The 48,511-nt window shown below is 52.3% G+C and carries 49 protein-coding genes (1 of these 49 only partly in view); 13 read left to right on the top strand and 36 right to left on the bottom strand.

All coding sequences use genetic code 11. The features are described 5' to 3' along the window. The 3 genes from asr to rstA form a co-directional block, all read right to left on the bottom strand. Window positions 1–383: acid resistance repetitive basic protein Asr (gene asr / locus FAZ14_RS20245; protein WP_235914430.1), on the bottom strand; the 383-nt coding region annotated here is incomplete at its 3' end. Window positions 384–458: 75 nt separating this feature from the next. Continuing rightward, the gene (rstB, locus tag FAZ14_RS01220; RefSeq protein WP_016942429.1) at window positions 459–1,814 is read right to left on the bottom strand and encodes a two-component system sensor histidine kinase RstB; all 1,356 of its coding nucleotides are present in this window, start codon (window positions 1,812–1,814) and stop codon (window positions 459–461) included. After that, the gene (gene rstA, locus FAZ14_RS01215) at window positions 1,811–2,554 is read right to left on the bottom strand and encodes a two-component system response regulator RstA (RefSeq protein ID WP_016942428.1); all 744 of its coding nucleotides are present in this window, start codon (window positions 2,552–2,554) and stop codon (window positions 1,811–1,813) included. The genes rstB and rstA overlap by 4 nt, the downstream gene beginning before the upstream one ends. 227 nt (window positions 2,555–2,781) lie before the next feature. Between rstA and FAZ14_RS01210 the strand changes: the two genes are divergently transcribed. Next, complete coding sequence (locus FAZ14_RS01210) at window positions 2,782–3,213, top strand: hypothetical protein (protein ID WP_016942427.1); 432 nt, start codon at window positions 2,782–2,784, stop codon at window positions 3,211–3,213. Window positions 3,214–3,290: 77 nt separating this feature from the next. Here FAZ14_RS01210 and dauA read toward each other — a convergent pair whose 3' ends face one another. Together dauA and chaA are read right to left on the bottom strand one after the other, a co-directional pair. Continuing rightward, window positions 3,291–5,006, bottom strand: a complete 1,716-nt coding sequence (gene dauA / locus FAZ14_RS01205) for a C4-dicarboxylic acid transporter DauA (RefSeq protein ID WP_029456463.1) — start codon at window positions 5,004–5,006, stop codon at window positions 3,291–3,293. Between the two features lie 313 nt (window positions 5,007–5,319). Next, window positions 5,320–6,420 (bottom strand): sodium-potassium/proton antiporter ChaA, encoded by a 1,101-nt coding sequence (chaA, locus tag FAZ14_RS01200; protein WP_016942425.1) that lies wholly within the window; start codon window positions 6,418–6,420, stop codon window positions 5,320–5,322. Between the two features lie 838 nt (window positions 6,421–7,258). Here chaA and FAZ14_RS01195 point away from each other — a divergent pair. The 6 genes from FAZ14_RS01195 to FAZ14_RS01170 all read left to right on the top strand — a co-directional run bounded on the left by FAZ14_RS01195 (window position 7,259) and on the right by FAZ14_RS01170 (window position 13,196). Continuing rightward, on the top strand, window positions 7,259–7,951 hold the full coding sequence (locus FAZ14_RS01195) for a gamma-glutamylcyclotransferase (protein WP_016942424.1): 693 nt from the start codon (window positions 7,259–7,261) through the stop codon (window positions 7,949–7,951). A 161-nt stretch (window positions 7,952–8,112) separates the two neighbouring features. Then, on the top strand, window positions 8,113–9,153 hold the full coding sequence (locus FAZ14_RS01190; RefSeq protein WP_029456462.1) for an ABC transporter permease: 1,041 nt from the start codon (window positions 8,113–8,115) through the stop codon (window positions 9,151–9,153). Beyond that, window positions 9,150–10,010, top strand: coding sequence for an ABC transporter permease (locus tag FAZ14_RS01185; RefSeq protein ID WP_016942422.1), 861 nt, complete (start codon window positions 9,150–9,152; stop codon window positions 10,008–10,010). The genes FAZ14_RS01190 and FAZ14_RS01185 overlap by 4 nt, the downstream gene beginning before the upstream one ends. After that, window positions 9,997–10,839: an ATP-binding cassette domain-containing protein gene (locus FAZ14_RS01180; protein WP_016942421.1), complete on the top strand. Its 843-nt coding sequence runs from the start codon at window positions 9,997–9,999 to the stop codon at window positions 10,837–10,839. The genes FAZ14_RS01185 and FAZ14_RS01180 overlap by 14 nt, the downstream gene beginning before the upstream one ends. Then, window positions 10,839–11,522, top strand: a complete 684-nt coding sequence (locus FAZ14_RS01175) for an ABC transporter ATP-binding protein (protein WP_016942420.1) — start codon at window positions 10,839–10,841, stop codon at window positions 11,520–11,522. Before FAZ14_RS01180 ends, FAZ14_RS01175 begins: the two co-directional genes overlap by 1 nt. A gap of 93 nt (window positions 11,523–11,615) precedes the next feature. Then, complete coding sequence (locus tag FAZ14_RS01170; protein WP_016942419.1) at window positions 11,616–13,196, top strand: ABC transporter substrate-binding protein; 1,581 nt, start codon at window positions 11,616–11,618, stop codon at window positions 13,194–13,196. A gap of 50 nt (window positions 13,197–13,246) precedes the next feature. Here the strand turns inward: FAZ14_RS01170 and FAZ14_RS01165 are convergent, their stop codons facing one another. Further along, window positions 13,247–14,533: a chloride channel protein gene (locus tag FAZ14_RS01165; RefSeq protein WP_153507925.1), complete on the bottom strand. Its 1,287-nt coding sequence runs from the start codon at window positions 14,531–14,533 to the stop codon at window positions 13,247–13,249. Between the two features lie 231 nt (window positions 14,534–14,764). Between FAZ14_RS01165 and FAZ14_RS01160 the strand changes: the two genes are divergently transcribed. Continuing rightward, on the top strand, window positions 14,765–15,463 hold the full coding sequence (locus FAZ14_RS01160) for a metallophosphoesterase (protein ID WP_153507924.1): 699 nt from the start codon (window positions 14,765–14,767) through the stop codon (window positions 15,461–15,463). Between the two features lie 402 nt (window positions 15,464–15,865). Next, complete coding sequence (locus FAZ14_RS01155) at window positions 15,866–16,165, top strand: hypothetical protein (RefSeq protein ID WP_038926227.1); 300 nt, start codon at window positions 15,866–15,868, stop codon at window positions 16,163–16,165. A 121-nt stretch (window positions 16,166–16,286) separates the two neighbouring features. Here the strand turns inward: FAZ14_RS01155 and FAZ14_RS01150 are convergent, their stop codons facing one another. The 15 genes from FAZ14_RS01150 to FAZ14_RS01080 form a co-directional block, all read right to left on the bottom strand. Next, on the bottom strand, window positions 16,287–17,834 hold the full coding sequence (locus tag FAZ14_RS01150; RefSeq protein WP_153507923.1) for a methyl-accepting chemotaxis protein: 1,548 nt from the start codon (window positions 17,832–17,834) through the stop codon (window positions 16,287–16,289). 689 nt (window positions 17,835–18,523) lie between these two features. Beyond that, window positions 18,524–20,215: a methyl-accepting chemotaxis protein gene (locus tag FAZ14_RS01145; RefSeq protein WP_153507922.1), complete on the bottom strand. Its 1,692-nt coding sequence runs from the start codon at window positions 20,213–20,215 to the stop codon at window positions 18,524–18,526. A 314-nt stretch (window positions 20,216–20,529) separates the two neighbouring features. After that, the gene (locus FAZ14_RS01140) at window positions 20,530–22,344 is read right to left on the bottom strand and encodes a sensor domain-containing diguanylate cyclase (RefSeq protein WP_153507921.1); all 1,815 of its coding nucleotides are present in this window, start codon (window positions 22,342–22,344) and stop codon (window positions 20,530–20,532) included. A gap of 224 nt (window positions 22,345–22,568) precedes the next feature. After that, entirely contained in the window at window positions 22,569–23,873 is a 1,305-nt protein-coding gene (gene guaD, locus FAZ14_RS01135; protein ID WP_153507920.1) for a guanine deaminase, read from the bottom strand. A gap of 391 nt (window positions 23,874–24,264) precedes the next feature. Continuing rightward, window positions 24,265–24,456, bottom strand: coding sequence for an ogr/Delta-like zinc finger family protein (locus FAZ14_RS01130; RefSeq protein ID WP_012769529.1), 192 nt, complete (start codon window positions 24,454–24,456; stop codon window positions 24,265–24,267). A gap of 97 nt (window positions 24,457–24,553) precedes the next feature. Then, a complete protein-coding gene (locus FAZ14_RS01125; RefSeq protein WP_153507919.1) occupies window positions 24,554–25,738 on the bottom strand; it encodes a contractile injection system protein, VgrG/Pvc8 family in 1,185 nt (394 codons plus the stop codon). Further along, window positions 25,735–26,229 (bottom strand): phage tail protein, encoded by a 495-nt coding sequence (locus FAZ14_RS01120; protein WP_038926232.1) that lies wholly within the window; start codon window positions 26,227–26,229, stop codon window positions 25,735–25,737. The genes FAZ14_RS01125 and FAZ14_RS01120 overlap by 4 nt, the downstream gene beginning before the upstream one ends. A gap of 12 nt (window positions 26,230–26,241) precedes the next feature. Next, a complete protein-coding gene (locus tag FAZ14_RS01115; protein ID WP_153507918.1) occupies window positions 26,242–28,275 on the bottom strand; it encodes a phage tail tape measure protein in 2,034 nt (677 codons plus the stop codon). After that, window positions 28,268–28,387, bottom strand: coding sequence for a GpE family phage tail protein (locus FAZ14_RS01110; protein WP_016942408.1), 120 nt, complete (start codon window positions 28,385–28,387; stop codon window positions 28,268–28,270). The genes FAZ14_RS01115 and FAZ14_RS01110 overlap by 8 nt, the downstream gene beginning before the upstream one ends. 32 nt (window positions 28,388–28,419) lie before the next feature. Next, window positions 28,420–28,710, bottom strand: a complete 291-nt coding sequence (locus FAZ14_RS01105) for a phage tail assembly protein (RefSeq protein ID WP_016942407.1) — start codon at window positions 28,708–28,710, stop codon at window positions 28,420–28,422. Between the two features lie 62 nt (window positions 28,711–28,772). Beyond that, entirely contained in the window at window positions 28,773–29,291 is a 519-nt protein-coding gene (locus tag FAZ14_RS01100) for a phage major tail tube protein (protein WP_016942406.1), read from the bottom strand. A gap of 14 nt (window positions 29,292–29,305) precedes the next feature. Further along, window positions 29,306–30,475, bottom strand: coding sequence for a phage tail sheath protein (locus FAZ14_RS01095; protein WP_016942405.1), 1,170 nt, complete (start codon window positions 30,473–30,475; stop codon window positions 29,306–29,308). Between the two features lie 226 nt (window positions 30,476–30,701). Then, window positions 30,702–31,313 carry a tail fiber assembly protein gene (locus FAZ14_RS01090; RefSeq protein WP_153507917.1) on the bottom strand — a complete coding sequence of 204 codons (612 nt, stop codon included), beginning with the start codon at window positions 31,311–31,313 and terminating at the stop codon, window positions 30,702–30,704. Window positions 31,314–31,315: 2 nt separating this feature from the next. Then, a complete protein-coding gene (locus FAZ14_RS01085) occupies window positions 31,316–31,954 on the bottom strand; it encodes a phage tail protein (RefSeq protein ID WP_038926235.1) in 639 nt (212 codons plus the stop codon). A 161-nt stretch (window positions 31,955–32,115) separates the two neighbouring features. Beyond that, complete coding sequence (locus FAZ14_RS01080; RefSeq protein ID WP_016942402.1) at window positions 32,116–32,697, bottom strand: recombinase family protein; 582 nt, start codon at window positions 32,695–32,697, stop codon at window positions 32,116–32,118. A gap of 36 nt (window positions 32,698–32,733) precedes the next feature. Here FAZ14_RS01080 and FAZ14_RS01075 point away from each other — a divergent pair, with 36 nt between their 5' ends. Beyond that, the gene (locus tag FAZ14_RS01075; RefSeq protein ID WP_235914428.1) at window positions 32,734–33,222 is read left to right on the top strand and encodes a phage tail protein; all 489 of its coding nucleotides are present in this window, start codon (window positions 32,734–32,736) and stop codon (window positions 33,220–33,222) included. 143 nt (window positions 33,223–33,365) lie between these two features. Next, window positions 33,366–33,932, top strand: coding sequence for a DNA endonuclease SmrA (gene smrA, locus FAZ14_RS01070; RefSeq protein WP_153507916.1), 567 nt, complete (start codon window positions 33,366–33,368; stop codon window positions 33,930–33,932). A gap of 88 nt (window positions 33,933–34,020) precedes the next feature. On the opposite strand, the gene FAZ14_RS01065 is transcribed toward smrA, so the two are convergent. The 15 genes from FAZ14_RS01065 to FAZ14_RS00990 all read right to left on the bottom strand — a co-directional run bounded on the left by FAZ14_RS01065 (window position 34,021) and on the right by FAZ14_RS00990 (window position 45,884). Beyond that, a complete protein-coding gene (locus FAZ14_RS01065) occupies window positions 34,021–35,367 on the bottom strand; it encodes an MFS transporter (protein WP_016942398.1) in 1,347 nt (448 codons plus the stop codon). A 217-nt stretch (window positions 35,368–35,584) separates the two neighbouring features. After that, window positions 35,585–35,812 carry a hypothetical protein gene (locus FAZ14_RS01060; protein WP_153507915.1) on the bottom strand — a complete coding sequence of 76 codons (228 nt, stop codon included), beginning with the start codon at window positions 35,810–35,812 and terminating at the stop codon, window positions 35,585–35,587. Next, window positions 35,809–37,233 (bottom strand): phage tail protein, encoded by a 1,425-nt coding sequence (locus tag FAZ14_RS01055; protein WP_153507914.1) that lies wholly within the window; start codon window positions 37,231–37,233, stop codon window positions 35,809–35,811. Before FAZ14_RS01055 ends, FAZ14_RS01060 begins: the two co-directional genes overlap by 4 nt. Before the next feature lie 229 nt (window positions 37,234–37,462). Beyond that, window positions 37,463–38,074, bottom strand: a complete 612-nt coding sequence (locus tag FAZ14_RS01050; RefSeq protein ID WP_016942395.1) for a phage tail protein I — start codon at window positions 38,072–38,074, stop codon at window positions 37,463–37,465. Then, the gene (locus FAZ14_RS01045; protein WP_153507913.1) at window positions 38,067–38,975 is read right to left on the bottom strand and encodes a baseplate assembly protein; all 909 of its coding nucleotides are present in this window, start codon (window positions 38,973–38,975) and stop codon (window positions 38,067–38,069) included. Before FAZ14_RS01045 ends, FAZ14_RS01050 begins: the two co-directional genes overlap by 8 nt. A 4-nt stretch (window positions 38,976–38,979) precedes the next feature. Continuing rightward, the gene (locus FAZ14_RS01040) at window positions 38,980–39,330 is read right to left on the bottom strand and encodes a GPW/gp25 family protein (protein ID WP_153507912.1); all 351 of its coding nucleotides are present in this window, start codon (window positions 39,328–39,330) and stop codon (window positions 38,980–38,982) included. After that, window positions 39,327–39,968 carry a phage baseplate assembly protein V gene (locus FAZ14_RS01035; RefSeq protein ID WP_023639486.1) on the bottom strand — a complete coding sequence of 214 codons (642 nt, stop codon included), beginning with the start codon at window positions 39,966–39,968 and terminating at the stop codon, window positions 39,327–39,329. Before FAZ14_RS01035 ends, FAZ14_RS01040 begins: the two co-directional genes overlap by 4 nt. Window positions 39,969–40,281: 313 nt before the next feature. Next, a complete protein-coding gene (locus FAZ14_RS01030; protein WP_016942391.1) occupies window positions 40,282–40,743 on the bottom strand; it encodes a phage tail protein in 462 nt (153 codons plus the stop codon). Window positions 40,744–40,785: 42 nt separating this feature from the next. Next, a complete protein-coding gene (locus tag FAZ14_RS01025) occupies window positions 40,786–40,989 on the bottom strand; it encodes a tail protein X (RefSeq protein ID WP_153507911.1) in 204 nt (67 codons plus the stop codon). 836 nt (window positions 40,990–41,825) lie between these two features. Then, window positions 41,826–42,047 (bottom strand): hypothetical protein, encoded by a 222-nt coding sequence (locus FAZ14_RS01020; RefSeq protein ID WP_153507910.1) that lies wholly within the window; start codon window positions 42,045–42,047, stop codon window positions 41,826–41,828. 63 nt (window positions 42,048–42,110) lie between these two features. Further along, entirely contained in the window at window positions 42,111–44,234 is a 2,124-nt protein-coding gene (locus FAZ14_RS01015; protein WP_153507909.1) for a replication endonuclease, read from the bottom strand. Between the two features lie 96 nt (window positions 44,235–44,330). Further along, a complete protein-coding gene (locus FAZ14_RS01010) occupies window positions 44,331–44,555 on the bottom strand; it encodes a TraR/DksA family transcriptional regulator (RefSeq protein WP_153507908.1) in 225 nt (74 codons plus the stop codon). After that, complete coding sequence (locus FAZ14_RS01005) at window positions 44,555–44,770, bottom strand: DUF2732 family protein (RefSeq protein ID WP_016942386.1); 216 nt, start codon at window positions 44,768–44,770, stop codon at window positions 44,555–44,557. The genes FAZ14_RS01010 and FAZ14_RS01005 overlap by 1 nt, the downstream gene beginning before the upstream one ends. Window positions 44,771–44,892: 122 nt before the next feature. Continuing rightward, entirely contained in the window at window positions 44,893–45,405 is a 513-nt protein-coding gene (locus tag FAZ14_RS01000; RefSeq protein WP_235914426.1) for a replication protein B, read from the bottom strand. Continuing rightward, the gene (locus FAZ14_RS00990) at window positions 45,402–45,884 is read right to left on the bottom strand and encodes a hypothetical protein (protein WP_153507906.1); all 483 of its coding nucleotides are present in this window, start codon (window positions 45,882–45,884) and stop codon (window positions 45,402–45,404) included. Before FAZ14_RS00990 ends, FAZ14_RS01000 begins: the two co-directional genes overlap by 4 nt. A gap of 154 nt (window positions 45,885–46,038) precedes the next feature. On the opposite strand from FAZ14_RS00990, the gene FAZ14_RS00985 reads away from it, so the two are divergent. Both FAZ14_RS00985 and FAZ14_RS00980 read left to right on the top strand, forming a co-directional pair. Further along, window positions 46,039–46,851: a helix-turn-helix domain-containing protein gene (locus tag FAZ14_RS00985; RefSeq protein WP_194287055.1), complete on the top strand. Its 813-nt coding sequence runs from the start codon at window positions 46,039–46,041 to the stop codon at window positions 46,849–46,851. A 715-nt stretch (window positions 46,852–47,566) separates the two neighbouring features. Beyond that, window positions 47,567–48,511, top strand: the beginning of a protein-coding gene (locus FAZ14_RS00980; RefSeq protein WP_153507905.1) for a methyl-accepting chemotaxis protein. It continues 1,071 nt past the right edge of the window; only the first 945 of its 2,016 coding nucleotides appear in the window; the start codon lies at window positions 47,567–47,569; the stop codon falls past the right edge of the window.

The raw sequence follows: 48,511 nt of genomic DNA, 5'->3' as shown, positions 1-48,511 counted from the left end.
GCTACTTTTTTGTGTTTTTTGGCAGCCTGGGCTTTCTGAGCAGCCGGGGCTTTCTTAGCTACTTTTTTGTGTTTTTTAGCAGCCTGAGCTTTCTGAGCAGCCGGGGCTTTCTTGGCTACTTTTTTGTGCTTTTTGGCAGCCTGGGCTTTCTGAGCAGCCGGGGCTTTTTTCTTGGCTACTTTTTTGTGCTTTTTAGCAGCCTGAGCTTTCTGAGCCGCTTTTTTCTTCTCAACTTTTTTCACCGGTTTTTTCGCGGTATCCGCTTTAGCCGGAGCGGCTGCAGTTGCCGGGGCGTTAGCCGGAGCAGCAGTGGTGCCAGCTGCGAAGGCTACAGAGGACAGACCCAGAGCCGCACCTGCGATCAACACTAAAAATTTCTTCATCGTAAATTCCTCATTATCCCGTTCACATTTCAAGCCCCAGGGTGGGCCGATGGCTGAAGCATAAGATAAGCTACGCTAACGATCTGTGAGTGTTTGGTTTCCGCGTGTAACGGATTGTACAAGGTTTGCAGACGAAGAATTTGATGCAGGTTTAGTGGTGACAATCGGCCAGCGGAACAGGAAACGAGCGCCTCCCAACGGGCTGCTGTCGACGTCGATAGTGCCGTTGTAAGCACGCACGATGGCGTGAACAATGGCCAGCCCCAGACCGCAACCGCCGCTGCTGTTTTCGATGCCCGCCTCCAGACGGATGAAGGGTTCGAAAATGTGCTCACGGTCTTGCGGCGCGATACCTGGCCCGTCATCTTCCACTTGCAGACACGCGGTCTGCTGATCGAGTGTCAACCCGACTCGCAGGCGTTGTTGGCAGAAGCGTAAACCATTATTGACCAGATTATTCAGTACCCGCTCCATCAGGCGCAGGTCGACATAGCCGAACTGGTTACCGCTCGCGACATCCAGTTCAATCAGTTTGTCATCGTGCACCAGTCGAAAATCATCGACCCGTTTTTGCAGCCATTGCGACAGGTCGATCTCTTCGAGATGCAGCGTCACCTGCGGCCGGTCAAGACGGGCGTAGGTCAGCAGTTCGTCGATGAGCGCTTCGAGTTGGCCGACATCCCGGTTGATGGCTTCCTGCTCGTCATCGGTCAGGTTGTCGCTCATCGCCAGCCGGTAACGCAACCGAACCAGCGGGGTGCGCAGCTCATGGGCAATATTGTCGATAAGCTGTTTCTTACTGGTAATCAATTGGTTGAGGTTATCGGCCATACGGTTGAATGCCACACCTAAGCGAAACAGGCTGGAGGTATTATCAAAATGGGTACGCTCTTCCAGATGCCCGTCGCCCAGCCGTTGTGCCGCGCTTTCCAGCCGTAACATCGCTTTCCAGTGTGGGCGCATCCATAAGAATACCGGTAGCGCCAGCGACAACCCGATTAACGCCAGAAACAGTAAATTGACCAGACGTATTTCATGCAGGAAGAACAGGTAGGGGATGGGGCCGACTGCCAGCACATAATGGCTGCGCGGAATACGCTGGATGAAGGTGTACTCGTCATCCAACGCGACGATTTCACCCTGAATCAGCCGCTGTTGCGCCAGCGTACTGAGCCGATATTTATTGATGGGCTCAATATGTAACTTGAACGACAAATTGAGATCCATCTGGTTGATGGTTTTGTGCCACTCTCTGGGGGGGATGGAGCGTAACTCGTTGCGAATCAGGTACAGCGAGCTTTTCATCAGGTCGTCCATCGATTGCCGACCGGCGCGCTCCGCCGTGACTTTGTACACCAACCCGACCAGCAGGGTCATCACCAGAAAGCTGGCAAACAGCAGTAGAAAGAACTGAATAAACAGTTTTTTCATGGCGTGAGGGTCTCCCAGGCATTCGGGGCGAACAGGTAGCCTTTGTTACGGATGGTTTTGATACGCACCGGCTCCAGCGCGTTGTCGTAGAGCTTTTTACGCAGACGGGAAATCGCCACATCGATACTGCGGTCCATACCGTCGTAACTGACGCCACGCAACGCCTTGAGCAACGCTTCACGATCCATGATCTGCCCGGCGTGGGTGGCCAGTAACCACAGTAAATCGAAGTCCGACGTGGAAAGCGGAATATTTTCATCCGCCAGCGTGACGTCGCGGTTAACCGGGTCGATACACAGCAGGCCGAAATGCAGCGATTTATGCACCTGCACCTGTGCTTTTTCTGGGGTGTTCCTCTCAACGACAGGTTGCGGTGTGGCGGCGTATTGACGGAAATGTAATCTCAGACGTGCCAGCAGAACCGCAGGCGGTGTGGTCTTCAGGATATAGTCATCGGCCCCCATCTCCAGCGACAGAATGTGGTTCATGTCGCTGTCGAGCGAGGTGAGCAGCACGATCGGGCCGGTATATTGCGGGCGCAGTTCACGGCAAATCGTCATGCCGTCCTTACCGGGCAACATGATGTCCAGTAACACCAGGTCGGGTTGTTGTTCTTCGATGAAGGCCAGTGCGTTATCACCACGAGGCTCAATACGCACATCAATATCATGTTTGCCCAGATAGGCTGCAATCAGTTTGCCAACTTCCGGATCATCCTCAACAAAAACAACTTTATACATGACATTCTACTCACAACAGTACGCGTATTATGGTTCATGCGACAGCATGGAAGCGACGGCGAAAGCGTAGGGTGCGCTGGATCGCATTGCCAGCAGAAAAGCCCCAGCTTTTGCCGTATAGCTCTACAATTGTTAGAGATACTATACCTTATTAATCCTTTTTACGTTGTAATGGTTGATATGAACGGCGCGACGGCAATGGTCGCCTGGCGTAAAGGAGAGAAGGGATGGAAGAGGCTCACGCTGGGCCTGCGGGCTCCTCGGAAAGGATGTGTATTGATTACACGGCGTACCTCGGTGCGCTGTGCCGCAAGCGCTGGCGTTTTGTTGATGCGTTATATGGTGTGATGCCTATTTTTGGTATGGTGACTAAATCTTCCATGGCGGCGGGAATGACCGGTGCCACGGGGAAAGATGACCTGCTGGAGCTGGCGATGCAGGTGTTGTCCACTCAGGCCAGCGATGAAACCAATCTTTCCCGGTTGATTACACTGGCGTGCCAACATGGGGTGACGGAGCTGGATATCCAGTTACCGTATGCGTTGTCTGGCGAGCAGTTGCAGATAATCGAGCGTGCGTGTCGCGGCTACGAACTGGTGTTGAGCCAGCAGGCGGAATGCCTTTCGGTGCATTCCGTGGCGTCAGCCGAATTTTGCTAATTTGCTTTTTAACTTAAATTTGCTTTTTAACTTGTGAGGAAAAACCGGCCTCGCGCAATGCGAAGGCCGGTCGGTTGTCAGGCGTTGAGCGAGTCGTGCTGGGCTTGGGTTTCTGCCAGCGCTTGTTCCAGCGTCGCGTAGAATCCCAGCCGGTTGGCAATCGGTGTCACATTCGCCCGAGCCAGTGTTTTAAGCGGCTGAAACGGGATATCGGTAAGAATCAACTGTTTTTCCGGCGGTAACAATTCCACAAAATGGCGGAATGCATTAAGGCCGCCCGCATCCAGCACCGAGACCGCATCCCACTGCAGGATGATGGTTGGATAAGGCTCGGCACGCTCCATCAGTTCCGTAAACAAGCGTTCTGCGGCCGCAAAGAATAACGGGCCGTTGATTCGCAGCACCAGCCGCTGGTCTGCCACGGTGCCGGGCAGTTCGCTCAGTCGGGTCATGCGCGCCACATTCCTCATAAACAGCAATGAGGCCAGCACAATACCGACCGTAATGGCGATCACCATATCAAACAGAACAGTTAACCCCATGCACAACAGCAATATCAGGATATCGTCGCGTGGTGCCCGGCGCAGGATATAGAGCACTTTGTGCGCCTCGCTCATGTTCCAGGCTACCAGCAGCAGCAACGACGCCATGGCGGAGAGCGGCAGATAAGACAGCCAGGGGGCCAGCACCAGCAAAGACAGCAATACCAGCAAGGCATGGATCACCGCAGCGATAGGCGAGGTCGCTCCCGCACGCACGTTTGCTGCTGAGCGGGCGATCGCCGCCGTCGCGGTAATGCCACCAAAGAACGGAGCCACCATGTTGCCGATGCCCTGGCCCAGCAGTTCGCTGCTGGGGTGGTGTTTGCGACCGGTCATCCCATCCAGTACGACAGCGCACAGCAACGATTCAATGGCACCCAACATCGCCATCGAAAATGCCGCAGGCAGCAGTTCGGACAAGCTTTGCCAGCTCAGCGCCATGGTGTGACCATCCGGCGCGGGGATGTTCCACGGCAGGACAAACTGCGGCAGGATAGCCGGGATCCCTTGCCCGTGACTGCCATCGGCCAACAGGTAGCTAAAACGCGAGCCGATGGTGGCGACCTCGATATGAAACGATGACAGCACCCCCATCACGGCGGTGCCAGCCAGCAGAGCCGGGAGGTGCCCCGGCAGGCGAACGCCGAGTCGGGGCCAGACTATCAATACCAGCAGTGTCGTGGCACCGATAAGGGTATCGCCGATATTGAGTGTGGGCATCGCCAGCGCCAGCGCCGCAACTTTGGCGGCATAGTGCTCTGGCACCGTCGCCATCGTCAGGCCAAAAAAGTCTTTTACCTGCATGGTGGCGATGGTAATGGCGATACCCGACGTGAAGCCCAGCGTGACCGGCAACGGGATGTATTCAATCAGTCGCCCCAGCCGACACAGCCCCATCAGCAGTAAAAAGACCCCAGAGAGCAGAGTGGCGACCAGCAGCCCGGAAAGACCAAACTGTTGCGACACCGGGTTGAGAATGACCACAAACGCGGCTGTCGGCCCCGATACGCTGTAGCGTGAACCGCCGCAGATGGCGATCAGCAATCCAGCAACCGCCGAGGTGTAAAGCCCGTACTGCGGTGGCACGCCGCTGGCGATAGCCAACGCCATTGCCAGTGGGATGGCGATAATACCGACAGTAATGCCAGCGATAACATCATGGGTAAAACGCGATAAGGTGTACTTTTCTCGCCAGCAGGCTTCAATCAGCGCGCTGAACGGTCTGATACCGTTAATTCGGTGTGATTTCATGGAAAGCAAGAACCAAACAATGAAAAACAGGCGGGTCGACAGCGGCCCGTCACGGCCAGGGCGTGTGCCGCCTGCGGTGGTTGCCTGAAAAACGGGAATAAAAAACGCAGCCACCACGGTAGGACACAGTCCAAAGTCGATACCATACGCCTGTTTTTTGGCGCAGATCCAGCGATAAATCAATAGAAAGGGTTTTTCGGGGTAAATGTGTCGCGACTGAGGCCGTGCCACAATGCCGCTCATCGTCGCCCATCCGTGGCGGCCTGCGCCGGTATACGTCGTCGATACCGGCACAGCGGGAACGGTGGTGCGCTTACAGCATGACGGTCATCAGGTACGCCACGAACAGTGCCAAATGGGCGCTACCGTTGAGCACATTGGTACGACCGGTAGAAAACGAAATCTGGCACAAGATCAGTACCGATAGCATCACCACGATGTGGGGCAAATCGAGGGCGAAATGCAGCGTCCGGTCAGTGAGGGTGGCTATCAACGTCACGGCGGGGACTGTGAGCGAAATGGTTGCCAGCACGGAACCAAAGAACAGGTTCATTGCACGTTGCACCTGATTACGCAGTACGGCGGTAATTGCCCCCAGACCTTCCGGCGAGAGGATCAGCAGCGCGACCAGAAAACCGGTGAACTGGGACGGGGCGTTCATGGCCTCCAGCAGCCCTTCCAGCTGCGGGGAGTCCATTTTGGTAACAGCAATGACCGCCACCAGGTGGACCAGCAGCCAGGCGGCATGCCAGGCAGAACTGTGTGCGGAAGGTTTGCCGTGATGTGGGTCGCCGTCATCGCCCTCATCTTCGTGCTCATAAACAAACAGGCTTTGATGCGTACGGGTTTGAATCAGCAGGAAGACGCCGTACATCACGGCTGAGATCAGCGCGATAATAATGGATTGCACCACAGAAAAATTGCCGTCAGGCAGGGCGGCAGGGAACACCAACACCAGCACCGCCAGCGGAAAGATAGCCATCAGGTACTGCTTGATGCCGCCCAGATTAACGTACTGCGTGGCGAATTTTCGCCCGCCGAGCAACAGGGCGAAACCGACCAAACCACCGCTGACGATCATAATGATGGAGTAGAGGGTGTCGCGCATCAGCGTCGGGCCTGCGTCCCCGGTCGCCATCAGTGCTGAAATCAGGCTAACCTCGAGAATGACGACTGACAGGCTGAGGATAAGCGACCCGTAGGGCTCACCCAGACGATGCGCCAGCACATCTGCATGGCGCACCACGCTAAATGCGCTGGCGAGGATCCCGACCAACGCCAGCAGATTGATGCCGACCATGGCGGGCAGGCTGTGACTATCGCCCCATAGCATGAGCACCAGCAACGCCAGCAGGGGAAAAATCAAGGTATATTCGTGATGACGGGTTTTCACCGCGTCAGTGGATGTCGGCATGATCGGGTCTCCTTATATAGCGCTTGAAAACAGATACCGTCTGAAAACAGATATCGTCTACAAACAGAATGTGGTGAAAGCAACATATCGCGACAATACATGTCATCGTGATAATAAATGTCATCGTGATAATACATGTCGTGAAAACACGGCTCCCTGCAAGCAATATGCTTGAAAAACGATGCGTTCGGAAATCCATGCTGAGGTGGTATCCGGGCATTTATCGCTGCCGACAAGGTATGGCTGGCACAGGCCATCGTCGACGGGGCTTACCTGAATGTTTTCTCTGCCGTGCCGCTAATGTTGGCATCGAATTATTGCTGAAAGAGTGCAGTAACTTAAAAAAATGAAAATGAGTCAAGATTTTTATTATTTGATATTTATATTACTAATAATAAAGGGTTTTGTTTATTTTGTTGACTATCTTTACCAAAGAATAACGCACTTTATCTTTCTATACATAGCTATTTCCAGGATTAATCGAGGATAACTAAGGTGTGAGCACCATTTATTCATGAATCGGCAGGCTGTGTAGCGGGCGGCAGGCCCGGTATCTATTGCTGGAGAAATTTCGCAGGCCATGCCTGAGACGGCGACACTGCATGCTGCGGTGGTCAGGCGAGATATCGCCTAAGGCGTGGCTATTCCACCTTGTTGCCATTGCATTTTCTTACCGTTCTTAATGGCTCATCGGCTTTATGATAATTCTGGTAAAGATTAACGATATTTTGCCGTAGAAATAAGCAATGCCTGCGTTGATTATAGGGTTGATAATCGGCCAGAATAGACAAGGCGGTGCAGCCGCGCAGTAAAATCGTTTTAGTGAGGGCAGTAGGTAGTGTTGACGCGTGATTTCTTGCAGAAAGCGGATTGTAAAACCTCGTTTGGAAAAATTGACGAATCATTGCTGCTAACGCCTCAGCAGCGAGAGGCTTCTCTGGCGTGTACGTTGGCATCCCGCCCCGATCAAAGCCCTGTCTGGGTGTTTGGCTATGGCTCGTTGATGTGGAACCCGGTGTTTGATGCCGAAGAAGTCTGTGTGGCAACGCTTCACGGCTGGCATCGTACCTTTTGTCTGCGTCTTACCGCAGGGCGCGGTACGCACAGTCAGCCCGGCCGCATGCTGGGGTTGAAACCGGGAGGTGAAACGACCGGGCTGGCCTATCGGTTGCCTGAAACGACGCTGCGTGACGAGCTGGAACTGCTGTGGAAGCGCGAAATGCTGACCGGCTGTTACCGGCCATTGTGGTGTGAGTTACGCTGTCAGAACGGGGAGCCGATTACCGCGCTGGTGTTTGTCACCAACCCGGAACATCCATTGCTGGAAGCGGATACCTGTATTCAGAGCATCGCGCCATTGATTGCCAGCGCCAGCGGGCCGCTCGGTACCAATGCCCAGTATCTGTTCGCGCTGGAACAGGAGCTGAATCACTACGGTATGGAGGACGAAAGCCTGAGCGCGCTGGCGCAGCGGGTGCGTGAGCTGCAACAAAATCTTTCCATCGGCCCGGCACGGGAATCCCCGTGCTGATTGCTATTGGCGGCGTTCTGGCAGCACGTTGACGGCGTGAGCCAGCAGGGTAGGCACACACTGAGGCGGCGGTTGTCTATACCGGTCCGGCGGTAGTGATGATACCATGCAGGCAACGTGTCACGACCGGGATTGTCAGACCGGCAACAAGGCCACCGTCAATGAGTTCATTTTATCAACAGATATGGGGAACTGCGGCGCGTCCCGGCAAGGTGCTGGGTGGTTTCCTTTCGTTATGCCTGACGCTGTTGGGCCTGTTGTTTTTTACCTTCCTGTTAACCCATTTAGCGTCAGCTGATCAGGTGTTGCCCGTCACGGGAGAACATGCCAGCGATGCTACCTATAGCCAGGTGCGCCAGCAACTGGGGCTCGACAAGCCATTGTGGCTGCAATTCTGGGATTACCTTTGTGCGCTGCTTCAAGGCGATTTCGGCGTGTCGTGTAACACCTTACAACCGGTGCTGGACGATTTACTGCGTACCTTCCCGGCTACTATTGAACTGGCGACCAGCGCCATCGTGCTTGGATTTGTCGGAGGCATTACGCTGGCACTCTTATCGGCGTTGAAACCCGGTGGTGTTTTAGACTATCTGGTGCGTACGGTGGCGTTGCTGGGGTATTCCGTACCGGTATTCTGGATTGGCTTACTCAGCCTGTTGCTGTTTTACTCCGTGTTGCACTGGTCTGCCGGGCCGGGGCGGATCGATGACGTTTATCAGTATTCGGCCGAATTACCGACAGGATTTGTGTTGTTCGGCAACTGGAGTCGCAATCTGGCGATGCTTCGTAACGTGCTGGCACACCTGTGGTTGCCCGCCTGCGTACTGGGGTTTGTGTCAATGGCCAGCATCGCACGGATGTTGCGCACGGCGCTGTTGGAAGAGAGTGGCAAAGAATACGTCACGTTAGCCCGTGCGATGGGGGCCAGTCAGTGGCGTATCCTGCTTTTTCATATTTTGCCCAATATTCAGACGGTCATGGTGACGGTATTGATGCTCTCTTACGCCAGCCTGTTGGAAGGGGCGATTCTGGTGGAAACGGTGTTTTCCTGGCCCGGCGTAGGGCGTTACCTGACGACGGCGCTGTTTGCCGCGGATATTCCGGCGGTAATGGGGGCGACGCTGTTGATTGGGGTCTGTTTCATCCTGCTCAATGCACTGGCGGATGCGCTGATCTTTTTGCTGGACCCACGTACACGATGAAGTGGACCTTTCTGTTCCCGCTTAGCCGTCGGCCAGCGCGTCGCCGCGTTGCGCTTAACAGCATCAATGTGTGTTTGCTTATGCTGACCTTACTGACGCTGGTGGCGCTTTTCGCCCCCTGGCTGGCACCGTTTGACCCTTATACCCACAATATTATCCAGCGATTGCAACCACCGAGCCAGGCGCATTGGTTGGGGACCGACGGTTTTGGGCGCGACCTGTTATCACGGGTGATTTACGGTACCCGCCCCGTATTGATCATGGTGGTGCTGATTCTCATCATTACAATTCCCGTTGGGCTTCTCGTGGGGGTCGGTGCAGGGTATCTGGGGGGCTGGATAGATAAAATATTGATGCGACTGACGAATATCATGCTGGCACTGCCAGGGTTGGTGATTGCGCTGTCGCTGATCGCGGTGCTGGGCCCAGGGTTACTGCATGGCGCACTGGCGCTGGCGTTAAGTGCCTGGCCGCAGTTTGCCCGGCAAGCGCGGGCTGAAACGATGGCGCTGCGTAACAGTGAGTTTCTGCTGGCCGCCCGTATGCAAGGCATTAGTGGATGGCGATTGATGTATGGCCACGTACTACCTTTGTGCCTGCCGGGTGCACTGGCCCGTGCCGCGATGACGCCGGGCAATATGATTTTGGCGGCCGCTGGCTTGGGCTTTCTGGGGCTGGGCGCACCACCGCCGATGGCAGAATGGGGCGCGATGGTAGCGGAAGGCAGTAATGTGATGTTGGAACAGTGGTGGGTTGCCACCATGCCGGGGCTGGCGATTTTATTTACCAGCCTGACCTTTAATTTACTGGGCAACGCTCTGCGCGACAGACTGGATCCTCGTTATGGCAAACACTGACTCCTGCTTGCTGGAGGTGGAAAATCTTTCGATCTGGCGTCGTAACGGTCAGCCGCACGTGCTGGTGCACCCGTTGTCATTCCGTATGCGGCGAGAGCGGGTGGCGCTGGTGGGCGAGTCCGGCGCGGGGAAATCACTATTGGCCTGGGCGCTGATGGGGTTGTTGCCGTATGAATGCCAGATGCAGGCGGAGCGGCTTGAGCTGGCCGGGCAGGATCTGTTGCGGTTTAGTCCGACGCAGTGGCGGCAATGGCGTGGCAGGCGTGTTGCGATGGTGATGCAGGAGCCGAAGCAGGCATTAAACCCGATGCGCACGATAGGCTGGCAAATGGAGGAGCCGCTGCGGCTGCACACCCGGTTGCCGCGCCATGAAAGACAAGAACGCGTGCTGGAGAGCCTTGACGCTGTTGGTCTGGCAGAGTCCGGTGGGGTGCTGGCCTGTTATCCTCACCAGATTTCCGGTGGTATGGCACAACGGGTGATGCTGGCGATGGCAATGATTACCCAGCCGGATCTGTTGATTATCGATGAGCGTACCTTTGCGCTGGACAGGGAAACCCGGGTGCAGGTGCTATCGTTACTTGACCATTTGCTCGCCGAACACCACATGGGGCTACTGTTGATTAGCCATGATTTACCACTGGTCGTGCGCCATTGTGCCCATATCCTGGTGATGCGTCAGGGGCATTTGGTGGATTCGCTACCCGCGTCGCAGCTACCGAATGCGACACACCCTTACACCCGGATGCTTTGGCATTCCCAGCCGGGTAAACAGACTCACGGGCAGATATTGCCGATGATGCCGGACGAACCGGAAGGAACGGCATGATGCACGAACCGATGGCCGTAGTAGTCGAGCAGGTGAGTGTGGCGCACTGGCAGGGGTATCAGCGCCATGACGTTGTGCATAACGCCAGTTTCACGGTGGTACAGGGCGAGTGTTTCGGGCTGGCCGGGCCATCCGGCAGTGGCAAGTCTTCGCTGTTGTGGGCACTGGCCGGGCTGAACCCCCACTGGTCGGGAACGATGACATTGCTTGAGCAGCCGATCCATCCCGGTCGGTCATTCGGGCCAGTCTTGCGACAGCAGGTACAGATGGTCTTTCAGGACCCCTACGCGTCGTTGCATCCACGCCATACCCTGCGTAAAACCCTGAGTGCCCCGTTGCGGCTGATGGGCGTATCCGATGTGGACGAGCGACTGGCTCAAGGGGCCGGGCAATTGGGTTTGCCTTATTATCTGCTGGATAATTACCCGCATCAGTTGTCTGGCGGACAACGCCAACTGATGGCGTTATTGCGCACGTTACTGATGCGCCCGCGCGTATTGTTGCTGGATGATGCTACCTCCGCGCTGGATATGCTCGGGCAGGCGCGAGTGTTCAATGTCCTTACACGCTTGCGTGAGAGCGACGACCTGACCATGATCCTGGTCAGCAATGACTGCAATGTGATGGAACACATGTGTGATCGCGTGTTGTGGATGCAAGACGGCAGGCTACAGTCTTACTGAACATGATCTCACTGAATGTCATCCCACAGAACAGGATCCCGATGACCACCATCCTTCTGATGACATATATGCCGCGATACTGAGGACGAAACGATGAAGGTAGGGTTTGCCGTTTTACTGATGCTGCTATTCAGCCTGCCAGCGAAAGCATCGACACCGGATGATACGCTGGTCGTCGCCATTTCCCTGAACAGTATTATCAGTTTTGATCCGGCAGAAAGTTTTGAAACCGTCAGCAGTAGCTGCCTTACCTCACTGTATCAGGGACTGGTTTCCAACAGTCGTGACAACCCCACCCAACTGGAACCCGCGTTAGCGCTCGACTGGCATCCCGGCCCGGACGGACGAAGCCTGACGTTTACTCTCGACCCCAGTGCGGTGTTCGCCTCCGGTAACCCGGTACAGGCTGATGATGTGATTTATTCACTGACTCGGGCGGTGAAACTCAATAAAACACCGGCGTTTATTCTCAATGAGCTGGGGTGGGAGTCAGGCAATATCGAGGCGCAATTTCGTAAAATCGACGATCAGCATCTGGAAATACGCTGGATCCGCGATATTGGCAGTGAACTGGTATTGCGGCTGTTGTCGGCCAGTGTCTCACTGATTATTGACAGCATTGAGGTGGAAAAACACAGCAATAACGGTGATTTTGGTAATAAATGGCTAAGAACTCATTCTGCGGGTAGCGGCAGCTATCAAATAAGCCGTTATTTGCCACAGCAGGCTCTGTTATTGGAACGTAACCCCTACGCCCGTCGTCCGCCAATATTACCGCGGGTGATGTTAAAAGATGTAGCCGACCCGAGTGTACGGCGCCTGTTGTTGCTACAAGGTGATGTTGACGCGGCTTACGATCTGGGGGCTGATCAATTTAGTGCGCTGGCGAGTCAACCCAGTGTAAGGGTGAGTAAGATGTCAGGTACCAGAATCTATTATCTGGGTTTTAATACGCGTAGCAAGACGGCTTCGTTTCTGGGGCAACCTGCTTTTTGGCAGGCAGCACGCTGGCTTATCAACTATAAAAGCATTGCTCACCGCCTGCTGAAAAGACAGTTCTGGGTACATCAGAATTTCCTGCCTAGAGGATTTGACAGTGCTGCGTTGGAAAAACCATTCCGATTGGATGTAGAGAAAGCACGACAGATATTGCGCGATGCCGGAATAGCAGCGGGCAGCCGGTTTAGCTTGCTGGTAGCGAATCAGCCACCGTATGTGGAGGTGGCGCAGGCGTTGCAGGACAGTTTTGCCCGTGTCGATATTCGCATTGATGTGCAGATGGTGGCAGAGAGCGAACTGTGGACGCGTATGCGTAGCGGTCGCTTTGAGGCGGTATTTACCTATTGGGGGCCAGACTATATTGACCCTAACAGTAATGCCAGCGCGTTCGCGCTTGGCCGGCCCGGTACACTGGCCGGGCGGTTGGGATGGTCAGTTCCGGAACTCAGCAATATGACCCGGGCGGCGGCGGCCCAATACGATTCGAAAATACGCCGTAATATCTACCAGCACTTGCAGCAGGCCGTCAGGGATAATTCACCGTTTGTAATTATGCTGCAAGGGAAACGGCTGGTTGCAGTGCGTAGCTCGCTGGTGAATGTCCGCCAGAGCATGACCAATTCCATGCTCTATTTCGATGAAATCAGCAAGACGAAAGCGGTGCCATCAGAATGATGATGACTGTACGGCCCACTCGTTTACCCACCGTCGATAGGTATCCAGCGTTATTTTTTATCTGCTGTCATGTTCTCGATCAGCATGTTGGTACCGACCGCGCCGGTAATACACAGCGCCATGGGCGCAAAGAAATCGTCGCTGACATGAGTTAGCTCCATAATCAGAACCAGACTGGTGATCGGCATTTTCATTGATGTCGCCAGAAACGCGGCGGCACCAATGACGGCATAGGCACCCGGCTGATTATCCGGAAAGAACCACGACCAGATACCGCCCAACGCCACTGCCAGTAACGCGCCGTTGGCAAGTCCCGGTGTCAGCAAGCCGCCTTGCGCACCAGCGCGTAGACTGCCCCATTGCACTAGCACCTTGCATCCCAATAGCAGTAACGCCATCGATACTGACAGCTGGCTGGTGAAGCTCAGTTCCGCTGGCCCTTTGCCGTTGCCCGCCAGTTGCGGCAGGATGATCACCAACGCCCCCAGTAACGCAAAGTTGAGCAGGTTGGTGACAATCAGCCAGGCGTCTCGCGGTGAATGCTGTCGGGCATGGCGGGTGAGGCGGTTAAATCCATAGGCGGCGACCCCGAATATCGGCCCACAGATCAGCGCCCAGACGGTCAGGTCGCTGGATACCGTCAGCGGCACCGTCAGGTGGTACTGGTATTCATCACCCAGCGCGACACGGGCTATCAGGGCGGCTGTCGCACTGGTGAAAAAAGCAGCCAGACAGGTTTTGATCTGAACGCGCGCCAGCAGAACTTCCACGACAAACAGCGCACCGCTCAACGGAACGTTATACACCGCCGCCAGACCGCCACCGGCGCCGCAGGCAATCAGCAACCGGGTGTCTTCCGGGGTCATGCGTAATGCGCGACAAAGATGGTTGGCGGCCAGCGCACCCAGCTCACGTGGTGCCACTTCCCGGCCCAGCGGTGAGCCGAGCGCTACGGTCACAATTTGTAGTAAGGCATGGATGATGGTTTCTTTTACCGGCATGTCAGGCTTATCGGCCTGTAATGCTGCGTTGATGTTCACCAGCCGACGGCCATAGCGGTAGAGCGCATACCAGCCCAACCCGGCGACCAGCCCGCCTGCCAGCAAGGCAATAAACCGGCGGGTGGGTTCTGCCGCACTGACCCCCTGTAAAAAACTTTCCTCGCTGATGATATGGTCCACACTGTAACCATAGGCCAGGTGTTGGATGGTGTGGAGCAACAGCGCCAGTAACATACCGCCAAGACCCGACAGAACGCCGGTTAGCAGCAGCGCGATGACAAAACGAAAACGTTGGGACAGGTTCCCGGACACTTTCTCGGACATTATTTCGGACATACTCACTCACATCAGCTGTGGAAAACCGCATTGCTGTAATGTTTTATTATTACGACATTTTATTATCGCAACATGGTGCTATCTCAATATGACACTATCGCAACATGGCACTATCGCAACATAGCACTATCGCAACATAGCATTGCCGCATCATTATCACCGCACATTGTACGGACTATACCTCAACCGGAGGTCTCCAGGCTGCAATGCGACGACAGGGAGGCAGGTATCATGACCCTTGTTCAACTACCGCCAGCCTATCAGCGTATTACCGGCGTTGACTGGCGACATATCTTTGTTGTGGGCGATCTGCACGGTTGCTATCAGCCACTGGTGGCGGCACTGGAGCGGGTCGGGTTTGATACCAGTTGCGATCTGCTGGTGTCTGTCGGCGATGTGATCGATCGTGGCCCTCAAAATCTGGCCTGTCTTGATTTGCTACAACAGCCGTGGTTTCGTGCCGTGAGGGGCAATCATGAGCAGATGGCGCTGGATGCGTTAAACGATGCCGGGCGTATTGCGTTGTGGCGGGCCAATGGCGGCGACTGGTTTTTCCAGCTCGAAGCACAACAGCAGAGGCTGGCCCGCCACGGGTTGTCACAGGCGGCACAATTGCCTTATGTCATCGAAATCGTGACCGCAACCCAACGCACGGTGGTCGCACATGCCGATTACCCGGCTGACGGCTACCAGTTTGAGCAGCCGTTACCCTGGGCGCAGGTATTATGGAATCGGCAACGGCTTAGCCAGGCGATGGCGGGGATCAGTGGGCCTATCGTCGGCGCAGACGATTTCCTGTTTGGTCATACGCCGTTGCGAAAGCCGCTGACGTTCTGGAACATGCACTATATCGATACCGGTGCGGTATTTGGCGGTGAACTGACGCTGTATTGTGTTCAGCGAGCCGGGAAAGCCTGTGGCGGGAAATAAACATATATTCATGGTGAAGACCATCGACGAAAAGTAAAGATGAATCGATATTCTGGGGAATAAAAATAGTCATTTTTTCGGCGTTATCTGAATAATCGTTCTATGCTTACTATTTCGAATTTTATTCGAGACTCCATGCGAGTGATGTTAATCATCAATAAAAGTCGTTCTTCCTCTCTGTGATGTCAGGTTGTCGATAACCCGGTGCGAAGGCACGCTTTGCAAGGCAGCTTAGCTGCGGATTCGCTGAAGGCACACGGTGTGCCAATAGAAGATTTGGTAACGTGACGGTGCGGGGAATAACGTTTTCTGAGTAAGATATATATTCTTGGGTAAGAAACATTATCTTGGGTAAGAAGCATTACTTTGGGTAAAAAATATTATCTGGGTAAGGAATGTATCGTGGGAAAATATCTCTTCCAATTATTGTGTGCATCATGTGTTTTATTGGCTGCAACCGCGGACGCGAAAAATACCCGCCTGAGCGATAATGAGATCAAGCAAATAATTATTGAGGAATCTATTGCCAGTTATGCGGGGAATTGCGCCTGTCCGTATAATTCGGCCAGTAATGGCAGTCGCTGTGGTGGGCGTAGCGCCTGGAGTCGCAAAGGCGGCGCGGCACCGGCCTGTTATAAAGACGATGTGACAAAAGAGCAGGTAGCACGCTGGCGTGAAAACAACATGTCGCGGGCACAGTAATCATTATGTATCGATCTCCATGTCTGTCCAGCATGGAGATGTTCCCAAACGGCGCCTGAAAAAACGCCCTGACAAGTTCATCAGGGCGTTGTGTCATCGAGTCAGGAAAGGTTGAGCGGCGTTACCGGAATACGTGTAACGCCTGTTCCAGTCGGCGTGCCTGTTGTTTTAACTGATCCGATGCCTGCGCACAAGCATTGACCTGAGCCGCATTTTTCTGGGTGATCTGTTCCAGTTCCTCCACCGCACGGCCGATTTCAGACAACCCAATCGTTTGTTCTTTGGTCGAGTCCGCAATATGCGCAATCAACTGGCTGACGCTATTTACCCGGGTGACGATGTTCTGCGTACTGTTGCCCGCGTCTCGCACATGGCTGGAACCGGTGCGGACCTGTTCCACACTGGATTCGATCAACTGCTTAATTTCATTGGCCGCACTGGCGCTACGCTGTGCCAGATTACGCACTTCGCCCGCGACCACCGCAAACCCTTTCCCTTGTTCGCCAGCGCGCGCGGCCTCCACGGCGGCGTTCAGTGCCAGAATATTGGTCTGGAAGGCGATGTTATCGATGATGGAGGTAATACCGGCGATTTTCTCCGAACTGGCGACAATGCTGTCCATGGTCTTTTCCATCTCGCCAATGACCCGACCGCCGCTGATGGCCGCATCACAAGCGGTGGAGGCCTGTTGACTGGCTTCGCCGGTGGTTGTGGTGTTGGTCTGCACTGTGGTATTGATTTCGTTCATGGCAGCAGCGGTCTGCTGCACGTTCGCTGCGGTACGTTCGGCGTGGTCACTCATGTCTTCACTGCCTTGGGCCAGGTCGTCGCTGGCGGAGCGGATGTTCAGCACCTGCGTGCTGATATCGTCCACCAGCCAGCGAAACATCAACCCCAGTTGTCCGATAGCACGCTGGATGGTACCAATTTCATCGCCACGGTTGCCATAGTCAATCGTGTTAACGTTACCGGTGGCGATATCCAGCGCCTGCTGTTTAACCATTTCAATCGGTTTGATTAATTGCCACTCCAGTAAGCCGTCCAGCAGCAGCATCATGCCGGTCATAAACGCGCTGGTGATATAAAAATCAGAGTCAAAATCGCCATGAATTAACCAGAACACAATGTAGCTTATCAACGTCGTCAGCGTGATAATCCCGCGCAAGCGCCAGCGCATCGATATCAGCTTCAGGCGTGAAAATAGCCCGGTGATGCCAGTGCGATACAGTACCCCTTTGTGTAATTTCAGGTTTTTACCCTGATCGCCCCGCATGGTTTGATACAATCTTTCCGCCGCGTCTACATCCTGACGGGAAGGTTGGGTACGTACGGACATATATCCGGTCGTGCGTCCCTGGCGCACAATCGGGACGGCGTTGGCGCGCACCCAGTAATGATCGCCGTTCTTGCGTCGATTCTTGACCAGTGCTGTCCAGGGTTCTTGCTGCTTGAGTGTTTGCCACATGTCGCGAAAGGCTTCGACCGGCATATCCGGGTGACGGACGAAATTATGTGGTTGTCCATCAATTTCTTCAGGCTCGAAACCACTGACCTCAATAAACGCATCGTTGGCATAAACAATATGACTATCCACGTCGGTGACCGACATGAGCGTGGCATCCTTGTCAAAAACATATTCCCTTTGTGTGACTGGCTGGTTGTTGCGCATTTCAGGTCCTCGTGAAAATTATTTTTAGTTTGGACTTCAGGGTCTGTCGCATAGAAAAGATATATCGCCGCGATGCTTCAGCGTGCAGGTGCGCTGATTTTATTATCCCGTCTTCCCTGACGTATTCCTTTTCGAAGGGCGTCGTGCGTATCAATGCTGACGTCCTGCTATTACGTTATTTGGATACCCGTAGCGTAATCTGTGATTTGTTTTTTTTACCTATAGCTCGCTTTTTAATAAAAAGCTGACGATATATGCCCTGTTCAGGCCATAGACAGCCGACCGTTGATGCAGTTAACGATAGTGCAACCTAACAATAACAAACATATGCATGAGATCTGATCCGATATCATTTTAAATTTAGCATTTGTCTGGCAAATTTCATTTTTCGCCAGAAATAATGATGCGCTATCGCAAGATTGTGATGAAAAATAAGCGCCTGACGGTTATCGCCATCGATGGGCTGGGATAATTAGCAGAAACAGAGAAAACAAATCATGTCCCAGGAGTTCATCTAACAGGTGTTTATCCGGTGGCACAGTATTTATTGCCAGTCGTTTTTGAAGGACATAAAAATAGCGTCTGGTCGTGATAACAGCGTGAGAGACGCGGTGGATAAGCGGGCGTTCATGGGGTGTCCGCCCCAAAGCAGGGCGGACGATAAAAGCAGGTTTTCAGTCGGGGGGGAGTCAGAATGTCTCCCAGTTGCCCGCATCGTGGTAGGCTCCGGCGGTGGCGGCTTTGCCGGGAAGCGTTAACGGCGACGGTGTTTTACTGGATGTGCCGATGACGGGCCGTTTTTTTTCGCGGTCCTGAACGGGCGTTGCATGAAGCCGGAACAGCGACACCGCATGGTTAAGGTGGTCACTTTGCTCTTCCAGTGATACGGCCGCATTAGCGGATTGTTCTACCAGTACTGCGTTCTGCTGTGTGACGCGATCCATCTCGCTGATGGCCTGGCTAACCTGATCGATGCCACGGCTTTGCTCTTCCGAGGCACACGAGATTTCCCCCATGATGTCGGTGACGCGTGAAACCGCTTTCACCAGGTCGCCCATGGTTTCCCCGGCAGAGGTCACCAGTAGCGAGCCTTCGTGCACCCGATTAACCGAGTCTTCGATAAGCCCTTTGATTTCGTGGGCTGCTTCGGCGCTACGCTGCGCCAGATTCCGCACTTCTCCGGCTACCACGGCAAAGCCACGCCCCTGTTCCCCTGCGCGTGCGGCTTCTACCGCCGCGTTAAGCGCCAGAATGTTGGTCTGAAAGGCGATGCTGTCGATAAGCCCGGTAATATCACTGATCTTCTGCGAACTGCCGCTGATTTGCTTCATCGTGCTGACCACGTTATCCACCACCTGCAACCCTTTGTGAGCGGTATCAGATGCGTCGCGCGCCAGTTGAGAGGCGTGACGGGCGTTGTCGGCGTTCTGTTTGACGGTGGCGGTTAACTGCTCCATGCTGGCGGCGGTTTCTACCAGCGATGCTGACTGCTGTTCGGTACGCGAGGACAGGTCGCTATTGCCACCGGCAATTTCACTGGCGCTGCGATAAATTTCATCTGCGCTGGTACGCACTTTCCCGACGGTATCAGTCAGCGACTGTTGCATATGGCGGACACTCTGTGCCAACTGGCCAATTTCATTTTTTGCTTCAATGAGCAGCGACTGTGTCAGGTCGCCGTTGGCGATGTGGTGCAGGTGCGTTATTACCCGACGTAATGGCTGCAACAGGATGCGGCGGATATACACCCAGGCACTGCTGGTGGCGAACAGCAGGATCAACACACAAACGGCTATCACGATGATACTGTAGTCATAATTTTGGTTGCTATCGGTCACTGCGCTGTCATTCAAGGCATCGTTTTGACGGAAATAGGCATCAAAGGAATTCTGGAAGGCATCCTGCATTTTTTGTGTCGGCAGTGCCTGAATGGTTTTGACGTCCTGCGTTTTGATCAAATCAACGATTTGCTGTAATACGCGCCGCAGTGCCTGATAATGGGTGTTGATGTCTTTCGCCAGCGCCGCGTCCTGTACCGGCAATAACGGAATTTGAGTATAGGCGGCGAAATGTTTGTCCGCCTGAGCCAGCGACTGATTGGCGACATCAATCAGCTCGGCCGATTTTCCGGCGCTGGGAATATTGTTGGTTTCCATAATCATACGTGCGATGGCGCGATTCATGGTATTGCGTGTCTGGATCAGGGCTATCCAGGACGCATTCAACTCGCTGCTCTGTTTGCGCAGCGTTTGTGCGACGACAAAGTTATTGCGATCACTCTTCATGGCGCCAAAGAAAAAACCGTAACTAACCAACTGCAATAGACTTAATGCCAGTAGTAATGAAAAAAGTCCGGTGACAATTTTTATATTTCTGAACATGGTTTGCTCTCGGTGATGGAATAATGATGTCGGTAAAAAATCCATCGGCACTCAAAAGTGAGAACTTTAAAAAAAACGTGATTATCATCACAGGAAATACTTATGACACAGCTTGTCGTTATTACAGCGGAATAAGCAGAATGATCGTCCGGATAATATTATTTTTATAGTTTTTCGTTATTCTTATTCTGGCAAGTGGGGTTGCTGATTATGGCAAATCTGATTATGGCAAATCTGATTATGGCAAAGTAGAAGTAATGATAAGGTAAGTGATGACGAGGTAAATCGCCATCAGACTAAAATGGTAGGGGCCATTATGCCGGGGGCGCATAACGGCGTTTCGCCCGATACATAGCGCTGTCCGCTTTGCGGATCAGTTCATTGGCGTTAAGTGGCGCGTCCTCTTGCAAAATCGCATGCCCCACGCTGGCGGACAGCGTAATCGTCTGATGGCGAATGGTGACCGGTTTTTCAATCTTCGCTTTCAGTTTCTGGGTGATGCTACGAATTTCGCTGGTCAGATTCTGCTGTTCATGAATAACCATCAGAAACTCATCTCCCGCCAGCCGACCGATGAAATCGTAAGAGCGGGTATTCTGGCGTAGCAGGCGGGCAAAAGTTTTGATGACCCGATCGCCAAAATCATGCCCAAAATGGTCGTTATAGTATTTGAAGTTATTGATATCAAAAAATAGCAGGGCCAGCGCCCCACGCCGTTTCTTGCCCGCCAGCCGTTGCAGGTAACTGATGACGGCACGGCGGTTGGGCAGGCCGGTCAGGTGGTCGTGATTGGCTTCAAACGATAGCCGATCGCGCAACACTGTCAGGTAGGTGATATCGGTGGAGAGGATATAGGTGCCGAGCTCCGGCGATTCGGCGGGTACCAGTTCGGTATGCAATGTGACGCGTTGGCCGTCAGGCATGCCCACTTCATGCTCAAACGACGCCGGATGCTGTTTCTGGCGGGATTCTTCCAGTCGTGGCAACAGCAACGCCAGCTCCTTCGGACGAAAGATGTCATGGATATCACGTTGATACAGGTTGTCATGTTCATGACCGATTAACCTGCGCAGGTGGCGATTGGCAAAAACCAGCACGTTATCCGGATTGATGCAGGAAATCATCGCCGGAATATGGTCGGTGATGTCCTGAATGAATTGATGGCTTTGGTACAGTTCGGCGGTGCGCTGTTCTACCCGGTTTTCCAGTTCCTGGCTCAGGTCACGTAATCGCCGTTCCGAGGCTTTCTGCGTGCTAATGTCGGTCAACGCCAGTAACAAGCCGAACTTGCTGCCGTCGGGATTGCAGAGTACCGAAATGGAAACCTGCGCCCACAGCTCGCTACCGTCTGCGCGGATGTAGCGGCATTGCTGCGTACTTTCCCGCATATCGTTGTTCATCAGCCGTGCGTAGTCTGCGATGAGTGCCGGTAAATCCTCTGGGTGAACGACGTTCTCCACCGGCAGCGTCAGCAACGTTTGCTCGTCGTAGCCAAGCAGTTCACAAAACGCCGGATTAAACTTTATCAGCCGCTTATCCGGGGCTACCAGCGCCAGACCAATGGCCGCGCTGGAAAATATCTGCTGGTTAATGTAATCCGCGTGATGCAACCTTTCCTGCGCTATCGCTTCACGCGCCTGCATTTCTACTTTATGCAGCACGGTTTGCACGATGCAGGCTAAATCGCTCAGTTGCTGCAGTTCCTCATCGCTAAAGGTGCGAGGCTGGTGGTGATACAGGCACAGCGCGCCCAGCGGCGTTCCGAGTGAAGAGATCAGTGGGTAACTGGCGTGAAAACGAATCGGATCCGTGCCGGTGACCAGCGGATTATTCACAAAGCGTGAATCCAACAGCGTGTCAGGAACGATCAGCGGTGCGTTGGCGCTGACGGTATGAGCGCAGAAGGAAAATTCGATAGCCGGTTCCTGACGCGGAAAATTCTCTTTTGTCAGAAACCACTGGCGCTCGCTGTTAACCAGCGAAATCACCACACTCTGCACCTGAAAAAAGGTACGGGTGATGCGCGCCAGACGCGGGAGCTCATCAGCGGGCTGGGTGTCGAAAATACTCAGCATGCGCGCGAGGATGTCTTGCTGTTCTTCGCTACAACGATGGCGTGGGGACGTCATGACGAAACCTTATAATACCTGATGATAGTGGCTGTCGGCTCTGCGAAGGGCAGAGCGCAGCAGATGTCGCCATCCCGCATTTGGCCTGAGCGCTTGTCCGGTTATGATTCAAGAATAGTTATCGGTAGGTGGCACACCGCAACATGACTTTTTTTAGTGAAATGTGCGGTGCGTCACTCTATGGGGTGCAATCCAGTCCGGTTTATCATCGGCAGGTTCGTGGTTTATTGACCTTGTCGATAGACGCATTGACCATGAACATAAGTCGCGCTTATGTTTCGGTCATCACCTTGCATCATCAGGGCGAACAGCCGTGAGTCCAGCGAGGTGGCTTGTTGCTGGCGTAGTTGCTGCAGTGGTGTCGCCGCCCAGTTCAGCACCACGAAGTCGGCGTCTTTGCCCGGCAGAAAATTACCCAGCCTGTCATCCAGCGACAGCGCTGCCGCACTCCCCAGCGTGGCCTGATAGAAGCCTTCGCGTGCCGAGAGTTTTTCGCCTTGCAATTGCTGCACTTTATAACCGTCGCTGAGGGTTTGCAGCAACGACAGACTGGTACCTGCGCCAACATCGGTACCGATGCCCACACGAACCCCGGCAGCTTTTAACGGATGCAGCCGGAATAGCCCGCTGCCTAAAAACAAATTAGAGCTGGGACAAAACGCCACGGCGGATTGACTACGCGTTAGCGTGTGAATTTCATCCGGGTGCAGGTGAATAGCATGGGCAAACACCGAGCGGCGTCCGGTTAACCCGTGGTGATGGTAGACATCGAGGTAGTGTTGTTGCTCGGGAAACAGCGACTTGACCCAGGCGATTTCGTCCGTGTTTTCACACAGATGAGTGTGCAAATACACATCCGGATATTCCCGCAGTAACCGGCCTGCCAGCGCCAGTTGTTCCGGGGTGGAGGTGGCAGCAAAGCGCGGCGTGACTGCATAGCGCAACCGCCCTCGGTGGTGCCATTTTTCAATCAGCGCCTTGCTCTCGTCATAGCTCTGCTGGGCGGTGTCACACAGCTCGTCCGGCGCATGGCGGTCCATCATGACTTTACCGGCAATCAGGCACATGTTTTTGTCTTCGGCGGCGCTAAACAGCGCATCAACCGACTGAGGGTGGACAGTCGCAAAGACCAGCGCACTGGTGGTGCCGTGCCGTAACAGTTCCTGAATAAAGAATACCGCCCGTTCCCGGGCGTAAGTCTCATCAGCAAACTTGCACTCGGTAGGGAAGGTGTAGGTATTAAGCCAGGACAGCAGTTGCTCACCGTAACAGGCGATCATTTCCGTCTGGGGAAAGTGAATATGGGTGTCGATAAATCCCGGCATCAGTAATTGACCGCGATAATCAATGACCGTCATGGCCTGACGATCAGCCTCGGTAAGGCAGTCATACGGCACGGCGTCCTGAATACGGCCGTTACGCACCACTAACACGCCGTCTTCGATAAAGCGCGTGGCGTCGGGGTGGTGCAGTGGGTCATCGACAAAGTGTAACAGACTGGCGCGGTAGGCCAGGGTGGCGTCCATCATGGGTATTCTCCCTGCTGTGGAGCAGGAAAGCATGGGCGCATTGCCATGACGCCTTCCTGCTCCCGTGTTGTTCAAAGCGGTGTCAGCGTCTGATTTTTGATGGTGAAAAAAAGAAGGTGCACCATCGTCACGGCAGGATTCATTCCTTGCGGCGTTGATGGCCCGGCAGACTGTGAGACATTGTCGCAGCAAGTGACTGAAAATCAGTAAAAGCGGTTTGATACTACGAGCCGATGGCGGTCTGCGTCAATAATACGTTTTGCTAATGATTGACGAGTAAAGCCAGAAAAAAACACTTTATGTGTATTTTAATGCATAAAAAACCCCGCCGGGCGGCGGGGAAAGACGGTCAGAAAAGTAAGGAAACACGGAGGGAGTGAGGAATAACGGGTTACTTGCGCTCGCCGTCAACCGGTTCAGTTTTGCCGGGTACCATGATGGAGCGGGTAATGGCTTCCATCGTCACGAACGTGTGACCGCAGTTGACGTTGGTGCACTGGTGGTAGCGCTCCTTGGTATTTTCAGACAGGTAGCGGCTGGAACGGGCATGAGCGGAATGACGGCACAAAGGACAATGCATCATTTTGAAATCACCTTATGTGTACGGGTTAGTTAAACATCTTATACACATAGTATAACATTGAATTTGAAAATGCAAATTAATGATTCGCAAATTCGATTTATTGAGTTGTTTCAGACAACAGCCCGTATTCGGCCACGTATTCAAGATCACTTGAGAGGATGTCAAGTTCCAGAGCTGAGGTGAACCCCTTGCCGGAAAGCTTATGTACCACGGATTTTATGTTCCATAACCGATCATTGATAACCTGTTTGAATCCTTTTAAGTTCAGCAGCATACCAGGGGCCAGGGACTCCATACCGGTGTGGAGTTGTACGGAAAAATCGACGCCTTCGCGTTGAATTTGAAACCACCGGCTGACAGCGACCATTGTCGCTTCTTCTTTATCACGGTATAGCTTCGAGAGTGTGCTCGCATTTTTGATGTCACCGGACAAGTAATTAGTGATCTTCTCACTGGAGTCCTGGGCACTACTGGTCGACTTGGCGGCTGGGTGGGCGGCGCTTGTGGTTTTTGCCGCCTCTTCTTTCGCTTTTATTCTCACGGCATAGGTTTTGGCGTCTTTGTAATCGTGCCATTTGGCAATCACGACTGGGGAAGATTTACGCTCTGTCACTTTGAATATGAACGAACTGCAGTCATGACGCTCGAGCGTTTTCGTCCCCATCGGTTTACCACTGACGCTGGTACCAAAACCACCTTCAAACAACGCTAATACGCCATTCTTAACCGTAACGGTAAAGTTATTGTTTCGACCTAGCTGAAATAATAATTCCGAGTCAGACTGGTTACTCTGTATAACGTCTTTCATTACGAGCTGTTCCAGCTTTTCTGAAATAGACAAGCTCAACTCATTTCGTACAGCAATGGTTTTAGCAAGATTGCCTAATGTAGTATTTTTATAACTTTCTTCTCGAGGGCTATTAAATGCCCCCCTGAAATTCATACTGTTGGCTGTAATACTCAGCTTGTCTGGGGAACCTTGGTAAGTTATTTTATCGACAATATAGACTCCCTTCGAGACTAGTGGTTTATTTTTCCACCCAAGGCTGATGCCAATATTCACCCCTTTTTCTGGCATGACTAATTTTCCATCGCTATCATCCAATTCCAGCGAAAGAGTATCTGATTCAAATCCAATGTTATCCGTCAATGTCAAGGAAATGAGCCGCATTTTTATATTTGAAGGTGTGGAAAGTTGCTCCTTCATTGATTTATCCCACAGCGTAATAAGGAAGTCTGGGGAGAGTTCGCTGCCTATTTCAATCTGATTTCTTGTAATCATGATAATAGTCCCTGAATAGTCGACTTGGCTGTTGAAAGCGCTGGGGATATTTTAGAGTCATAGAGTGCGGATGCTTGATCCCTGAGATCACCAAACATTGAGATCAGCGATTCGTCAACGCGTGTTAACGTCAGCGTGAAATTGATATTACGGGCACTACCATCGGAATACAGCTCTTTCCCAGTATATTCCACCTTAGTTATAACAAACATGCCGTAAATAGTACCGCTACCCTCAATAAGTGGCCAGGCCATGCCGGAATCTGCCATGTAATCCAGAGCGAGTCTGGCTACACGACTGGTAATTCCGGATATTTCCGGAATAAGAGCGCCACTTAATGTAATAGTTTCATCACCTTTCCCAAGATATTGATGAGAGTTACGCATGCCGATCCGGGCATTACCTTGCCAGTTGTAAGCGGCTTCTCGCTTAATTACGTTGTATGGCAGCGTGCGCAAGTGGAAAACGAATAATCCGAGTGAAAGCATCATAATAATTATTCCTTAATACGGGTGTAAAGTATTCATTTGACTTAAACGCCGGTCATCCTGTTGTTGTGAGTATTCATTCAATATACTTAACACTTTTTCATGAAGTTGTTCGTACTGTGTGCCCTCTGGCATACTGATCTGTACGTTGTTATTAATGACTCTATTATCAGCATAGTTCTGGTTTATTATCGGTGACAGCGCGCTGTAGTTCCCATAATTTATGCCGTTTAACGAATCTGTTACCGTCTCTGCTTGATAGTTTGGATCTGATACCACGGTGCTATTATCTATGGGAAGCGAACTACCAGTACCGGAACTAGTAGACTGTAGTGGGGGAGTAGTACCCAATGTGTCTTTTGCTTTTTTATGTTTTTCTAAATAATCGGCTGCAGTGGCTTCATACAAATCATTGCCAAATAAATAATTGTTACCCAGATATTTTTGCTGTTCAGGGTGCTCGGTATAATACCCATAGAGCTGCTCCGCCGCTTCAGAACCCATATAGGCCAACATATTTCCACGAGCTGTCAGTGATAAATCTTTAATTAATGGCAGTTTGGGTACCTTCGGTATCGCATTTAATATCGCTTTACTCATCGGGGTTGATGGTGTGTGTAATGGATTAACCATTGGCATATCAACGGCATCCGTTCCACTGAGCACTCCGGGTGTATTGCTCTGCGCAGAATTTGACGACGAGTGTGGCGTAAGCTTATCCAGTTGTCGGCTTCCCGCCTGGACGAGGTCGCGAGCTGTCCCTTCTGCCGATTCATACAACTTAACTTGTATGCTTTCTGTTTGGGATTGCAGCTTGCTGATATCACCTGCTAGCGTATTTTGCGAAGTATCATAAGATGTTGTCAGAACACCGGCAGAGTCTTGTACACGGTTGCGAAGTACCCCGGTGTTACCTTGATTCAGGCCCTGGATAAGGACATTCGCTGCGGCCCCTCCTTGACTGCCAAATATTGTATTGATGTATCTATCACGCTGAGATTGACTGACATGATCTTGTTCAAAGCGTTTACCTATTTGCTCCAGCGTTGTCAGCGGTGAAATCAGCTTTCCTTGTGCTGTAGACGGCACGATATTTAACTGAGATAGCAGTTGACGGGCAGTGTCGGTCGGTTTGTTGAGCCGTTGGATAAGTGCTTGTACGCGCGCACCATTGTTTTTCCCGTCGGCGTTATCAAGCCCGCTATCAGCCAGCGCACCTAGCATGATGCTGGTATCTTCGAAACTGACTCCAGCCTTATGGGCTGTAGGTGCGGCGGTTGCTAACCCTTCTTTAAAGCTGTCAAAGCTTGCTTCTGTCTTTTGGATGATCACGCTTGCCACATCACCGATATGTGCATAGTTAGCATTTTTCAGCTGAAAAGCACGATCGACTTCCATGAGTAGGGCAGCAGAATCATTGACAGAGCGTTGATTGACTTGTGATAGCGATACTGCTGTGGGTGTAACTGCGAGCACTGTGTTGTCGGTTGCCCCGAGATCAACAATAGCATGTTGTGCGCGAACCGCGTCGGCATGGGTAAGCGGTGTGGTATCCGCAATAGCTTTAGCCTGAGCGGTAAGATATTTGGCTATCTGATCATCAGGTTTCAAGCCAAGAGATGCCTGCAAACTTGCATTCTCACGAGAGAAGTCATACCCCGGCTCCATAATTTTCTGAACCGAAGTAACGGTGCCTGTCGCCAGATCCTCTGGGCTGATTGACGAGAGTTTTTCCATAACTTTGTCGCGCAGTTTGCCCAATAACCCAGGTTGTTTTTTTTCCTGGGGTGGCGATGAGGTATCAGTATGGGTCGGATCTTTTGGTGATGATGCTTCAGGTTTATCAGACTTTTTTTTGCCTGGGCGAGTTTTCCCCGGCCTGGCACCGGCCGGGGAGATCTCATTTACTGACGAGGACTGATTGCCGACAACCGTACCCTGCTCAGATTTAGCTGCTGGTATAGTGGGTTTAGTTGCGGGAGAGCCGGTATTTTTCCCCTGGCGTTTCATCGCACTGCTAACTATCTTAAAAACATTGAATTTAGGCATTGGTTTGTCCACTTCGTTCTAATGCCTTGGCGCGCCATCGGGTCAGCTCGGCCAGGCTCATTGGGTAAAGTTCTGATGGTGGCCAGTGAAATATCACGGCGATATCCGCCATCAAATCGTCAACCGTCAAGCTGGAGGGCAGCGTCAGTGTGCCGAGCTCGGTGACAAAAAACCGATCACCTTGCCAGCCAACTGAGTGATATCGGCAAGTTCAAGCGCACAAACGTCTGCTTCCGTCAAAATTGGGTAAGTAATACGTGGTAAAACCTTGATTAACGCATCTACATCTGCGTTAGCGAGTGCCGCTAGCCCGATGCCACGCAACGCGCCAGCGGTTGGTTTGATCAACGTAACTGATTCGATCAGGGTTTCACCGCGTTTAATTGGGGTATGCAATTTGATTACGTTTTCTTGTACTGTGGCTTCAGCCGTCATGATGAATACTCCAAAAAGTTGGTTTCAAAGAAATGGCCAGCCGTAGCTGGCCAGAACAGTGATTACAGGCCGATATTACGGCGGTGTTGTTCCAGGCGATCAACGCCGTTGACTTTTTCAATCATGTTGATGGTATCGATTTCAATCATATCGACGCCGTCAATGATTAATTTGTAGTAAGTGCATTGGGTGGAGATTTTCACTTCAGTTTCTTCACCTTGTTTGAGCTCGCCGCTATCAATTGACTTGTGGCGACCGCGCAGGACGATTTCGACAGCAGTGACATCACCGGTGTCGTCACGCTGATAAGAACCAGCGAAACGCAGCGGAACAGCATCAGCACCAGGCAGGGCGTACTGACTCCAGAATGTGGCATCAGGCAGGCCGCCCATACTCCATTCCAGTACCAGCGCCTCATTATCCAGACCAAAATCTACTGGTGCTGAACCATGCATACCGCCGCCACGGTAGTTTTCCAGTTTGCGGGTCAGTTTCGGCAGGGTGACGGAATGCACCTGGCCCATGTAGCTCATACCGTCATTGAACAGGTTGAGATATTTAAGTTTACGTGGCAGTGCCATGAGTCTGTCGCTCCTTAGCTGTTAACAGATGCAGCCAGGTTCACCAGATACTTGTCGGTGATACGCTGACGCAGCGTGAGGTTTTCCAGTGGCGGCACTGGGGTGTACTCGTAGTCGATGTACAGCTTGCCTGCCTTCAGCGTTTCCTTATCGTTGGCGCTTTCATCGAACCAGCAATTGGCATCGATAATGTAGCCATTGGATTTCAGTTCGCGGAATTTAGCCTTGATACCTTCGATGATGTCGCGGATCAGGGTGGCAGTTACCGGTTTGTCGACCGCCCACATGTGCGCTTCGGCCATGGTGTCGGCCAGTACTTGCGCCGTGCGGGTGTAGTTTTCAAACAGGAAAAGCGGATCGTCGGAGCAGGTGCGGTTACCCCAGAAGCGGAAACCGTCCTTGCGTACCAGCGTGGTGACGCCAGCCTGGTTCAGCAGGTCGGCATCGCTACCGATGGTCTGCAGATCCCAGTACACGCTCGCGGAGATGCCGGTAACACCGTTAACGCCGACGTTAGACAGGGTTTTATGCCAGCCGGTTTCCTGGTCGATTTTGGCACGCAGGCCCAGCGCACGCGCGGTGGCGTAAGCAGTTGCACTAGCATTGGTTTTGGTGTTCCAGGCGACGAAGTCTGGCCAAATCACCATCAATTCACGCTGGCTAAAGTTGCCGCGGTATTTGATGGCATCAGACAGGGTTTTGCAGCCATAAGCGCTCACGTAACCGAAGGCGCGCAGTGATTGGCAGATAGCCGCCAGCGCGGTAGCGACAGGCTGGGAATCCAGCCCCGGAACGCCGAGGATACGCGGTTTCACGCCAGTCACGGCCTGCGCGTCCAGCAGGGCTTTCATGCCGGTGTATTTACCGTTGGCATCGGCACCGCCGATGATGTTGGATACCGTTTCAGCCTCGTTGGCGCCTTCCGCTACGCGAACGACTACCGTAACCGGTTTGGTCTGGTCGCCGATGGCCTGCAACGCAGCAGCCAGGGTACCGGTTTTACCGGCTTTGCCTGCGGCGGTCAGTACATCGGTAATCAGTACCGGTGTATTCAGTGGGAAAGTGGCGGCGTCAGCATCCGGTCCAGTACAGACCATACCGACGATCGCGGTTGATACAGTTGAAATGACGCGGGTACCGTCGTTGATTTCGACGACCTGCGTACCGTGATGAAAATCACTCATCAAGAATGTCTCCTGTTGTGGGGTGCGAGTAATAGTGCCTTGCTACAAAAAAGAAGGCACCCGAATGGGGTTTGGTATCCGATGGCACAACAGGGGAATAAGCGAGGTGTTTAAATTTTTATTAAAAACAATCGGTTGAGTGAAAATAAAAAAGATGCCGTTGGAGTGAAAACGGCATCTTTGGCAGGGACACACCTCAGCAGAGGGCGTCAGTGTGAACGTGGAATCAGGCTGGCATGGTTGGCCAGTCAATAGCGGGCGCGGCAGACAGATCCACCCGGTTTAGCAAGACCAGATAGGTTTTCCAGTCCTTCAACGCCTGAGTTTCCTGTTCGCTCGCCATGTTCAGCTCAACCGCGTACTGCAGTACGGTCAGGCGCTTTTCCGCCTGCGTCAGGTAACTCGCCTGCTGCTGTTGAGCGGCAGCCAGCTGGGCGGCCTGTTTTGCCTTTTCATCCGTTACCCAGTTGTCACCTTGCCAGACATCATAGTCGGTTGTCGGCGGCAAGAGCGTCAGGGTATTGGGCAGATCGCCGGGTTGGCTTATCTGGGTGGACTGACGTGTCTGTTTATCGTAGGCGGTCTGCCCGCGATAATTGACAATGCTTTCCCAGATTAAACCGTCCTGACTGCGTACGCTCGTGTGACCAGCTTGCTCGTCCGGTGGCGTATCCGTAAAACTGTGTGCCGGAATGCCAACACCTTCCATCAGGTATTCCCGGGTGCTACCGATATATTCCCGTGTTTGCGGGTCAATATGGTAAACCTGAATATACCCATTACTGACACTCAGCCCTTGTTCATTCAGCTGAGTCGTATTTTCGTTTTGTGTTGTCATGATTAACCTGCCTTGACGATATAGCTAAAGGCGATATTGCGCGGACGGGTAGAACCATACCCATTAGCCCAGCCGTTATTATCCAGATCTTGTGCTCCTGCTGAGTCGACATTAATTGCAGAGCGAAGCATCTCATAATCTTTTTTATCTACTTTATCAAAACCCATGGCGAGATAAGTATTGGCTGCATCATTATTACTGTGGATTAGCGCACCAATGTTGACCGATGACAGTGTTGGATCTGATACAGTCAAGGTTCCTTTCTGCCAACTGAGAAGAGTGCGTCCAGTGTCGACATTTCTGCCGTCATCCCAGCCACGAATGAATTCGCCGCGCAGATCCGGTAACGAGCCAGTAGGGTACAATTTCGCCAGTTGTGGATATTTCGCAGTGTCAAATGCCTGACCGTTGCATTTCAGCCAGCCTTCCGGTGCATCTGCCAGCGGCCAGGGTTGCGGGATACCGACCAAATCTTTCAACCCGTCGGTCGTGGTAGGTTGCGTCGCCGGGGTATCTTGCTGGCTATCCGGGCATTTGGCACATCCAACGGTAATACTGCCGATATTAATCGGGCTGTTTTTGTACAGATTCTCTTTACCCAGGATCAGGTCCAGTGAACAAGGGGAGTTACTTTTTTCCATGTGTTTTCTCTCAATATGAATGATGTTGTTTACGCGAGTGATGTCGCGCTTGTATTATTTTTTGAAAACACAACGTATGCATTGAATGACTGTTTTTTGGAGGGTGGGAAAACATATAGCGGCTTCATTGTTTTAATTTAAATTATCATAATTAATATTCTTTATTTGGAATTGATTTCATTGTGGATGGATTCTTTCGTGGCAGGAAAATATTTATAAATGGTTTTGGCCGACACCCCAATAATATTGGCAATTTGCCAGCGTGTGGCTCCATTACTTAACAATGTTTTGGCATGATCAATCGTATCGGGTGTCATAATGCGACGCCGCCCACCAATGCGACCGGCGGCTCTGGCCGCCGCTAATCCCGCCTGGGTACGTTCGACTATCAACTCGCGTTCCATCTCAGCCAGCGCACTCATCACATGGAAAAAGAAGCGGCCAGCAGGCGTAGAAGTATCAATGGCATCTGTCAGGCTGCGAAAATGAATACCACGGCTTTGCAGGTCAGACACCATGGTAATCAAATCGCGCACACTGCGGCCCAGTCGGTCCAGTTTCCAGACAATCAGTGTGTCGCCACGTTTAAGTTTACGCAATGCGCGTTTAAGCCCCGGTCGTCTGGCATTTTTGCCGCTGGCCTGATCTTCGAAAATTAGCTCACAATTTGCACTATTTAGTGCATTTTTCTGTAATTCGGTGTTTTGATCGCTGGTCGATACCCGGGCATAACCGATAAGCATAACGTAACCTCCTGAAAAGGCTGATTGTATTTACCTGTGAGCTTTCTCGCAAACCTGGGTTTAAGCGACACGCTCAAAATCGCGGATATCGTCGGCATTCCGTTGCCCTGGCCACAGGCGACGCCGCCTGCTGGCTGGCTCAAATGCAACGGTCAGGCTTTCGACAAAAACGCCTTCCCGAAACTGGCGCAGGTCTACCCCGGTGGCGTGTTACCGGACCTGCGCGGCGAATTTATTCGTGGCTGGGATGATGGACGTGGGGTGGATAGCAACCGAAATTTGCTTTCACTGCAAGGGGATGCAATTAGGAACATCACCGGGTTTGTAAGCGGCGCTTTCGTTGCATTTGATGCATTTCAGGGCGCATTTTTTGACACCGGTAACCGAACTGCAATATCGCCATCCTCAACAGTTGGGATACAAATGAACGATGACTTTGCGTTCGATGCCTCCAGAGTGGTGCCGACAGCCAACGAAAACCGCCCCCGCAATATCGCCTTTAGCTATATCGTGAGGGCTGCCTGATTATCTGGTTATATAAGTCTCATTGAGGTCAAACTGCTATCACGCGGTGAGGAAACTCGCCGCGTTTCGGCTTACCGGGTGATATTTGATGGCGCTCTGGTTATAGTAGGGGTGTAGTTAAGTAGATTATTGCGAGTGACACGATGACTCCTGACGAAAAAGCCCTATTCCTTAACGCCATGGACGATGTCAAACCGCTGAAACCGTCCTCAACCGTCGTTCACCTGAAGTCCTCTTTCCCGAATGTGACGCCTCATCGTGTGCAAGAACCCGAGCTGGATAATTTCCTGATTACTGGATTTTTGGATCTGGTTTCGTGTGACACACCATTGGAATTCAAAAGAGAAGGCATCCAGCAAGGGGTGGTGGACAAATTACGTCAGGGAAAATATGCGCTGGATGCCAGCCTGAATTTGTTGCGACAACCCATCGAAACCTGTCGACAGAATCTGTTCGTGTTCATGTTACGGGCACAGCAGGAGAATTTGCGCAATTTGCTGATCATTCATGGTAAAAGTCGCCATGATAAGTCGCATGCCAACGTGGTGCGTAACTACCTGTTTCGTTGGTTGCAGCAGTTTGATGCGGTGCAGGCATGTTGTGTTGCTCAGCCATTTCATGGTGGTACTGGTGCCTGTTATGTGTCGCTGAGAAAATCAGAGCAAGCCCGACAGGATAACCGCGAGAGGCATGCTAAACGTAGCCGGTGACGAATTTGGTTTATCTGATAACAAAAACGCCCGGCTGACCGGGCGTTAATGCATTAATTGTTCAACGCTAAACTAAAATAGCTCAACGCTAATAACTCAATTCTGCGATGGAGGGACGACTATGGCCGAATTGCCCCTTGGCGAAGATCATCAGTGATGTCAGTAACGCCGGAATGGCAAGAATAGTGAACATAGCGCTCAATCCCCACCCCATACTGACAACTTGTGCACCGGCAAACGCACTCATGATGGCCCCCATGCGCCCAATGCCGTGCATCCAGCCGGAACCGGTGGCTCGGGCCTCAGTCGGATAATAACGCGCAGACAGTGCATTCATACCGGTGTTGGCACCGTTGAGGCAGAAACCACTGCTGAAAGCCACCACAGCCAGGAGCATGAAATATGCATGAGTGACGCCAATCATTGCTGTGGCAACACCGCCGGCGGCATAAATGATGCCCAGCGCCAGATGTGGATTAACCCGGTCCATCAGCCAACCGGCAAATAACGAACCGAATGTACCACCAGCCTGATAGAGTGCCGTGATGACGGTCGCTTCGGTCACGCTCATGCCCGCTTCTTTGATAACGGTCGGCAACCAGCTTCCCAGCAAATACACCATGAACAGGCCAAAGAAATAGCCGCCCCACAACATAATACTGCCGAAACGATAAGAACGGGACAACACTAGTCTCACGGCAAACGCCGGTGGTTTTTCCGCTATCGGCATGGCAAACAGGCTATCGGCCTGGGTCACGCCGGGGGCTATCTTGTCCACAATGTGGTGTATCTGCCGTGAGTCCGCACGCTTGCTAACCAGAAAACGTACTGATTCGGGTAGTTTTAACAGCAGGAATGGCATTAATAACAGCGGCAAAATCCCCCCTAGCAGCAAGACAGAATGCCAGCCCCATTGAGGAATCATCCATGAGGCCGCAAATCCACCACTGGCGGCACCGAAACTAAAACCGCAAAAAACCACGGTAATGATGAAGGAGCGTTTTTTCTCTGGAGCAAATTCTGAAACTAGCGTACCCACATTTGGCATCGCCGCTCCCAGACCTAACCCGGTCAAAAAGCGGAAAATGACCATGTGCTGCACGTTTTCGGAAAACGCTGTCAGTAGTGTCCATAGACCAAACAAAAACACACTGGCGATGATGATAGTTTTACGCCCACGCCAGTCTGCCAACGGGCCAGACACCATGGCCCCCACAGCCAGACCAATCAATGCCGCGCTGATAACCACAGCTAACTCTGCATTGCCAATTCCCCACGCCGTTTTCAGCGAAGGAGCAATAAACCCCATGATGGCGATGTCCATACCATCAAGCGCAATAATGCAAAAACACAGGAGAACGATCAGTTTCTGGTAAGCGCCAAGCGGGCGCTGGTTAATCAGCTGTCGTACGTCAATCGCGGTGGAACCTGTCACGCTTTTTCTCCAACAATACCGCTAAATGTTCACAATGGCTTACACTGTAAACAATTATTTCCGATAGGGAAATACAGGGATGGAATAATTTTTATCGAGATAGCGTACAGACGCGTTGGGATGAAGGAGGATCAGTGAAGGGACTATCGGGTGATCAGGGATAATAGACAACCTGAGGTATTAAACCGCAGGTTGTCTACCTATTAACTGCGAAGTGTTAAGGCGTTAGCAGTGACAGTGGTTGTTGCCGATAATCAACGGAGTAGGCTGCATCACCGTAAAACTTGCCATCACCCGCATTATAGTATGTACCTGGCTGGGCTGGCTTATCATCACTGACGTCTATCAGATAGTAATCCGGCACAGCGAAGTTCTCATCAGCAACAATGACATTTTCGACATAGTTATTGCCGGTTTTAATAAGCGCATATTTTTTGTTCATCATGAGTACTCGTAAATAATAACAATACCGTCAGCGCCAGCACCGGAGAGCTTGGCGGATATAGTCGTTGTAGTACCTGGCGCGCAGCACGTTCCGCTGCCACCAGCTCCTGGTCCTGCGATTGTGCCGCTATTTCCGACACTAGAATTACCTGCCAAAGGGGCGTTGCCGGATAACTTGCTGGCTCCCCCATATCCGCCCAACTGCCCAGTTGGGCCCAGGTATCCCCAGCCACCTGAATGCCCATTTTCCGCGTTAATCAGCATGTAACCCGCCTCTTGGGTAAAACTCCAGCTACCTGGATGCCCAGGGATAGCTGATGCGCTTGGACCATAAACTCCATAATACTGCTGCTGCAAGTAGCAGAAGTAGGCTGTCGTCCCTCCGGTTGCTACTTGGCTGCCAAAAGAAGTATTGCCTCCCGCGTTGCCAATTGTTCCTATAGTGGGGCTCCCTCCCGCTCCAATTACGATAGCAATGTCTTTGAGTGTGGTTTGTTTGAGATCAACCAGAAATTTGAGGTAACCGCCGCCGCCGCCACCACCACCTGATGAGGTGTAAGTATTAGCATCAACAGTTGGTGCGCTTGTGCCACTGGCTCCTGCCCCTACCATTTCTACGATGATTTTCTGTGTACCTGCACTCGGGGTATAGTGCCCTGATGAGGTGTACTTGATGGTTTGCAGATAGCGGCCGGAGAACTTGTCGCTTAAACCCAGGTTTGCGAGAAAAGCCGATTTATCGGCGATATCGGCACCGTTTTGCTCTTTGAGCAAGGCAGTGTTTTTGACAAATGCAGTGGTGGCCAGTTGGGTGGAGTTTGTGCTTTTGTCCGCAGTCGGGGCACTTGGCACGCCAGTCAGCGCAGGGCTGTTGAGCGGTGCGTACTGTGGGTGAGGGTTGGCGGCGGTGATATGCGCGTTGAGCTGGCTATCGGCGTACGCTTTTACCTCAATTGCTTTATCGTCAACGTATTGTCGTGTTGCCAGCACGACCGCCGGGTCGATTTTCAGGGTGATGGCGTCAGCGCTATTCACAATCAGGATCATGCGGACGGTTTGCACCCGGCCTGAGCCTTCTTGCAACTGCGGTTTATAGGTGTCGGCGCAGTTTGCTACGGCAATCAGGTCGCCGTCGCTGTCATACAGGCCGATTTCGCGAATCCACCAGCCGCCTTCGGTTTCAGGAATAACCTGCTCGGCGATGATTTGGTTAGTGTTTTTGGGATCGACACTCAGTGCATTGAGCGGCGCACGACGTTTCTCGTTGACCAACTTAGTTTGGGCTGGCGTTGGGGTTGGCAGACTGCCGCCGCCATCGCCCACGGCCATTTGCGTGATAGCCAGATGGCTACCCAACGCGGTGGCGTTGGCCAACTTCGCCGCGCCGATATTCGTCAGTAAAGCAAAGTATTTTGTACTCATGCAGATTACTCATACGGTTAACAGGGTAGGATGCCGTTGTGGCATCGGGGATGCTGGGGTGCTGACTGGTGATAACCAGCCGGCTGAACCCCGGCTGTGATTGCGTCACGGTAGTATGCGAGAGTGTCTGTCAGGCCGCATCTGGTGGGTGTTGGCGCAAGGCGCAGACAACATCGGGGAGCGGCACATAAAAAAAGCCAGCGCAGGCTGGCTTGGCGAGGGGCGTGGATTAACCGCCGACGTTCAGGTCGTCAATCAGATGAATCGCACCACCGGTAAATTCTTCGCCCGAAATACTGATGGTTTCTGGGAAGTAGGGGTAGATGGTTAACTCATCACCACTGTAAGAGCTGGCGCCCAGTGAGACGGTACCTTGCGTGTCCAGATTGATATTCAGCCCTAACATCTGACGGCTGACGGGTTTGGCATCGGCAATCAGGCGTTCCAGTTCCTGAAAGGACTCCTCTGTAATGCCCGATTCCTGGATGCCGATATCCAGCCGGAAGGTGCCGGGAACGTCACCGGTTTGCCACCACTCTTTGATGCGAATCAGGTATCCCAGCGGTTCAACCACCCGGCGCAGTGCGCCGATAGTGCCCTTATGCCGATGGATAAAAAACGCATCTTTGATGACTTTTCGTTTGACGGCTTCCGACCAGCTTTCATCCCAGCGATCAACCGACCATGTCCAGGCCAGATAGGGCAACAGCTCGACCGGGCAGGTGTCGGGATTCCAGATCTGGCGCAGGGGAATCGGCACGTTTTCCAGACTGGCATCGGTCGTCGCGACCGCATGCTCCAGTGTGGATGAACCGGGGGGAAGCAGCGGGCTTTTATTCATCCGTGCCCCCCAATATCAGGGTATAGCCAGTGCAATGCGATGCCTGGGTATCATCCAGTACGATATCAGCGGCCGGACTGGCTAACTCTACCCGCTGAACGCCTTCCACATGCAACGCCGCGTAAATGGCCGATCGGCGAATGTCGCGTCCCAAGCGGTGCTGGGTGGTGACGTAACTCTGTAGCTTCTTCTCGGCAGCAGCACGTATCGGTTCGGCTTCCGGTCCGGGGTACAAATACAGCGTGGCATTGATGTTGTAAGGAACGATCACCGCTGATTTGACGGTGACCCGATCTGCCACCGGCCTGACATCTTCGGCGTTGAGTGCGGCGTTAACGGTGGCGATGAGCACGTCGCTGGCGGTACCGTCATTTTCCCGTGACAGAACCGATACCAGTACCTCGGCAGGGCCAGGGCTGATAACCGAAATGTCGGCGACCTGGCCGCTGGCGCTGCGCCCATGAAACTGGTACGCGCCGATCGAGCCCGCCACACTCAGCCCTTCATAAGCCTGTTGGATACGCAGGCGAAAATCGGTATCAGACTCCATCACTGCGGCGGTCGGAGGAACGGTGGTCGCGTCGGCCGGGGTGATCACCAGTCGCGATACGTTAACGTTAGCACCCAACTGATCCAGGTCGTTGCCACGGGAAAACGCCAGCATCCCAGCCTGAGCGGCTTCGTTGATGCGTTGGCGTAACAGGAGTTCGCGATAGGCGTTTTCCTGCAGCAGTTTTACCAACGGCTCTGACTCGAGGGTCAGGGTACGTGCAATGGCGGCACGTTCATCGTCACTGTAAAGCGATAACAGCGTTTCCTTGCGCGAGGCGTACAGGGTTTCATAATCCAGCGTTTCCACGACGCTTGGGGCGGGTAACTGACTTAAATCGATAATGGGCATGATCTCAGCTCACAGGAATGGTTAACGAAAGGGATGTGCTGTTGCCGGACAACGTGCCGGAAATATCCACAATCAACTGGCCGTCGTAGTGGCTTTCCATTGAGATGGACGTCAGCGTCAGGCGGGGTTCCCACTTCAACAGCGCGACATAGCAGGCAGCCTGAACCTGTAGCTTCAGGGCGGGTGTATGCGGTTGGTCGATAAGTGTGGACAGCAGCGAGCCATAATCGCGCCGCATGATCCGGCTGCCTTGCGGGGTGGTGAGAATATCGCGCACGCTCTGGCGCAAATGTTCCAGATCGCTCAGGCTGACGCCGGTGTTGCGATTCATGCCGGTGTACGATGCGCTGGTCATAAAGGTCCTCCTGTTGTGCCGCCGCCACTTTGTACGCCGCCGTGTTGATGGGTATGGACCACCACTCCATTAGAGGAGAAACTGCCCCCTGAATGGGTGACGCTGCCTGTGATGCTGCCGCCTTGCTGTACTTCGATGGTCTGAGTAATCAGCTTATGCGTACAGACGACTTCCGGCGTATCCAGCGTGATGCGTTCGCTGGCGTTGATGGTGACGTTTTTTGTGGTAACGGACACGGATTCTGCCGCAACGACAGTGGCGGTTTTGATGCCGGTGACGGTCAGTGCGCCGTTCGCTGGTTCATATTCCATCACAGCACCATCGGGAAAACGGATGTGGCAGGCATCCGCAGAAACCGATGGTGCAGGGTGGTTATCGCTATAAATACCCGGTACGACAAAAGCCGTGTTGAGCTCGCCTCCTATAGCAAGTATGAGTACCTGTTCACCCACCGACGGTGCCCACCATTCGCGGGAACTCCCCGCGCGACGGGACAGCCAGTGGAGCCATCCGGTGACCATGCCACCGGTCTGCACGCGACAGCGCGCCTGTTGGGTATCAACTTCAGTAACGACGCCGATACGAATCAGGTTACGCAGCGCACGCTGGATTTCGGAGAGATATTCGTATGTATTCATGGTGGGAAGCATGCGTCTTCCCAGTGAATGAGACAATTGTCCACGGTTGTGTGGCTACGGATACCACCGGTAGTTGCATTATTTGTTGCGAGGTAAACGCTGAATAACCTGGCATGAGAGATAAGGGAAAATGAATACGAAAAAAACGCCGATAGAATGGTGATGACAAATCGGAGATAAATAAAATAATAAGAAAGTAATATCAGAAATCACTCTATGGCAGAAGGAATTTATCTGAGGCGGAAATGGGGTAATAGTAAAAAATAGGCCGTTTTCACAACGGCCTTTATGGGGACAGTGTTATTTCAAATAATCAGTTGCTTTTCCATTGACTGATCAATTCCCCAGCGATATAGAGCGCGGTGGGTCGGCTAACCGGTTCAGGCGGAGTGGGTTCCGGTTCGTAATTGACCTGCACGGTCTGGTTTAGTTCGCTGACGCGATTACGTTCAGTCAGGTTAAGACGAATAGACAGCGTGCTGGTATTATCAGCATTATTATCAATGGTGAAACTAATACCTTTATTGCGAATGCTTTCCCGCGTCAGTAAATCGGGCTGGTTTTGGCGCACCCAAAGTAACAGCGTGACGAAAAGTGTATCGGGGTTATCAGCGAAATTATTCAGCGTCAGTAGCAGCTGATAACGGTATTCGAATGACAGGGAGGGTTCCTGCAACGCAGCAATTTCACCTTCCTGGATCCGAAACTGTAATGCATTACTCAATGACGGTAATGCTGTGGTCAGTGCAAGTCTGAGGCTTTGCGGTTTTTGCATAGTAAGGTTCCTGGTGTGGCGGCGATCGTCAGCGTAGGCTGATTATTCCCAAATATTGATACTTTCCTGAGAACTGGACACGCTGATATCGGGCAGGGTAACGGCAGTGCCGTGTGGCAGAATGGGGCCAAGGTCTGCCAGTCCTGGGTTGGACTGCATGACGGTTTCAACTACGCCCTGCGTACGGCCGTAATAGCGGTAACAGAGCGCATCCAGCGAGTCGTCCTGATGAGCGTAGATTTTCATGTGACACCTTTGAGTGCAGATAAAATAAGGCCGAATAAAACGGGCTGTTTCTGATTCGTTATCCTCCCGAGGATCAGCCTCAACTGCAATGCAGGCGCGGTGTGGCGCTGATAGCACAACAACATATATACCCGTCATACTTCAAGTTGCAGGTGTGTTGGCTGCGTTACTCGGCCCATCAATGGGCCTCGCCCTTCGGGCCGCTGCAAGCAGCGTTCAAATCGGCGTATGCCGATTTGTCGCTCACCCGAGTCACTTACCTGAGTAAGCTCATCGGGATGAAATGAGAGACATCCTGTCTCTCACCAGAGGCCAGCCGTTGGCTGGTCAAATTCGTTCCCAACGAATTTGTCGCTCTCTTGCCGCATTACAAGGCTCTCATGAGCCTTGCCCTAAAGGGCCAACGCGTAGCGTTGTTCAACACGCAAGCGTGTTGTCCTGCAACTCGAATTATTTAGGGTATAAGTGCGTTGTTATGTCATTCGAATTATTAAAAGGGAGGATGGGGAGATATGACAGAACCTATCCCACCAGGCTATTTCCTCCATTATCGCGCCAGTTGGGATAGGTTCTTAATTTTACCTTGCTGTATAAAACGAAAAAAATATTACCAACGAACAGGTCTGCACTGAGTCAGTTATTACAATTCATGCCCAAAACGTATATTCCGGGTTTAATCGGATTGGCCGCTATTATCAAACGGTCTGGATACGAAAAAAAATGTTGCTGTGTATAAGTCTGGCGCATTGGCCACAGAGAAAATCCATTAATTTGCCCGTGCATCTGGTTAAATAACCAGGCGTTTCATGCCGGTCGTTATTATCCATCGCAATCCCTCACAACGATTGTTGCTCTAACCATGCCTTTAGCCGTTGTCCATCACCACTGCTCTTCAGAAATTGCTGATAATCACTATGCGGGAGCTCGCCGTGAGATAAGTCGGCGATTAGCGACATGGCGATTTTCATTTCTTCAGGATTGCATTGTGATATCAAAGACATATCGGCAATTAATCGAATCCTTGACAAGGTCAGCTCTCTGCTTTCAGTCTGTTCCACGGTACCTCTTCCATTGTGAGACTGTATTTATATACAGTACTTTATTCAGTAATATTCGTCAACTCATAAGTGCAGGACCTGTGTGTCCATGATGCGCTTTCCATCAACGGCGGATATAGCTTTATTCCTAATTTCATCAATCAGTTGCCCGTCAACGCTGACCCTGGCGCCGCGAACCAGAGCCTCCCGTTCCCAGCGTGAAAGGTGAATACCTTGTTGTCTTAACCGGGGGCCTAATGACGCCAGTTTGTCACGCTGGAAATTGGTTAATCGTGCTGAAGGAACACGAGGAATATCACGGTATGACGACGGGAGTGCGGCCCGTGAAATCCCCACTCCACAGTTATTGACAGAACTCCAAGGGAGAGCGGACCGATGCCTGTCGGTTTCGTCGTGGCGAGTGGTACGGTTTTTGGCCACGATTCGCCATTCATCTGGCCGGGTGGGGAAGACGCGTTCACTGCCGCACTGGACAGAAAAAATACCGACGGTACGCACGATCGTTTCATCATAAGCGTTGAGTCGTTCGCTGGCGGCTCTGGCGACGCGAACCGACTGGCATTTTCGGGCAACGTTGGCACCCCCTTGCGCTTCAATATAGGCAGCAAAGTCGCCGTGGTCGGCGGCATATCTCACGCGTTCGGCTTGATCGCCCAATGCGCCAGCCAGAGAACGGCTGCGAATGCGTCGGCATTCCCGATAGGCACCGACGGTAGGCAGGCCAATAAAATGAAACTGGGGGATGCGCCACAGCGATGCCCATGCAGAAGCGGCGGCCGCCATATCTTTCAATGGTTTTCCCGTTTCATGGTCTGTTTCATCGTCCAATGCATAGCCGTCGATATTTTTGGCAATGTATTTGGCAACATAAGCCGTTGCACCGCCTTTGTTGATGTGTTTGCAGTCAAACAAACGTTGCGCTGCGACGCTGTTTTCCTGTTGCAGCACATAACGCCGCAGGATATCGACAATCGCCTGACGCTGCGCACGCTCGCAATACAGCATCAGGTGCCAGTGCGGCGTACCATCATGATGCGGTTCGACGACCCGTAGACCGTAAACGGATAACTTGCGGTCTTTGAGTGCAGTACGAATTTTGCTCCACAGCTTGACCAAATAATGTTGAGTCATTTTGGGCGATGGGCAATCCGGCATCCATCCGGTGTTAGGCAATATCTGGTCGTGATTACGGGTGCGGGTGGGGTGGTAATGCCCAGGGGCCGTTAGCGTGACCAGCATACCGATGTGTTGATGCGCTGTGGCATAACGTTCAATGCCTGCCAGCATCGCCATCAGTTCCATACGGCGAATACTGGGGTTAGCGATACTGGACATGACTTTATCGATCAGATCCACGCGCTCACCACTGCGGGTATTTTCCAAATCCCGACTTTTCAGGAAATCCAGCGTCGCCAGTCGGCGGTAGTGACTCTCTTGCCAGGCCTGACGGCTGAGAAACGGCGATGCCGCACGGCTGACTTCGCCGCTGGCAATCCACAACGCTTCACGCCAACGGCTACGCTGGATTTTTAACTGGCGCTCCCACCAGCGCGGGGTTACCAGCCGCATGATACCGGCGCAGGCTTGTTCTAGCGTGAGCGTTCCACTCTGGTGGCGATGCCAGTATGCCGGGGTTACGTTCAGTGCCTGTGCCAGCGTCGCCAATTGACCATAGAGACGGGTTTGTATCTCGTCACTGAATAGTGGCATGTGATGATTGCCGCTACACGCCTGCAAGTAGTGATCGCAACGCGCGTTGTAGGCATCATTCATGTGACCGGCGATACGGCTGGCAAATGCAGACAGCACTCGATCTGGCATGTCCGGCAGTTGGTGGTATTGTTCCGCCTCACTGATGAAGCGTGAAGAACGGCGAGTGTTCATCCGGTAACGGGAGTTAACGGCGTCGATTCGGGGCCACAGCCGACGATGAACCACCGCTAACAGGTAGTTAAACGCGGCCTGTAGCCCCTGATGTTGCTTGAGATACTCGAAGCGTCGCCGAAAGTGATCAGCGAGGAAACGCGGTAACAGCGCCAGTTGATACAAGACTGCCTGCCCTTGTCGCAGTGTATCTGAAGACAGCGTACTGGATTCGGGCAGAATAGCCGTACGGGGGGCATTCCAGGCATATGCCCAGCGTTGTTCCCCGTTATCGGCACTTTTTTCGCTGTTGTCAGACGTCATAACCAGCCCGCGTGTTGTTTACCCAATGCGTGTTTGCCGGATGATCGGCACAAATCGCCTTACCGTTTCCGGTCTGTCAGTTCGTAGATGTTGTCATCAGGACAGCGGCCGGTAATGGCGTAGCCGCTGTTCACGGATTTCCTGACAGGATACGCAGCACACCACACCGGGAATCGCCAGCCGACGAGCCTCGGGAATCGGCGCCTCACAATCTTCACAGAATAATGCCGATGGGATGACGGGCGCGGTGCGTGCGTGCGCAATTTGTGCATCCAGCAGTAACGCTTGCTGCTCCTGAGAGATGTCCATACTGTCTGCCATCAGTGCGCCTCCCACAGCTGGTGCCGAATGTTTTCTGCTTCCTGTTGCAATAGCGCTACCAGTTCCTGTGCGGATAAATGCTCCTGACAGGCGTGTTGCGCCAGATTATCCAGATGCTCGCTGTAGCGATGAGCAAGGTCGGTGCGCCAGCTATCCTGCGGGCGACTACCCGGTGGGATGAAGCTTGTGCAGTGCCTTTTTTGGTTGTTTTTCATACATTCTCCTGATAATAAGCCGCAACAAGTCCTGCCAGCCAAAATGGCGGCCTGTCTGGCGGCGGTTGAGTTAACGGCGGTGGTTTTCTGATGAAATCAGCCGTTAGCGATAAAAACGGGTGTTAGCGAAAATAATGTTCGGGTTTGATACTGGACAGAATGTCGGGGGCATCGCTAAACAGGCTGTGTAATTCACCGGCAGCGCGAACCAGTGCATCTGTCCATTGGCAATCTGGCTCATCGATACGCCGCAAAGGGTGGTTGAATTCCCGCGCGGTAAGCCCAGCGTGAAAAAACAGTGTGCGGCGCTCGCTAAGGTGTAAGCGGGTGACTAATGGCAATACGTCATTTCTTTCCTTAATCTCCGACCCGCCAAATGCGTTGCGTAGTTCATTCAACGCGCTGACAACCCGTTCCCTTGCCATTTCATCCATCTCATCAAGCAGGTAGACACACCAGCGTTGGTGCAGGGCTGCATGAAAACACAGTGTGCGCCGATAGCGTTCCGAAAGTCGTTGGTAAAACAGGCATGTCTGTTCCCATCGCGAATCAGCAAAATGTTTTCCAAGCAGCGCCCGCAAATTTGGCGGCAGAGCCTGCAGGTGATTGGCAGTAAAGGCATAATGCGGCTTCATGATGACGCTCGCTGACTATCACGGTCGTTTAGCCGGTTGCTGAACTGAGGAGGGTGGTACTGAACCTTAGTAGAGTTCGAATTTCCGAATTTTATGGTAAAGTCATTAGTATCATTCACAGCGTTCAAATGGCATTGCCAATTTGGCGGCAGCTGTAACGTTGCAACAAGTGAAAATGCGTCCGATTTCCCGTCAGGAGTGAACGGCGTTTTTGCATTTGCAAAATAACAGGAACTGGGGAGAGCGATTGCGGTGTAGTCTGTATTCCCGGTAGCAGGTGGATAGCGCCAGAGATCAGCCATTGCCGATACCGTTTGCATCGTGTTGTGCAAGCAGGTGAAAGTCGCTGTTACCTGAGCAGGCATAAAATGAGGTATTCGATAATCTATGGCTGCCGGTGTTGCGATGACACAAAAAGCACTCACTGACGTAGGATTTTCCTCAGAAATGAGCGATAGAATTGAAATCTCGTTCGACATAAAGCAATATCTCCCCCAGGCCAGGGTGTTCTATGGTGTTACATGTGCTATGTCGACACTATAAAACACGTAACGTGTATATGTAAATACTCGTGAGGTGTTTTTGAATACAAATAGTGATGCCGTGTCTGCGGCCTCCGTGCTTGAGCGCATCATGTCAAGCTATGGAGTAAAGACTCAGAAGGAACTGAGCGAGGTAACTGAAATACCTACCAATACAATCAGTAACTGGGTTCAGCGAGGGAACGTGCCGGGTAACATTATTCTTAAATGTGCGCTAGATACTGGAGCCGAAGCAGGATGGCTGGTAACTGGTGAGTTTGCAAATGCGAATGTCTTTGCTCATAAATCACCGCTGAAAGGCAAGGCGCTTTATGAGCAAATTCTGTCATCGGGCGGTAAGGCGGTACTGCGTCGAATGCTTGATGCCTATGGCTTTAGTACGCAAAAAGAGTTGGGTGATTTACTGGGGATCGCGCCTGGGACGATCAGTACCTGGATTCGGCGAGATTTCTTTCCTGGGGATGTCGTCGTCACCTGTGCGCTGGATACCGGGGTGTCACTGGCGTGGCTGGCGACCGGTAAAGGATCGCCGCAACAGCATGATACGCCAGTGATCCGTCATGATGACGCGGGTATTATCCTGATTCCACGCAACGTACTAAGAACGGGTAAATTGCAGGAGGCAGGGGAGTGGAAAGCTGACCCGCAATGCATTCCTGCTGGCTTGCATACACCGTTGCTGGTGGAGGGGAGCACCGCTTCCTGGCTGGTGGATACCGGTGTTACCAGTATCAGTAACGGGCGTTGGTTACTGGACATTGACGGTAAAAACGATATCTATGATGTAGCCCTGTTGCCGGGGCGCAAAATGCAGGTTGAAGGCGGCGGCTCGCAATTCCAGTGCGGGGTTGACGAGGTCACTCCCCGTGGGGTGGTGGTGCTGACGTTAACGCCCAGTCTCTAAAATCAACATCAACACATATGGCGTGCCGAGGTGCGCTGTATGTGTTCTCTCTTCGTCATTATTCTTGTGAATCTGTCGCGGCGGCGGTGATTGATTGTGCATCTGTCAGCAACGAGTGCCTGCGGTTTCCTGCCCGTCGTAACGGTATCACTGTGAGCGAACCCGTCTGGTATTTTATCAAATGCGGTACCATCCCAATACTGCACGTCTATAAAAAATCACCATCAAATAATTATCATAACCATAACATTTTAATTACATCAATTGCTATGGTTATCACAGTGGAATGAATCGGCGAATTATAGCTGATTATTATTATGTTGCTTTTTTATTTTTCACATTATTGTTTCCACTCATTTTGGGAGTATTTATTTATTCCATATGGTCATGATTTATTAGATATTTAATTGAAAAAAGACGAGTTGTGATAGTTGTCCAATTATTGGGGGTTATTGGGTGTTTTGGTTAAGCTACTCTTTATACAGGCCGATAAATTTTTTGAGGTGGGGTGCGTGGTCGTAAACCTGGATGGTAGTGAATCTTTGTGAGTAGCTAATCGCTGAATTATTACATGACGATGTTTTTATCCATTATCGTCGCTATGTGCTATGCCTTATGTGTTTGGGTTACAGGGGAATCAATCGGCTTACAGTCTGGTGATGGCCGAAATAATACGCTGGTAATCAGATCACGATAATCATAAACAGGTGATGCTATGAGTATTCTGGGTGAAAAATACGATAATCTTAAAGTGGGAACCCGGCTGTCGTTAGGGTTTGGCTTAGTGCTGTTATTATCACTGGTGGTATTGATATCCGGCCTCGTTGGTTTTCGAACCATCGATGATAGTAATACTAAGGTTCAGGTGACGAATGCTCTTGATGCTACATTGGCTCAAGCGCGCGTCTTGCGTACGCAATTCCAGTTCACGCACGATTATAGTGTGATTGAAAAGAATGGGGTGCTGGTTAATAAGATGGGCGATATTCTCGCCCAGGCTAAAAATCTGAGCTGGGATAAGAATACCTTTGATGATGTCGAACGCATCGATCAGGATTTGAAAGTCTATAGTGCTGCGCGAGAAGCGTTTATTGCCACCAGCAAAAAGCGTGATACCGCAGGATTGGCAATTAGCCAGGATGACAGTGAAAAAGTGCTGGAAACGTTCCAGAGCCAATGGCAGCAGGCAACCGGACTTCCTTCTGATACCCAGTTGGTGCTGTATCAACTGGGTGAACGCATGTCAGATATTCGTGATGTAGCCCATGATTTGTTGCTGGCACCGTCTGATAACACGCTGGCAGTGACGCTGAAGAGTATTGATACGGCGGAAAAAGTCATTAAAGAAAAAGCCGGACAGTTGCCCGCAGCGATACAAGCCAGTCTGAAAACGACTTGGGATTATTTCCTGGTGTATCGTCAATCTGCCGGTGCCTATCTGGCGGCATTTCAGGATGAAACCCGTGCCAGTCAGGCCATGACGGCATCGGCGGATAAATTGAATAAAGATGTGTCTGCCCTGTTTAGTCAGCAACTGGCTAACTCGACTCAAACCACTCGTTCATCGGAATTAAAAATGATGGTGACCGGGCTGGCGGTGGTGTTGTTTGGCATCTTCATGGCATGGCGTATTTCGGTGCAGATTGTAACGCCGCTCAAA

Source organism: Dickeya oryzae (assembly GCF_009372235.1).
GTDB classification, from domain to species: Bacteria; Pseudomonadota; Gammaproteobacteria; order Enterobacterales; family Enterobacteriaceae; genus Dickeya; species Dickeya oryzae.
The sequence above is the reverse complement of the archived record's forward strand: the minus strand, read 5'-3'. Positions and strand labels throughout refer to the sequence as shown.

Coding starts and splice junctions, on each gene's coding strand:
- rstB (WP_016942429.1), bottom strand. CDS start 1,814: ATGAAAAAACTGTTTATTCAGTTCTTTCTACTGCTGTTTGCCAGCTTT.
- rstA (WP_016942428.1), bottom strand. CDS start 2,554: ATGTATAAAGTTGTTTTTGTTGAGGATGATCCGGAAGTTGGCAAACTG.
- FAZ14_RS01210 (WP_016942427.1), top strand. CDS start 2,782: ATGGAAGAGGCTCACGCTGGGCCTGCGGGCTCCTCGGAAAGGATGTGT.
- dauA (WP_029456463.1), bottom strand. CDS start 5,006: ATGAAATCACACCGAATTAACGGTATCAGACCGTTCAGCGCGCTGATT.
- chaA (WP_016942425.1), bottom strand. CDS start 6,420: ATGCCGACATCCACTGACGCGGTGAAAACCCGTCATCACGAATATACC.
- FAZ14_RS01190 (WP_029456462.1), top strand. CDS start 8,113: ATGAGTTCATTTTATCAACAGATATGGGGAACTGCGGCGCGTCCCGGC.
- FAZ14_RS01185 (WP_016942422.1), top strand. CDS start 9,150: ATGAAGTGGACCTTTCTGTTCCCGCTTAGCCGTCGGCCAGCGCGTCGC.
- FAZ14_RS01180 (WP_016942421.1), top strand. CDS start 9,997: ATGGCAAACACTGACTCCTGCTTGCTGGAGGTGGAAAATCTTTCGATC.
- FAZ14_RS01175 (WP_016942420.1), top strand. CDS start 10,839: ATGCACGAACCGATGGCCGTAGTAGTCGAGCAGGTGAGTGTGGCGCAC.
- FAZ14_RS01170 (WP_016942419.1), top strand. CDS start 11,616: ATGAAGGTAGGGTTTGCCGTTTTACTGATGCTGCTATTCAGCCTGCCA.
- FAZ14_RS01165 (WP_153507925.1), bottom strand. CDS start 14,533: ATGTCCGAAATAATGTCCGAGAAAGTGTCCGGGAACCTGTCCCAACGT.
- FAZ14_RS01160 (WP_153507924.1), top strand. CDS start 14,765: ATGACCCTTGTTCAACTACCGCCAGCCTATCAGCGTATTACCGGCGTT.
- FAZ14_RS01150 (WP_153507923.1), bottom strand. CDS start 17,834: ATGCGCAACAACCAGCCAGTCACACAAAGGGAATATGTTTTTGACAAG.
- FAZ14_RS01145 (WP_153507922.1), bottom strand. CDS start 20,215: ATGTTCAGAAATATAAAAATTGTCACCGGACTTTTTTCATTACTACTG.
- FAZ14_RS01140 (WP_153507921.1), bottom strand. CDS start 22,344: ATGACGTCCCCACGCCATCGTTGTAGCGAAGAACAGCAAGACATCCTC.
- guaD (WP_153507920.1), bottom strand. CDS start 23,873: ATGATGGACGCCACCCTGGCCTACCGCGCCAGTCTGTTACACTTTGTC.
- FAZ14_RS01130 (WP_012769529.1), bottom strand. CDS start 24,456: ATGATGCATTGTCCTTTGTGCCGTCATTCCGCTCATGCCCGTTCCAGC.
- FAZ14_RS01125 (WP_153507919.1), bottom strand. CDS start 25,738: ATGATTACAAGAAATCAGATTGAAATAGGCAGCGAACTCTCCCCAGAC.
- FAZ14_RS01120 (WP_038926232.1), bottom strand. CDS start 26,229: ATGATGCTTTCACTCGGATTATTCGTTTTCCACTTGCGCACGCTGCCA.
- FAZ14_RS01115 (WP_153507918.1), bottom strand. CDS start 28,275: ATGCCTAAATTCAATGTTTTTAAGATAGTTAGCAGTGCGATGAAACGC.
- FAZ14_RS01110 (WP_016942408.1), bottom strand. CDS start 28,387: ATGGCGGATATCGCCGTGATATTTCACTGGCCACCATCAGAACTTTAC.
- FAZ14_RS01105 (WP_016942407.1), bottom strand. CDS start 28,710: ATGACGGCTGAAGCCACAGTACAAGAAAACGTAATCAAATTGCATACC.
- FAZ14_RS01100 (WP_016942406.1), bottom strand. CDS start 29,291: ATGGCACTGCCACGTAAACTTAAATATCTCAACCTGTTCAATGACGGT.
- FAZ14_RS01095 (WP_016942405.1), bottom strand. CDS start 30,475: ATGAGTGATTTTCATCACGGTACGCAGGTCGTCGAAATCAACGACGGT.
- FAZ14_RS01090 (WP_153507917.1), bottom strand. CDS start 31,313: ATGACAACACAAAACGAAAATACGACTCAGCTGAATGAACAAGGGCTG.
- FAZ14_RS01085 (WP_038926235.1), bottom strand. CDS start 31,954: ATGGAAAAAAGTAACTCCCCTTGTTCACTGGACCTGATCCTGGGTAAA.
- FAZ14_RS01080 (WP_016942402.1), bottom strand. CDS start 32,697: ATGCTTATCGGTTATGCCCGGGTATCGACCAGCGATCAAAACACCGAA.
- smrA (WP_153507916.1), top strand. CDS start 33,366: ATGACTCCTGACGAAAAAGCCCTATTCCTTAACGCCATGGACGATGTC.
- FAZ14_RS01060 (WP_153507915.1), bottom strand. CDS start 35,812: ATGATGAACAAAAAATATGCGCTTATTAAAACCGGCAATAACTATGTC.
- FAZ14_RS01055 (WP_153507914.1), bottom strand. CDS start 37,233: ATGAGTACAAAATACTTTGCTTTACTGACGAATATCGGCGCGGCGAAG.
- FAZ14_RS01050 (WP_016942395.1), bottom strand. CDS start 38,074: ATGAATAAAAGCCCGCTGCTTCCCCCCGGTTCATCCACACTGGAGCAT.
- FAZ14_RS01045 (WP_153507913.1), bottom strand. CDS start 38,975: ATGCCCATTATCGATTTAAGTCAGTTACCCGCCCCAAGCGTCGTGGAA.
- FAZ14_RS01040 (WP_153507912.1), bottom strand. CDS start 39,330: ATGACCAGCGCATCGTACACCGGCATGAATCGCAACACCGGCGTCAGC.
- FAZ14_RS01035 (WP_023639486.1), bottom strand. CDS start 39,968: ATGAATACATACGAATATCTCTCCGAAATCCAGCGTGCGCTGCGTAAC.
- FAZ14_RS01030 (WP_016942391.1), bottom strand. CDS start 40,743: ATGCAAAAACCGCAAAGCCTCAGACTTGCACTGACCACAGCATTACCG.
- FAZ14_RS01025 (WP_153507911.1), bottom strand. CDS start 40,989: ATGAAAATCTACGCTCATCAGGACGACTCGCTGGATGCGCTCTGTTAC.
- FAZ14_RS01015 (WP_153507909.1), bottom strand. CDS start 44,234: ATGACGTCTGACAACAGCGAAAAAAGTGCCGATAACGGGGAACAACGC.
- FAZ14_RS01010 (WP_153507908.1), bottom strand. CDS start 44,555: ATGGCAGACAGTATGGACATCTCTCAGGAGCAGCAAGCGTTACTGCTG.
- FAZ14_RS01005 (WP_016942386.1), bottom strand. CDS start 44,770: ATGAAAAACAACCAAAAAAGGCACTGCACAAGCTTCATCCCACCGGGT.
- FAZ14_RS01000 (WP_235914426.1), bottom strand. CDS start 45,405: ATGAAGCCGCATTATGCCTTTACTGCCAATCACCTGCAGGCTCTGCCG.
- FAZ14_RS00990 (WP_153507906.1), bottom strand. CDS start 45,884: ATGTCGAACGAGATTTCAATTCTATCGCTCATTTCTGAGGAAAATCCT.
- FAZ14_RS00985 (WP_194287055.1), top strand. CDS start 46,039: ATGTCAAGCTATGGAGTAAAGACTCAGAAGGAACTGAGCGAGGTAACT.